Origin of the sequence: Agaribacter marinus, assembly GCF_030160655.1 — a bacterium.
Taxonomy (GTDB): Bacteria; Pseudomonadota; Gammaproteobacteria; order Enterobacterales; family Alteromonadaceae; genus Glaciecola; species Glaciecola marina.
In genome coordinates, this window is sequence record NZ_BSOT01000005.1 from 461,374 (window position 1) to 519,044 (window position 57,671).

A 57,671-nucleotide genomic window follows, 5' to 3' on the forward strand; every position below is an offset into this window, starting at 1 on the left:
ATAATAAGATTGTTAAAACGCAAGCTTATCCGGAAAGACAGATAGAAAAAGAGTTTTTTAATATTGAACACTCAGACAACATAAACATTGAAGATAATAATGAGTTTATTGGCTTCGAATAAGGCCGGTTAACATTTACCATTTCCAACCGTGTAATGGCGTCCCATTTTTATTTGCTATATGGGTCGTCATTACATTTTCATTAAAGACTTTTCTATCATCTCATGCTAACTGCACTGTAAAACATATCTGCGCGTTTAGGTTGAAATGTAAACCTTTACTTGTCTAGGGTGTTTTATACCTTGTTGGTATCAGTTTTAATCATAAAAATTAAAATATTTTTGAAAATAACTCACTTTTCTTTCACGAATTAACGCATTAATTCCAATTAATTTACAAATAATTAATAAAAATGCTTTATCTTTAAAATGTAAACGTGTACATTTTAAGGCTAAAGTAACAAGACGTTTCTGATGGCTATATGCTTTCAGTATTCATATTTCTGGGGAGATCTTAAATGGCGTCCAAATTCAAGATAAGCGCATTGACGCTTGCAGTATTAGCTTCAATGAATGCATTTGCTGCTGATGATGTTGCACAAGAAGATAATCAATCGACAGTAGAAGAAGATACCGTTGAGGTTATCAGCGTTAAAGGGTTTAAAGGCAGCTTGTTAAAAGCGATTAACCGTAAACGTTTTGCTGATGGCGTGGTCGATTCAATACATGCAGAAGACATTGGTAAATCAACGGATCAGAATATTGGTGATGCTTTATCACGAATCACTGGTGTTACTGTGCAAGAAGAAGATGGTGAAGGTACCAGAATTTCCGTGCGTGGCGCACAAGCCGATATGAATCAGGTGTCGCTAAATGGCGTAGCCTTAACGAGTGGTTTAAATGGAAATGGTGCGGATCCAGGTTTTGGACAAAGTGTTGATTTAAGTCAGTTTTCCTCGGATATCTTGTCGTCCATCGATGTAATTAAAACGCCGTCAGCAGATCATGATGAAGGTTCGTTGGGCGCTAATGTTATTTTACGTACAGTAAAACCGCTTCAACTTAGTGAACGGCGTGCATCTGTGACACTCCAGGGGCGTTACAACGACTATTCCGATGATGTAAACGGAAAAGTAAGCTTTTCAGTGTCAGACAAATTTTTTGACGACACTTTTGGCGCGATTTTGACATTTGCTGATGAAACCCAAAATACTAGAAGTGACTCATTCTTTTCTGGTTGGAATGAGTTCTTAGCTAATGTCGAATCTGGTCGCGCACGTCACTTGTCAAATGGTGAAGTCATTACAGAAGATATGCGCGCCTTCCATCGAGGGTTCAATAGCTTCGGACTAAATCTAAATGAAAGAAATCGTCGTACCGTTAATTTAGGGCTGCAATACGCACCGACATCTGAATTAGATATTCAACTCGATTTGAGTCGAGCAGAGCAAGATTTAGTATTTGATAGTCATTCGATGAGCGTAAATACAAGCCTTACTCGTGGTGATTCCAATAATGCTGCAGAACACCCTCAAGAAGATTGGTGGACGGTAGATACCGCAACAAGAGTACTAGTAAAAAATACAAACTTTAATACAAAAGGTGGCCTGAATAGAAGTATTGGTGGAAAAGATGTCTCGACCGACGCTGCGACGCTAAAGATAAACTATCAAGCAACAGACGAACTCAGTGTCGAGTTGACTGCTGGAATGTCAAGAACAAAAGATGACAGTAAACGCAACTTAAGTGCATCTACAGCGACATGGAACACATTGGCTGGTGAGCCAAATCTTCTAGAAGGGCAGGCGATTGAGCCCGTTGGCATTGATTGTTCTACTGGACCTTGTAGTTTTGTATTTAACAGTGGCAGTGCGCTTATTGAACCAGGTATTGAGGGGCAAAGAGGGACTTACTATCACACTAGCATGTTCATGCCTTTTGATTTGGCATCACAACATCTTGGCGGGTTAAATCAGCATCAAAATAATAATACTGATACAAATAAGTCGGTCTTTTTAGATTTTGACTACGATTTAGACTTGGGACCTATAACAACGCTCGAATTTGGGGCAAAGTACTCTGAAAGAGTGAAAGACGTCTTTATTGACAAAGCTAGCCTGAGTGATATTTCAGTACCAGCGTTTAATGAAGATGGCCAACAAGTCGTAAATTTACTGTCTCCTCAATTTATAGGTGCTTCTGAGTTTATTAGTCCCAACGCTTTTCCGGTCAATAATTTTATGCATGGCGTCGCTGCAGATGGATTTGGCCTAGAAGAAGGGTGGAGTTTTATTGACCCTGAAAAGGCGTTAAGTATTGCATTTCAAGAACCGAATGTACGCTTAATTCCCAATCCTGCGGGTACTAAGAAAATAGAACAAGATAATCACTCTCTATACGGAAAGGTGAATTTTGAATTGATGGATGGCAGATTACGCGGCGATTTTGGTTTACGTTATGTCAAAACAAAAATGGCAGTGCAAGGCTATACATCAGTAAATTTCGATAAGAATGCTAATCACTTGACGCCTTATGACATCGTTTATCGCAAGGGCTTAGCTAACGAAAGCTTACCGGTTTGTGACTATTCGCAATTGGACGGAAGTGTCGATGACTTAGTTGGCGGTTGTTACGAACCTAGAATTACGCATATTTGGGGAGCAAAAGCGAATGGTCCGACGGACACAATTCCCGTCCCCGGTGCTGATGGTACTGTCTCCGCAGAAGAGTTAGAGCGCACGCGTTTTTACCAAATGTTGGATGTGGTTTATGGCGCAGATGGCAACGTACAGCAAATTTTGCAAAACGATTCATTTCGTGATCACCCTGAATTTGAGTTATTTAGTGGACCTAGATATCCATGGCGTGTTCGCTACTGGGTAGACAATACTACGGATTCTGTAGAAGTAGCGGGTTCAAATAAATTTACCGGTGAGAATGTTGCTAGTAACTGGCTACGTAATTTTTCAGTTGAAGACGGGAGTGAAAGCTCAGTATTGCTGCCAAGTCTAAATCTAAATTATCAGCTAAATGACGAAATCATTACGCGCTTTGCCGTATCACGCACAATGACACGACCAAATTTTAATGATATTTCACCCGATTCAAAAATTGTCGAATCCATTTGGGCAGACAGGGGGTGGGGGAGTGTTGGAAACCCTCAATTGAAACCGCTTAAGTCGGATAACCTAGATCTATCTTTTGAATGGTATTTTGATGATACCGGCTTAGCTGCATTTACGCTGTATAGAAAAGACATGAAAGACTTTATTCAGCAAGTAAATGAAGTGTATTACTGGGCAGATATTCGTCAGCAATATGATTTAGAAACTATTTCTTTAGAAGACCTGTTGATTATTCCAGATGGTCAAACGCCGGCAGACGGATGTATGCCAGTGCGTCAAACTCAATGGCGTTTAGCGCTAGAATGGCAGTTTGGTTGTGACGAATTAAGACTTGGCACCAAACGTAATGGCGCATCAACGACAACACAAGGATTTGAAGTTAACTATGTAGATACATACGATAGCTTACCTGGCGCATGGTCAGGTTTGGGGTTAAGTATGAACTATACGTTTGCAGATTCTGAAAGTGATCCTGAAGCGTCAGAATTGACCGGTGAACTGCTCGATACATTCCCTATGCGATATACGCCTCGCCATTCAGCTAATACAGCCATATTTTGGGAATATGAAGGAATATCACTTCGTTTAGCGCATCGCTATAACGGTATCCAATACACAGGACCCTCTGGTCAATATAGACGTTGGCAGGACGCGACAAACCGTCTTGACTTTAGTGCGTCATACAAGGTAAGTCAAAATGTTAGCCTTTCATTCCAAGCGTTGAACTTGACAGATGACGTCAATCGTCAGTTTGTCACCGCTGATCGCATCAAAGATGGGTTCGTTCAAAATGCAGAAGGTAACTTCCTTGATGATACTGGTGAAGTGATTGGTATCACAGGTGATGACGGCGTTTTTATGCCATCAACGATTGATAATGTTGACACTTCACGATTAGTAGACAACTTGTTTTCTGAAGGTGACCCAATGCGAGACGGCAATGTTGATACTAGTAAAACTACTAGTTTGTCGAAAAGTGGGCGTCAATATCGTTTCAGTGTACGCGTAGATTTTTAACATTGATTAATAAGCAATTGAATGATCAACAACGAGTTACAATGGAGAAGTGCTAAAAGCATTTCTCCGAAAAACGGAGAAGTAAGATGAATACAAACTTACTAAAAAAATTATTTCTTGCTACAGCTGTAGCAACAGCACTCGCTGGATGTGGCGGTGCGGATGAAGGTTTTCAAACAGGTTTGACAGGCACTGCCGCGGTTAGTTGGGATGGCCCAAGAAACATTGAATTAGACGAAGTATCGGGTACACACCGTTTGAGTTTACTTGACGGTGCTAATCTTCAAGGGACTGAGTCCGTGATTATTAGAAGCTTAATTATTCTTGGTGATAACCCTCCACCGCCGTTAGGTATTACTTTCAATGGTACAGATGTGACAGTAAATACCGATGAATTTTTGCACGTTGTGGAATTCGGTAACGCTATTACATATGAATATGAGTACATCATTGAAAACGGAAAAGGTGCGCCACGAAATGAAGATGGCACAGAACAAAGACGGAAGTTGAATATTACGCTGAATGGTGTCTCTCATCCCGTTGAAAGTTTTACATTGAGTGAGCAATCGATGGAAATTCCGCCCACGAACGAGGTCGAATTTGAAGTGTCTGGTGTGTTCGAACCATTTTTTTCGACAAATCAAGCGATTGATTGGACACTTGATGGTGAAACGCTCGAGACGGGCGTAACGATTGGTAATGAATTTGCTAGCTTTACTGTGTTGGAATCTGGTTCGATAAAAATTGTCGGTATTACAGAAGGGATGACCGAATTAGTTGGTGTGCCTCAAGATGACCCAACGAAAGCGGTAACTCTGCCGATTGAAGTAACAAATAACTTCACGTCTTCATATGCAGTATCTTTACATCATGGCGTAGTAGAAGACTCTATTGGTAAAACGCTGACATTAGCTGATTGTAGCGCTCATATGCTATCTGCAGTAAATGCACCGGCTGAGCGTAACTTTGCGGATACTATTACTTGGTCATCTACATCGGAAAAGATTTCAATCATGCCGATGGAAGGCCTAACTGAGGATGGTTCACCGGTATCTGGTGCAAAAGCAATGATATCCATCGCTGATGGTCAGGCAGGTGCAGAAGTTGTTCAAGTGACTGCAAATAGCGAATCGGGTAAGCAAAAAACGATCAGCGTGAAAATTGCTGAAAACGTCATGTGTGATGGTCTACTTAATAGTGACTTTTCTGATACGCTCAAAGGTTGGTATTGGAAAAATAAGGACGGTTTAACGTCTGAGATTCTGCCGAATGTGGGTATTGAGGGCGATGCCCTACACATAACTGGTGATGGCAGTGCATCTCACTTTTTACAAGGTATTCAGTGGGATGCAGCGTCCGAGCCTAATCTTACGATACGTCCACTAGGGACTGGGACGGGACAAATTGGATTTTCTGGCTGGGTGAAAAATCTTGGTGGTAGCGCCACAAAATTTAGTTTAGAGCTTTCTATTTGGACGGGGAGTTGGGCGACGTTTGACAACCCATCCCTTGATGTTGAAGTGTCAGATGAGTGGCAGTTTGTATCGGGCACCTTTGACGCGCCATTGTGGGGCGACGATACGTCAATGCGCTTCATTTATCGTATTCCTCAGTCAGATCCTGCTGTCGCAAGCGACTTGTTGATTGACAATGTGGCATTGTACAAAGTACAGACCTTTTAATGTCAGTATCGCTTCATTAATGTGCTATGCAAAGCCTGTCAGTATGTTACTGACAGGCTTTTTTATAGTTCTCGTTAACCGTTTGATCGAATATGTATACTTCACTTCTCAGCGGCTCAAACTTTTTAGTTCGTATGCTACTAGCCTAGCCAAAACGTTCTCCTCGTGAACAGCTACCAACGCGATAAAGGGTTCACTTGAACCTGCAAACGATTGATAAACAACTGGCTCAAATTGCGAAGAGCGAGCACTAGTCAGCTGTTTAGAGTCAGTTGGGAACTTGTTAAGTGCTGTTGCTACTGCTTTAAGATTATCATTTCTTTTGCTACAAGTGCGGCTGAAGGCAAAAACATTGTTGATACAATACGTTTATCTGCGATCACAGCATATTTGTCTTTTAGGGTTTTCTTATTTTGAGCGATAGCCCCATGCTTATTAAGCTGACTTTCAATAAGAAAAGGCAGTAGTGTACCTTGCTTTGCCCATGGCTTAGATATTTCAGTGGAGTTAGGAAATCCGGCTATTTTTTTACCTTTCACCAAAAACTCCCCGTTAGATAATGTCACGTTTGCGATTCCTGCTGAGCCATGACCACCAACTCCTATGATGCCTTCTGACTCATAGATACGACGAATAATGGAATGGATTTTTTTGTTATCTGCAACATCAAACATTACACCGTAGCCACCACCAATGAATATGCCCCAATAGTCCTTAGGATCGATTTGAGAAGGCGAGAATGAACTGTTCGCTTTTTCTAAGAAACCCTCATGTTTGATGGTATAACTACTTATGCCTAGAGGGTCCATCATAAACTTAACTTCCCCACCTTTTGGTGATACAAAGTCAACGTCAAAACCATGACTAACAAAAATGTGATAAGGAGGTGCAAATTCCCACAAATTATTTCTGGCATCATGCTTTTCAGGATCTCCCATATCTACCATATTAGATGCGACGATCAGTACTTTCTTTGTAGGCTCCGCAATAGCATTTGTGGCAAGCAAGACAGCAGTTAACAAAATAGTGGTTAAGAATTTCATTATTTTCCTTTATAAAAAACTAAAATCACTCTTTAGACGAGACAAATGACGAAAAGGTTTAAATGCTGAGGTACTTAACTTGTTAAATAAACGACAACTATACGTGGGAGATAATCGTGTAGCGTTGCTGTAGTTTTCCTGTAGTGGGTAACAATCATATTATATAACGTTCTGTGGATGACGTTTTCATCCCAAGATCACGTATTTGTTTTTTCAATTTTTCCAATATATTACGCAAACCTTTAACACGCAAGCGAGTCAAGCCGCGCCGCATTTTTGCATCATAGCTTGATTCGCTAGACTATTGCTTAGTGCACGGATAGCTGGAGACCAGTATTAAGTCTACCCACTTGTCGGCATCGATGGACTTATCGAATCGATATTGAATGCTGCCGTCATTGGTTGTTGAACCACCGTGCCCAGTTAACTCCAATATCGCATGTTGCCTTTTGGTGGGGTCGTGAGATATATAAGCGGAATAAAGTATAGAAGGTTGCCCAAGTAGGTCATCAGGCCATGCTTCATTAGTATCTGCAGGAATATTTATTTCCGCGTAAATCACATAGTCTTCATGTGTGTTTTCTTTTAGGTAGTTTTCTAAGCTGAACTGGTGATTCTTAGTTGCCCCAGTAAATTGATCGACTTTCCCATCGCTGTCAATACCAGAAATTAAGGTGTATTTATTGCGCCAGACCGGTAAAACTAGATGCCTAGCGGTTTGTTGCCCATGCCATTCGGGTGAGTCTGAGTAGGCTAATGATGGCGACACGTATAAACTCTCTATCAGGGATCCTGACGTTGATTCTGCCCATACGGCAAAGGCTAGTTTATTTTTAACCATTGGGTGAAAAGCTGCCGTTAACGTCAGTGCGAGGTTTTCGGAGCCTGCGCCGCAGGTTTCATTGGTTTTGATAAGCGAGAATGTTGTTTTCTCAAACGCTGAGTAAACGCTCGACGAAGACCTAACAATCTCGTTGAAGCGTTTATGTTCATAACTATTTGATACAAGCCAATGAATTGGTTGAAGGTTATAGTAGCTGCTAATAACTAAGAACAGTGAGAATACGGCACTTAGCGCTATAAACAGCCTAGTTTTCTTTATATTTTTAAACAGAGCAAACGTAAAAAATGTGTATCGCTGTGCAATATGTATGGAAAAAAATATAATTGCTGCACAAGCAAAGGCGATGTGTACTCTTGCGGTAAGCAGTGAAAATGGGAAGAAGAATGCAAGCACGCCCGTTACTACAAGCGCTAATACAATAAAAATTAAGCTGAAATTTACAAATGTCCGATTCAAAATAGGGTATGCCTTCTTATTTTTAGGGTAGGGTAGCGCCAAAAGGAAAAGGCTGCACTAACAGCCTTTTAAGTTACATAACGTGATTGTACAAGCAGAGCAAAACGTACCCCAATGGGGAAGTTTAGGCTGATGTAGCACGAGAGACCTTACCATTGGCACTCCCTTCTTCTGTATAGCCTATCAATTTCCGCAATTCATCGATGTGCGCTTTCGCCACTGTCCGTGGATTTGTTTTATGTTTTTTGCATAAAGCAGCTGCAAATCCAGTAGCGATTCCCATTTGACCGCAGGTGTTCATCACACGGGGCCCTGCCAGCCCTATGTGTGTACAACTGAAATTTCTACCCGCCATCATTAAGTTGTCTATGTCTTTTGAGTAAAAGCACCTAAATGGTATGTAGTACATTCCAACATTCATAAACAAGGCTTCAGAACGATAATCTGCATGATGCCCATGGTGCTTGAGTTGATAATGTGAATCTAATACACGCGTTTCTTCGACCACAATGTCTGGGAAATCAGGCTTGTCTACGGCATCTCGCATTGAGTATATGTGGTCGCCCATTATTCTGCGAGACTCTCTTCTGCCGCCAATGAAAGCAACAAATTTTAGTTGATACATCTTATTTTTAGGACGCTTTTTGGCATTATAAAAATTTCCATAAACCGCTCTAAACATATGATCTCTTATGCTTTCAGCATTTTCGATTTGATGTAAATTATCATGTGAAAACTCCCAATCCCAATCGCCTTTTAATGCGGCATCTTTGGTAGCAACTGGCATGGCCCATGGCACTTTTGGAAAGTCTGTCGGGTAACGTCCAATATCACTGTTCCATAGGATGCTGGTGCCCATTATGCGATTATCAGGTTCAGATGGGCTCCATAATTCTCCATGCTTTTCCCATACTTCGTTAAATTCACTTGATGCTTCTCGTCCATAACGATATTCGGCGCCTGCCCAATATGCCAACCAGGCATCGCCACTGCAGTCAATAAATTGCGGCGATTTGAAGCGGCGAATAATACCAGTGCGCGTATTCCTTGCGTCCACACTAATGATGCGTTTACCTTCCTTTTCAAGCCCAATACAAGAAAAGTTAGGGAAGAGATGTACTTTACTATTAGCCATCGTCTTTTCCCGCTTTTCCTGGTCGAACTTGGCATGTTCGTGACCATTTGGCCAGTGTTCTGTATCTAGCGTACGCAGTAGCGCTTCACCTTTACCATGTATTCCTTCGGTATGCACCCGTATTTCGTCGCTAGCATTGCCACCAAATTTTGGCCTGTCTTGTATCAATGCCACTTTTAAACCTTGAGCGCTGGCTGTCAAAGCACTAGCGCATCCAGCAATGCCGCCACCAACGATAACTAAATCGAAATCATCTTCTTGAATACTCAATTTACTCCGGCCAGACAGTTTATCTTTCCAATGGTATAAATCGTTTGAAGATACAGGTAAATTTGGTGTGGGCGAACGGGAAAAATAAATTGCATCAAAGCGTCCTTCAAAGCCTGTTAGGTCCTCAACTTCGATGTTTATATTGCCGGCTTTGTGCTCAAAAGAACCTGCTTGTTGCCATGCCCATCCCGGTTTTGTACCAAGCACGTTGGGCATTGTCTTGCCGTTGATATGTAATTTAAATTGACCTGGCGACGGCCAATCTCCGGGGCACCAATCTCTTGTTCGAACGAATATATGCCATGTACCTGTTGTATTTAGCTTGATATTGGTTTTAGCATTTTTAACAGGAACACCCATACCATGCGCTAAAAGATGATTGCCGCCCATTTGTTGATAAAATTGTGTATCAAGCAACCATCCACCGAAATCATTAAAGTGACAGGCTTCAACTAATACGCCTTTATCATCAAAACCTTGCGCCCCAAAACCGTATGTAGGAGCAATGGCGGTAACGACCGCTGTCCCACCTACCATACGTAAAAATGTTCTTCTATCCACTTTACTTCCTCAATCTTTAATATTGCATTAGTCACTGAATACCACTCAATATTACGTAACTATTAAATGAATGTAAACGATAACACTCGTTTGGTTTTTCAATACGATAACGAGTAATAATTCTTTATTATGTTAATTTATTGTATACATTTTTAATTTTTATATCTTGGTTTTAAGAAATTTTTGTTAGGTGTTGAAAACTCTAATTTTCACTATTTTTAATGGAGGGTGGTGCTATTCTTATGTGGACGTTATGTCGGTTTTTAAGATCCGAAAAATATTTTTTATTGAGTGCATGGTAAAGTGAATGTTAAATGTACACGTTTACATTATTTGCTTGGTGTTATATATTGATAACACTTGATGAAACTACGGCTGACTAACAAAATTTATGGAAGAGGTTTACGCAATGAAAACTATTAATCTGGGGTTTATTTCAATAGTTTGTGGGATGTTAATTGTTGCTACAGCTTGCTCTGACAGCAAGAAATTATCTGAGCTTGGAGCAAAAAGCGAAAACTCAGTTACAAATGTTATTCCTGAACATAGCGAACCAGTGCGTAAACAGAAAAACATCATTTTTATTCTTGCTGACGATATGGGTTATGGTGATCTTGGCGTATATGGGCAAACCAAGATCGAAACACCTAATCTAGATCAATTGGCAAAAGAGGGAATTTTATTCTCTCAATTTTATTCAGGTGCAACCGTATGTGCACCGTCAAGATCTGTGTTGATGACAGGTCAACATTTGGGGCATACCCCGATACGAGGGAATGGCAGAGTAGAAATGCCGCTACTACCCGAAGATGAAACCGTTGCAGAAGTGTTAAAGTCGGCGGGTTACCACACTGGGATCATTGGTAAATGGGGCTTAGGTGATGAAGGGAGTACCGGATTACCGAACAAGCAAGGTTTTGACTATTTTTATGGATACACTAATCAAGTACACGCGCACAATCATTATCCTGAATGGCTATGGCGTAACGATGAAAAGGTATATTTAGCCAATAAAACTGAACCTACACCGATTATTTATAGCGACTTTATTGCTGGAGTCACTAAACCCGAAAATAGAAAGGAGTATGCGGGTGATTTGTTCTTTGAAGAGTCTGAGGCTTTCATAAAAGACAATGCTGATAAGCCATTTTTCTTGTATTTATCACTTATTCAACCTCACGCAAATAATGAATCCGATCATTACGATTGGGCTCATGGCATGGAAGTACCAAGTTACGGTATGTATGCAGACAAAGAATGGCCCGATACCGCGAAGGGCTATGCTGCAATGGTTGATCATATAGATCAAGGCGTAGGCAGAATTATGTATCAATTGCACGCATTGGGCATCGAGAACGACACAATTGTCATGTTTACATCTGACAACGGGCCGCATAGCGAAGGCGGAAATGATCCTGAATTTTTTGACTCCAATGGCCCATTGCGGGGACAAAAACGAGATTTATATGATGGAGGTATCAGAGTGCCTATGATTGCGTGGGGACCAGGCACCGTAATTAGTAATCACAAAACAGATCATATTGCGTACTTTGGCGATTTTATGGCAACGGCTGCAGATATTGCGGGCGTAAGTACACCGAAGAATACAGACAGTATTAGTTTTTTACCCACTATACTGGGCGAAGAAAATCAATCAATACATGAGTTCCTGTATTGGGAGTTTTATGAATGGGGGTCCGCACAAGCCATAAGGAAGAACAATTATAAAGCTGTACGTAAACCGATGTTTACTGGTCCAATCGAAATTTACGATGTTCAACATGATATTGGCGAAACGAATGATCTGGCCGCGCAACGACCTGACCTTGTCGCCGCTTTTGAGAAGTCGTTTACGGAAGCGCATGTATCAAACCCTAAGTGGTCAATTAAGTAGGGCTTTATCATGAAAAACTCTCTATGCCTTATATTGTTACTTTTAGCTACTGCGTGCACGAGCGCAGATACTCATACTCAAATAAGTGGTGGTAACGAAAAACAACAAACGTTTGCGTTTGAACGAAACATTCCTTTCGACTTCGATTGGCAATTTCACCTTGGTGATGTTTCCGCTGCTAAAGGCGCATATTTTGATGATAAAGCGTGGCAAACGGTCGACTTACCGCATGATTACAGTATTACCGGCGAGTACTCGCAAGCACACCCCGCTGGGTGGCGCGGTGGGTTTTTACCTACCGGGGTTGCGTGGTATCGAAAGAACCTTGAAATCCCAAGTGAGTGGAAAAACAAGCGAATAATTCTGCGTTTTGATGGTGTTTACCTTAACTCAGACGTGTGGGTCAACGGACAACATGTCGGTCATCGTCCAAATGGCTATGTGAGTTTTTCGTATGACATAACTAAATACTTAAAAGGTGTTTGGGGTAAACCCTTTGATTCAGCGCAAATTGCAGTGCGAGTTGATCACGAGCAAGCGCCAACCGGTCGCTGGTACACAGGCTCTGGAATATATCGCCACGTATGGTTAGATATTGTTGACCAAACATTCGTGCCTAAAGACGGCGTATTTGCCCGTACGGGCGAGGTCGACTTTGATAGTCAACAAGCGCAAGTCTTAGTAGACACGGAAGTTCATGGAGCCAAAGGTCAAGGACCTTTTCGTGTGCAGCAAAAGTTGTTTGACGCTGACGGTAAGTTAGTTGCCAATGCGTCTACCTTAGTCAATGAATCAAGTGAAGACGTCGCGCTGGACAAAACAGTGTTGAATGTGCGAGACGCAAAACTTTGGTCAACGACCGACCCATATTTATATTCGCTGCATACAGAGATTTTTAAGGGCGAACAACGCACTGATCTTAAAAAAACGCGCGTAGGAATTCGCACGATTGATTACACAGTAGACAAAGGCTTTTTACTTAATAATGAACCGTTGGAATTAGAAGGCATGTCTTTTCATCATGATGGCGGACCGGTTGGTGCTGCGGTGCCAGATGACATGTGGCGCAGGCGTTTAATGCAGCTAAAAGAGATGGGAATGAACTCTCTTCGTCCAGCACATACGCCGTTTGCGCCCATCTTTTACGATTTAGCGGATGAAATGGGATTCTTGGTCATGAACGAAGCGTTCGATGGTTGGGAAACCGAAAAAGCAGATTACGATTATGGGTTGTTTTTTGAACAATGGTGGCAAATTGATCTTGAGGCCATTATTAAACGAGACAGGAGTCACCCAAGCATAATAATGTGGAGCATTGGCAACGAGGTGATTCGCAAGACATCAGAAACTCAGGAAGAGCTGGTGAAATTTGTAAAAGCACTAGATGACACACGGCCAATAACACAAGGTCGAGGCTATATGCTGGGCTACGATGATATTGCCGGTTTTAACGGGCATGGAGAGTTTAAGGGGTTTTTAGAGGAATATCATGAAAAATACCCTAAGCGCACGATGGTCGGAACTGAAATTACGCATACCCTACAAACACGCGGTGTTTACAGAACGAAAACGGCCTACCGAACACGTGACAACCCTGCGCCTTGGGAAAAAGATGACCCTATAGGTAAGTGGAATAAAATTAAAGACAAGGTGTTTTTGGTTCCCGATTTGAGTGAACAAGAAGTGTTTCCAGAAGCAAGCAAGTTTTATGATTCGTCATACGACAATGCAATTGTGCGGATGAATATTCGTGATGAAATTAAGTTGTCTAAAAAGCTACCTTATTTGTTAGGGACGTATCGTTGGACGGCATTTGACTATTTAGGTGAGTCTTTTGGTTGGCCGGCGCGTACGGCAAACTTTGGGATCATTGATTTAGCTGGTTTTGAAAAGGATGGGTATTATTTGTATCAAAGCCAGTGGTCAGACAAACCAATGGTACACGTGCTGCCGCATTGGACGCATCCTGGCAAGGAAGGGGTAGAGATCCCCATGGTTGTATACACTAACTTAGATGAAGCCGAGATGTTTTTAAATGGAACGTCACTTGGTACTAAGGCGATGACAGATGATATGCAAATTGTTTGGCAAGTACCCTATACGCCCGGCGAGATTGAAGTAGTTGCCAGATCAAAGGCAACAGAATTACGAAAAGTTATACGTACCTCCGGCAAACCTAGTAGTGTGAATTTCTTCGCTGACAAGTCGACGATACAAGCGAATAAACGTGATGTTGTGCATGTTGCTGTAGATGTCATTGATAAGCACGGTGTTATGGTACCAAATGCTGATAGCCTGTTGAGTTTTTCATTAGAAGGCCCAGGAAAAATTATTGGTATCGAAAATGGCGATATTCTTGACCATAGCCATCATGTTGCACCAGAGAGGAGGGCTTTTAACGGTAAAGTTATGGTGTTGATTCAGGCGACAGATGAAGAAGGTGATATTCGCTTGTCGGCGACCAGTGACGGACTTGTTTCTAAGGCGATGATTATTCATAGCGTAAAGAACACTGCGCCAGCTACCTTAGATAATAGCAAACCTAAATTGATTGCTAATCATTAGTCGTCGTTGCTCAACAGAGTAGCGGCGTTAATCAGAATAGAACGTGCGTTTTAGTGTAGTCAAGAGTGGACGGTACAGGTCAAGGGTGAGTTGGCTTTACCGTTTACTCTTGCCCTTGATTTTAGTTGTGTCACGTAAATTTTTCGGGGGCAACGTTTGATGCTGTATTAGATTAAAACTTGTATGTGCGCGTAGCGATTAAAGCTGTTAACATTTAATTAACGGTCTAAGTTCGGTGAGTGAAGGAACCTCTTGAGAGGCTAGTGCTTAGTTGATTGATGCCGAAGAAAGATAAAGGAAATTTGTGAAGAAAGTCAATTGTGAAAATTCTATGTATTTTCTGAGTAAGGTATTGTTTCAGTCACTTCTGCTAATGTTGTGTTGCTTTTCTGCATTTGTAATAGCGAAAGACAATGTCGTTGATGGTAGTTCGAATCAGGTGCGTCCCAATTTTGTTTGGTTGGTGTCTGAGGATAACAATCGTGATTACATGCGTTTGTATAAAGAAGGTGGAGCAAGGATGCCAAATGTAGAACAATTGGCAGCGAATGGGCTTGTCTTTAATCAAGCATTCTCTAACTCCCCTGTATGTTCAACGGCCCGTACAACCCTCGCTTTAGGACTTTATCCTACTATGTTAGGTATGGGCTACCATCGACCTTATCAAACTGTTCCCCTGCCCGAAGGCGTTAAACCAATCAGTCAATGGATGACAGAGGCTGGCTACTACACTAGCAACAATGTAAAGGAAGATTATAACTTCGTAGAGCCAGATGGGCATTGGCATCGTTCTGCGGTGGGAGCAGATTGGCGTGGAAGAAAGGCAGAACAAGCCTTTTTTCATATGCAAAGCTGGAATACAACGCATGAACATAAACTGCATTTTCCGGTAACTGATGTCGGTAAGGTGGATACAAAATATGCCAGCGAAGATATGAAAGTTGCGCCAATTTACCCGAATACCAAAACGTTTAGATATACCAAAGCTCGTTACCTTGAACAGCATGAAAAAATTGATGCGCAGATTGGTGAGGTAATTGAAAAATTAAGAGACGATGGGGTACTAGAAGATACGTTTATTATGTATTTTGGTGATCATGGTGGCGTGTTACCGGGCACTAAAGGGTACATCAACGAACGAGGGCTTGCCGTTCCGTTGGTAGTGAGAGTGCCAAAGCACTTTGAACATCTAGTTCACAACGACTTTAGGGGAGGTAAAGGCCTACGGGTTGATGGTGTTGTTAGTTTTATCGATTTTGCGCCGACCTTATTACAACTGGCAGGCATAGATGCCGCTCAAAAACATATTGGTAAGCCATTTTTAGGCGATTCTATTTCCTTAGCTGCACTAAATAATAGAAATGAAACCTATGGTTTTGCCGACAGATTTGACGAAAAGTATGACATGGTTCGTAGTATCCGATTGGGACCATACAAATATGTCCGGCACTTTTTACCGTTTAATCCAGATGGACTTTATGCGCGTTATCGTTATAAACAGGCAGCATTTAACGAATGGTACGATATGTTTAAGCGGGGAAAGCTAAATGATGAACAATCGTCTTTTTTTAAAGTGAAGTCGGCAGAAGCTTTATACGACCTTGTGAACGACCCCTACGAAACCAATAATTTGGCGGATGACAGGGCGTATGCGAAAGAATTGATTACACTGCGTACAAAATTACATGAAAAATTGGCATCTTTACCTGATTTAGCCGTGCTTCCGGAAAAAGTGTTAATGGAAAATGTCGCGCAAATAGATTTTTCATATGCGCGTGAACAACAACCCTTGATCTCAGCGTTATTAGATATTGCACAATGGCAGCTACTGCCGTGGTCAGAGGTTGAGCATAAAATTAAACTCACGTTAGTGTCTGATAAACCTTGGCATCGTTATTGGGCGCTAAATGTTGCCTTGAGCTTTGGTAAGCAGGCTAAATCCATTTTGCCTTTAGCTAACTCTATCAGTCGGTTTGATTCAGAGCGCCTAAATCGTGGCCGAGCCCTACAATTACTGTCGGTGTTTGGTCAAGGTGATGTATCTGCACAATTTGAACGAATACTCGCAGCTGACAACAACACTATCGAAGACGTCTATTTGCTAAACATGGCAACGCAGATGAAACAAGTGCGTGGAATACCATTTGACCTCAGCATGAAGCCCAGTTGGCAGCAACCGCCAGCCGATATGAAAGACAAAGACCGGAAGTGGCGCTTAGAGAGTGTTCACAATTGGTTAGTCGACCGCATTGCATATCTTACGTCTAATTAAAGAAGTATGACAAATATCTTCACGTTTATTATTGAGCAAGGCTAACAACAATCTTACCTTGTTGTTTATTCGACTCCATATAGGCGTGAGCAGCGTGTATTTGCTCGAAGTCGAACACTTTATCAATCACTGGGCACAACTTTCCTGACGTGAAGAGTGGCATGAGTTTATCACTTGCTTGTCTTAGTCGTTCTTCATGTTTAGTTATTTCAAATAGGGTATAACCTTTAATGACTAACCCTTTTGCCAACGCTGTAAAAAGCGGGTAGGGTGTTGCATGGCTGTCAAGTGCGCCATATTCAATGATCACTGCTTTAGGTGCACATGCGTCAGCTAGTTGCGCTAGTAGTGGCCCACCAACCGGGTCAAATATAAGATTAGCCCCTTTGTTATGAGTTACCTTATTCACTTCGTCTACTAAATTTTGTTCATTAGTAGCAATAACGTGATCCGCACCCTGGGCTAACAAGAATGCATGTTTTGAAGTGTCTCTGCTTGTGGCTATGACTGTTGCGCCTAACGCTTTCGCAAGTTGTATTGCGGCAACACCTACACTGCTGCTGGCGGCAGTGATTATGATGCTTTGACCATGCGTAAGCTTTCCATAGGTAACCAAAGCACCGTAGGCGGTAATGTAAGACATCCAAATAGCTGCACCTTGAATATGATTAAATTGCGGCGGTTGTGCAATGATGGCAGCTTCAGGTACCAACGCATATTCGCCATAAACACCATACTGTCCCATTGAAAAGGCGGGAATTGTATTTACCATATCCCCTATTTTGTAGTGGGATACACGCTCGCCTATATCTTCAATAGTACCGGCAGCTTCATAGCCCAATGTTGATGGAAATACTGGTTGTTCAATGTATTGAGCTTCTCTAAACATTACTTCTGCGCGGTTTATGCCGATAGCGTTAACTTTAATGAGTACTTCGTTTCCTGTTGGTCTCGGCATACTTAAGGTATCGTATTGCAGTACGTCTTTGCTGCCTGCCTTGTGAAAACGAATTGCGTTGTAGGTGTTTTTTTTCATACGGTAAATTATCCTAATAAGTGAAATTGACTATTCATCGCTTGGTCTCGAATAGCGATGATGCCTTGATAATCGTGGCTGTTATACCAAGCCTCGGCGCTCCCCTTGTCTGGAAACTGAATAATTACTTTGGTGGTAAAGTCGTTACCGCCGTGCAATACCGTAATGGGAGATTTGGCAATAAATTCGCCTTTATATTCGGCGATGCTTTTTGCTGCAAGCGCGCTGTATTGAGCCAGCTTCTCGGCGTCATTTACGTTTAAATCAACGACAACATATGCGGTCATATTTTTTCCTTAATGCAATTTCAATGGAATGAAAAGCATAAATTAGGGAGTTAATGTGTACAATAGATTTAAAATTAACTAATTGTTTTGTTTTATGCACAATATAAAGTTGCTCCCTTCCTTGTTAATATTTGTTGATGTAGCAAGGTGTCGTTCATTCACAAAAGCCGCAGAGCTGAACCATCTCAGTAAGTCAGCGGTCAGTCAGCACATTAAACGCTTGGAGTTGCATATTGGTCGACAGTTACTATCTAGGCATACTCGCGGTATGCTATTGACCGATATTGGGGAAAGCTTGTTGCGCCAATGCGAATTATTAAAGTCACAGGTAGATGGCGCCCTCGACACGCTCGATTCAAGTAAAAACACCCCCTCTGGTGATTTTTCTATCACTATCCCAAATTCATTAGAAAAAAACATTGTGATGCCTGCACTAACGCAGTTGTGTGCTGAATATCCTCTTATAGAACCACGTTTGATTGTGACAGACGAGCCGCTAGATCTAGTTGGGAACAAACTCGATGTAAGTATTTATGGTGGCGATTTAAAGGACTCTAACTATAGAGCATTGCCTATAGGCTCAGCGACGGAAGTATTTTGCGCTGCCCCTAGCTATTTGGCGAACAAACCATCAATAAACAGTATCGCTGAGCTTAAGGCGCATAAATTTGTGTGTACGTCGTGGCAAAGTAATCATTTTACCTTATACAAAGACAAGGATTATGAAGATAAATTGACGACGCAATTACGCTTATCGTTTCAGACAAATACTTTGTCTAGCGCGATAGAGTTTGTTTGCCGTGGGATTGGCTTGGCGTTATTGCCTAAGTTTTCACTGCAAGACGAAATACTCAATAACCGCTTGAGTATCGTTTTACCCCACTATACTGGCAGGGAGTGGCCATTTCATTTGGTGCATCGTTTCCAAGGAGATAAGCCTGTGCATGTGTCTCGCTTTTATCAGCTGGTCAAACATTATTTTAATCGAGCGTTGAACCATTGATACTTAAAGCTTTCCTCGTAACTGGTTAGTTGAGAATCGCTATTTATCCGTATTTATTTATTTATCCGCGCTAGGTGTTATCCACGCTAAGTGTCCACGCCTATGAGGAAAGACAGAACAGATGTACGCACCTGTCTTAACAGACGCTTTTTGTGTCGCGTACCGTTAATGTTCTTTATAGCGTTAGGTAAATTAACGCTATAAACGCTACGACAATTTGAGAATTAAGGACATTAGCATGACTGAGTTGCCGATTATCGCCAAGTTACATTTGTACGCAGGTCTTATTACTATGGCGGCAGGATTTATCGCCATTCTTGCACCAAAGGGAAAGTTTATTCATAGATGGATAGGTAGAATCTTCCTCTTTACAATGGGAGCCTTGTGCCTCAGTGGTTTTTACTTGAGTATTACACGTTCATTACAGCTGACGTTTTTTCTTGCGTTTTTTTCCGCTTACCTATTATTCACGGGCTGGTATACGATGGCTCGACGGTCTTCTGAAGCTAACCTTATCGACAAAATAGGTTTTGCGCTTGTCACTTTCGGTGTTTTATTGTCCGGCGGCATAGCCACTGCGGGCATCGTTTATGACCTGCCTAGCCCTGCCACAGAGCCGCCTTATCAAGGCTACTATGTTTTTACTGGATTTGCGTTAATCTTGGCTGTCGGTGATTATCTGTATATATGGAAAAATAACGGCACGCGTGTTTCAAAGTTGATACGCCACTTATGGCGAATGATGTTCTCTTTGCTCATTGCCACATTCATCTTTGTCGGCGGAAATACGCATGTTCTTCCAGAGGCATTGCGCAAAGATTGGATACTATCAATGCCAGTGATTGCCATTATTATCGCAATGGTTTTTTGGGTATTTCGTGTTAAAAAATCCAGACAATCATTTACGCGTTAATGTTGCCACACGCCACCCGAAAAAGGGAAGCGAGGTGTTACCTTGCTTTCTTTTTTCATTATATTATTCGCTTGTGCTACTAGTTCAGGGTGTTTATTTGCAAGATCCTTCTTTTCACTTAGGTCTCTCGACAAGTCGTATAGCTCGGTTTTTAATTTGTCCGCATACCTAATTGCTTTCCACTTGCCTAAGCGAACGGCCTGTCTAAAGCCATTGACAGATTCACCTTCTTGTATTTCCCAGTAAATAAATTGGTGTTTATCTTGTGCTTCCTTAAACAACAAAGGCGCGAAAGAAATACCATCGTTTATAGGTGCGTTTGTGCTGGCTAAATCAGCCAACGTCGGCATTATGTCGTAAAATGCCGCCATATGCTTAGTTTCGCCTGCTTCTATCTTTCCTTGCCAATAGGCGATTGCAGGTATTCTAACACCGCCTTCATATACATCTCGTTTATATCCTTTTAAGCCGCCTGAACTATCAAAAAAGTGTCTGTCATGATGGTTTTCGGCATGAGGGCCGTTGTCTGAGGTAAATAGTATAAATGTGTTGTCTAATTCACCATCCGCTTCTAATTTATCTAGTAATCGCTGTATTTGCTCATCTAGCATGGTGATTCTAGCTGCGTGGCGACGCTCTATTTCTGGCCATTCTTTTGCGTGTTCTTTGTATAAATCGTTTTTTCTCAGAAAGAATTCATGGGCGTGTGGTGAACGATAACTCATATAGAGGAAAAACGGTTTGTCGTCAGATTTTTTGTTTAAAAAATCGATAGCATAGTCTGTACGAAACTCATCTAAACAAGAATATTCATTGTAATCGTAAAATGCTGAGCTCTTTTTACCATTGTTAAACAGCCAATGTTCTCTTTCGTCATAGATCATACCGTTAGCCGATTTACCCCACTGTTCTTGGACGGCATAGTCAAACCCTCTGTTATGCGCCCAAGTACTCTCGTCTTCTGGAATGTCTAAATGCCATTTACCTACCATTGCTGTTTGATAACCTGCATTTTGCAACATTTCTGCGATTGTGGTTTCTGATTTTTTTAGGGGGATACGCCCCCATTTTCCGTCGGGTGTATAGCCTTTATTTCCTCTAATAGACAAATTACCAGTATGTCTCCCTGTCATGAGTACAGCACGAGAGGGCGCACAAACAGAAGTACCTGCATAAAAATCCGTAAATTTAATTCCATTCTTAGCGAGTTTGTCGATATTCGGCGTTTTTATTTGTGTTTGCCCATAACTGGACAATTCACCGTAGCCCATGTCATCCGCTAACAGAATAACAATATTGGGTGCTTTTGTTTGGGTATCATGATTGGCACCTTCTACCTTAGCGTTTACGTCAATAGCGATGTGACATAACACAAAAATTAAAGAGTAGATGGTAAAAAACTTCATATATGCAAAACCCATTCAAAAATGAAAACACTTCAAAGTATAGATGTAAACGTTATCATTTTGAAGCAATAAATTATACTCGTACTTTATTGTTGTTTCATGGGAGTGTATTAACTATTTTGCGCACCCTTTACTTCCTGTTGGAAGTGAAATCAAACCGACATTCTTTATCAGCATGTCCAATTTTCCTTCAGTGGCAATTTTAAAAATATCGGTAATTTGTGAGTAGTCAAAGTCGCCGCCCTTAGCGAAGCAATTTAGAGGCACGGTTAACATTTTCCATTCATCACTCGGTAGGCGCTTTAAAATATGTTTAATGGCAAATTTTTCCTCGCATTTGTTGCTGTTTTTGCAACGCATTGTCAGTGCCACATCTTTACTGGGGTTGCGTAATTTCTTCACTTGAAACGCAATAGCTGCGTTGTCAACTATAGTAGATAGGTCAATTTTATTGCCACTTAATGTAACGAATGACTGATTGAGTGTGTTTCCTCCCCACTGGTTTTTAACGACTTTACCTCGCCATTTTAAATGCATTGCACCTTCTTCATCTTCACTGGGCGAGACAACGAGATTTCCCTTCGCCGTTTCAGCGCGACCTTCGGCAACTGGTATGGACCAATTTAGCGCATTACCAATGGACATTTTCCAAGGTTTTACTATTTCGCCATTAACGATATAATTTATCATTGAATTCGTATTTGCTTGTGCGTTCGCTGCGGCAGAGAGGCAAGCAAATAGTAAGATTGTTGACAATTTCATTTTTATTCCTCCAAAAATATGACTATACTTCTGTAAACGTTAAGATATGAATTACATTTTAAAATGTAAATTATTTGTAACATATGTCAAGTTTTTGTAATTTATGACAACCTTGAATTGTAATTTCAAACAATAATTCTGAACGATTGGAATTATATTTTCATATAGAATGATCGACTTCATATTTAATAATAAGCACAGGGAGACAATTTAATACAATGGCAACGATTAAAGATGTAGCGCGTTTGGCTGGCGTTTCTACTGCAACCGTTTCTCGTGTTGTACATGGTTTAGATTTGGTAAGTGATAAAGCGAGAATAAAGGTACAGAAAGCAATTGCAGAATTAAACTATCGGCCAAATACTAATGCAAGAGCCTTAAAAAGTCGGAAAGCAGAATTAATTGGTATGGTGACTCCTAATTTATCTGCCCCCTTTTTTGGCGCACTTGCATCTGGCATCGAAGAGGCTGCACGCAAACATAACTATAAAGTGATGATGCGTAACTCATTGTATGAAACCGAAACTGAAATAGAAGCCATTGAATCCTTGCGAGAGCATGGTTGTCAAAATATCATATTGCATAGTGATTTTTCTGATGATGAAACGTTAACACGCTTGGCGGAAGAATTTTCTGGCTTAGTTATCGTAAATAGATTTATTCCGGCCATCGCAAATCGCTGTGTATGGTTGGATAACCAAACTGGCGGCCGTATGATGGCTGAGTACTTGTTACGAAGTGGCCATACGGATATTGCATTCATTTCTAGTACATATAAAAACCGAGATCCCGTTGATCGCCTTAAAGGTTCGCAACAGGTGCTAATGGAGAATGGCCTAAATGTGCCAGATTCTCGTGTAATATTGACGGACCCGGATATTCAAGGGGCTAAAAGTGCAACAAAAGCCTTGATAGATTCTGGAGCGAAGGTAAGTGCCATTGTTGCGTATAACGATATGATGGCGGTGGGTGTTATGAATGCCTTACAAGAAGCCGGTATTCAAGTTCCTGAAGAAGTGTCGGTTATGGGCTTTGATGATTTATTCATATGTTTGGCTTGTCATCCACATCTTACGACAATGAAGTATCCTGTTGCTGAAATGGGTGCGTATGCTACCTCGTTAACGATAGAATTGACGAATAAGCCCGACACTGTCCCAAGTCGTACACATTTATTCATGCCTGAATTAGTCGCTCGCGAATCTGTCTTAGATTTAGGCGAGGGTATTGCTAAGAATAAGGGCGATGACTCAAGTGCATCTAGCATTGCGAGCTGAGTTCTATGCTAAACAATGTTCTTGTGCCGCATTTATTGCGGCTTTTTAATTTTTATTGTCTTGATTTTTTAAATGTTAACGTTTACATTTTGTGTAACTTAATTATGCATATTGATCTTCTAGATGTTAAAACAATTTCAAGTAGGGGGGCGTGATGTCCCCTTTTCGCCCGTTCTTATGCCTTTATTTATTGCAGTTTTATGCATACTTTTGCTGTTTGTAGAGGGATGCGTCTCATACGACATAGAAGAAAAGGCAACATCGAGTTATACGCGAACTACACAAAATAGTATTGGCTTAGTCAGTCCTTCAAATATTGTATCGGCCAGAGTTTTCACTAACGAATTAGGGCAACTAAAATATGCGACGTTCTATAAGAACGCGCCGGTTGTTTTGCCTTCTTCTCTCGGTATCACGATAGACGGTGTAGCATTAGGAGATGGTGTAAAGTTGGGTGATATTACTGAAGTTAGTGTTGATGATACCTATGAAACAAGAGGTAACGATGCGATTGCACGCAACCACTATATTGAATATATAATTCAGCTAGCGCATCTTAGTTCGAATCGAAAGTATAGCATTGCGTTTAGACTTTATGATGATGGTATTGCATATCGTTATCTCGTGCCCGCAATAGATACTACGCAATTAGTCACTGGCGAAGCGTCGAGTTGGGTCATGCCCGATAATTCCAAAGCATGGTTTTTTGAAAGAGACAGTGATTGGAAGTTAATGTCATATGCTGGGTGGTGGAAGCAAGCTGAGATCAATCAGATGCCAACGATTTCAAAGCAGGGACCAGTGCAAGGGACACCAATTGTGTTTCAGCTAGGTGATCCTAAAGTATATGCGGTGGCGACAAAAGCGGCGTTATACAATTATAGCGGTATGCGGTTAAAAGCGATGGGTGATAACACGTTTACGGCGAATTTTACCGAGGGTGAAAAAGGCTTTGTTATCGATGGCGAGGTTATAACGCCGTGGCGTGTAACCATGCTTGCCGAATCGTTAAATTCCTTAGTGAATAGCGATCTGATTGAAAATCTGAATCCCGCGCCAGACGCAGAATTGTTTGCCGATACCGATTATATCAAGCCGGGTAGAAGTGTTTGGAGTTGGATGAGTATTCGTTTGGGTACAATCCAAGATCAATATGATTATGTTGATAAAGCTGCAGCACTTGGCTTCGAATATAGTTTGATTGACGACGGCTGGAAAGAATGGCCCTCGCCTTGGAAAACACTCGAAGATATTGCCGGTTATGCAAACGATAAAGGTGTACAGATATGGGTGTGGGTGCATTCTAAAGATATTAATAATCCAGCTGATGACTATCAGCAGATGCAAGATTACCTAGATAAAGTAAAAGCGTCAGGGGCTATTGGCGTTAAAACAGATTTTATGAATAGCGAAGCTAAGGCATTGATTGATTTTGAAATAAATTTTCTTGAAAAGTCAGCAGAGCGGAAGTTGTTGGTGAATTTTCACGGTAGCCACTCAGCTACGGGTGAAAGTAGGACATATCCGAATGAAATGACGAGAGAAGGTATTCGTGGAATTGAAGTTAATATGCATGAAAATCAACACTTACCGCCTTCTCACAACGTTACATTGCCATTTACTCGTTTTTTAGTCGGGCATGGTGACTATACGCCAGTGTATTATACCAATCCTGGTCCTACATCGCTAACACATCAATTAGCAACACCGATCGTCTTTTACTCCCCCGTTCAGGTATACGCCGAAAGTCCCGACATTTTGCAAAATCACCCCGAAATGCAAAAAACTCTGTCGGTGTTGAAGGATATTCCAACGGTATGGGACGAAACTATTGTCCTTGAGGAAAGTGAGCTAGGGCAAGTTGCAGCGTTTGCTAGACGCTCCGGAAATCGCTGGTTCATTGGCGTTTTAAATAACGAGTCGCCTCGGAATATCGAATTGTCATTGTCATTTTTAGATGATGGGAAATATATAGCTGACATTGTTGAAGATGACTTAGCGCGTGCCCCCTTAAATGTAAAAGGATTGAATAAATTAGCCATAAACTATCTAGCAGAGCATGAAAGTACAATACAATTTAGCCTTACTCAGCGGCAAGTAAGGAGTAGCGATATATTGTCGATTAATATGACCAGTGGCGGAGGGTACGTCGCTGTGTTGTCTCAGTTATGATTTGTGGTTTACTGCCCAATAATAATCGTTTATGCGGTGTTAACCACCTGTTTTTATTTATATTAATAGGCGTTGCGCTGCTAAATGTTAGTGCTTGTGAGCATGTTGATGAGGGGAGTCGTGAATATTCACTAATTTCTAAACATCAGGCAATAGATACAAAAAAGTCCCTGCATAAAAAAACGCGTCCGAATATCGTATGGCTAGTCTCCGAAGATAATTCACCCAGTTATTTACGGCTTTATGACCCAATTAAGGGGGCAAAAACGCCTAACATCGAAGCATTAGCGCAAGACGGTCTTGTGTTTCTAAACGCGTTTTCAAATTCGCCTGTATGCTCTACCGCAAGGAGCACCTTAGCGTTGGGTATGTATCCTCCCGAATCTGGCACTATGCATCATAGAGCTTTTGTTCCAGCGGAACTGCCAAAACAAATGAAAAGTGTTTACGCGTATCTAAAGGACAATGGATATTACGTTAGCAATGACGTAAAAACGGATTTTAATTTCACAAGTATTAACGATAGACATTTTTCACTAAGTAAAGAGGGCGCTCATTGGCGAGGACGTGACGGTAAACAAGCTTTTTTTCATGTTAAGAGTTTTAAGGTTACACATGAAAGTGGTTTAATGTTTTCTGAAAGCGACATATCAAAAAATCCAACAATTCATAACTCTGATACCGTGCAATTGGCACCTTATCACCCAGACACACCACTTTTTAAATATATGCATGCCAAATATTTGGACGCTCACGTAACACTTGATGAGCAGGTTGGCGAAGTGATTCAACAACTTGCGGACGATGGCGAGTTGGAAAATACCTTCATATTTTATTTTGCAGACCACGGCGGCGTGTTACCAGGCTCTAAAAGTTTTGCGACGGAAACGGGTTTACGGGTGCCTTTAGTTGTGCGTTTACCTAAGAATTTTCGACATTTATGGCCCAATGGGTATTCAGAAGGTGAAATGGTGAAGGGGTTTATCAACTTTATTGATTTTGCACCGACAGTGATAAGCCTGTCCGGGTTACCAAGTTTACCTCAACATCACGGCTCATCCTTTCTAGGGAATAAGGTTGATAAAGCTGATGTTGAAAAGCGTGATTCTACATTCGGATTTGCTGATAGATTTGGCGAAAGATTGGATTTAGTCCGAACTATTCGAGTTGGAGATATGAAATATGTCCGTAACTACCTCCCACATTTACCTGCCGGCTTGCAGCAAGACTATCGCTATAAGAATATTGCTTACCGTCAATGGAGAGAACTCTACAAAAAAGGTAAATTGAACCGAGTGCAGGAACGTTTTTATCAAGCAAGGCCTGTGGAGGCACTATATAACGTAAAACGAGACCCTTATGAGCTAAACAATTTGGTTTTGGACGTTAACTATGAACAAGATTTACAAGTACTACGTAATACCTTATTTGAACATCAAGCGAATATGCCTGATATGGGGTTTATGCCAGAATCTCAGTTGTTTGAACAAGGGAAAGATATAATTGCTTATGGTTCGCGCAAGAGAGCAGAAATAGGCGCATTACTAAAAATTGCCAATTGGGCATTGCTGCCATACGAAGAGGCACGCCCCGCGTTGTCTGATGTTTTGCAAAGTGGGACTATACTAGAAAAAAATTGGGCGCTAATTTCATTTACGCAATTTGGCGACCTTGCCGCTGATATGTCAGATGAACTCATTAATGTATTAGAAAATGATACATCTATGCTGGTAAAAGCAAGAGCATTAGAAGTGTTAGTTCGCTCTGGCGCTATTGTCAAGTACGCGTGGATAAAGCCAATTGAGCGTATGATTGAGATTTTAACATTAGTTGAAAGTTCGCTTGAGCGCCTAGAAATTATGAATATTGCTGCCGGTTTGAAAGACGCTTTTGGTTACTCTTTTTCCTTTTCATGGCAACCGCACTGGGAAGATGTCCCTGCCATACGACATCTTGACGTTTCCAAAAAAACGATGCTAATCCATTCAATGAAAGTTCGGCATCGCTATTTACAACCCGAATTTGTATATCACCGCTAAAGATTAATTCTCTTATGCCGGAACCAAGAAGCCAAAAAGCCATGAAGCGTCAAATCATTGGTATCGGCATAAGAGCAGCTAAACTGACAACGTTAAATACTAATTGCCGGCGGTTTTTATCATTATGGCATCTAAAACTTTTTGATAATGCGCAACTTTATCCACGTGTTGGTCGGAAAGATCGACTTGTTCGGCGATATCATTTTTTAAGTTGTACAATTGAGCACTGGTTTTTAAGCCTGACTCTATGCCTTTTCTTGTGATCCACGGATGCGTTTTTTCTTCTGGCGCGATGTATTTCCATTGGTTGTGCCGTAAAGAAAAGGTCGCTGATTGCTGCAATAAATATTCTCTTCCTGAAACTGTATGATCAAGCCAAGCGTTTAAATGATTTTCGCTATCGATTGGAGAAGCATCGATGTCTATTTCACTGTAACGTGACGCAAGTGCACCTAAAGATGCATACAAATCGACTTGAGACATAAGGCTATGGCTTACGCCAGGCTTAACTTCATTGGGGTAATGAAGTATTGTAGGTACTCGCGTTCCAGCTTCAAAGGCACTGTATTTCCCACCTCTTAATGGACCTGCTGGCTTATGATTACCAATGAGTGCTACCGCATCATCTTCATAACCATCATTTAAAACTGGCCCATTATCGCTTGTAAATACAATGATTGTATTATCTAACTGTCCAGTCTTACGAAGGTAATCAACAATTTCACCGGTAATAAAGTCCACTTGCGTAATTGCGTCACCGCGAGGCCCCATGTCGGTACTACCCACAAATTTGGCGTTTGGTAAGCGAGGAACATGTATGTCATGGAAAGAAAAGAACAAGAAGAATGGTTTTTCATCTTGAGATGAAATAAATTGCGTTGCTTTGTCAGTAAACACACGGTAAAAGTCTTCATCAATCCATTCTGCACTTTTGCCACCTTCCATAAAGCCAATGCGGCTAATACCATTTATTATGGTATCACTATGTTGAGGATCTGCCTGTTGACGCAAAAGTTCGGGGTTTTCGGTGCCAGTTGGGCGCATGCCAACCTTTTGTTGATAGCTTACAGTTAATGGGTCGTTTTTAGTGTCAAGATTCTCCACATAACCGTTCTCAACGTATACACTCGGCACTCTATCACCCGTTGCTGGTAGCAAATAACTATAGTTAAAGCCTATTTGGTTAGGTCCCGGTTTTATTTCTTCGTTCCAGTTGAGCGCCGTGTCACCTGTGCCTAACCCTAAATGCCATTTACCAACAACACCAGTCACATATCCATGCTGTTGCAACAGACTCGGCAGCGTCGTTTGGTTTTCGTTTATGATAAGTGGCGCATCGCCAGGTAAAACAGATGCATTATTTCTAAACGCATATTCACCTGTTAATAAAGAGTACCTTGATGGCGTGCACGTTGCCGAAGATGCGTGCGCATCAGTAAAACGAATGCCATTCGCAGCCAATTGATCAATATTGGGTGTGGCGACGCGAGTCGCACCATAAGAACTAAGATCACCGTAGCCTAAATCATCGACGTAAAAAATTAGGATGTTAGGCGGCTGTTTAGCTGGCTCTTCAGTCTTACTTGTTTCTTCCAATTTAGTCTGTGTGCATGCAGTTAGTATGCTTATAGACATTAATCCCATGCACAATATACGTATTTTCATTGACTATTTCTCTTTAGTTATTAGTGTTTGACAATGTAAATTCATAGCTATATTTACCCGCTGAAATTTTGTATTTATCAATGGGTGCAGCTTTTTCACTCCATGAATCAATACCACCTACACCAGCCTGTATGAGATCAATGTTAAGGGTGAATGTCTCTTCTTCATTGAGTTCATATGGATGCGTGGCGTCGTCTATCGCTTGTGCAGAATATGGCCAAACTGACATACTCAGTGCTTGTTCCCCCTGTATTTTCAAACCGATATCATTATTCTTAAGGCTTAACCATCGCACACCTGTTCGGTTACTGCTTTCTTGTGGACGCGTATACTGATAGAAAAAGTCACTGACCTTTCCTGCATATTCACCCACTTCTGCGGCTTCATTACGGTCAATATAGTTTTCGAAGGGGCCTTTGCCATAGAAGGTCATTTCATCTAGCGTTTTGCTTACTTTTGTCGTCATTCCTACGCGCAATAAACTCGGTAAAGATGGCGCTGCATCAAGGCTAACGGCAACGTTTATTTTGGCGTCGGCGTATAAAGTATAGGTAGTAGATACGTTGAGTTTTTCACCTTTAGTATGCTGCGTAGTAACAACTACCTTGTTAGGTGCTTCCGTTACTTCAAAGCTTTCTAAGGTAAGCCCTTGAGACGCTTCGTACCAAAATTGTTTGTTTGGCAGTGTACGCCAACCTAAACGGTCATTGTCTGTTTGTGGCCGCCAAAAATTGTGCATGAGCGCGTCTTCAATAAAGGCTTGTTTGTCTGACGCATAGCGCGTTAAATAGCCAGTCGATGTATCAAAGATAAAGGAATGCCCATTGGCTCTAAATGCTTCTGTATTGCCTTGAGTTGCTCTTGCAATATTGCCTGTTGGTTCTGGCATTTTTTTCGCTGGTTTACCGAAGGGGAGTGCTATTTGCTCTTTTGCTAGTTCAAACCCTTTGTTTGCCCACAACGCGTCCTGCGAAAGGTGTAAGCTCAGCCGCAACCAATATTCTTTTCCAGCAACAATATTGGGCATCGTATAAGGAATAGTAAGTCTTTTGGATTCGGAGGGAGCCACATCAACAGAGGGTAAGATCCCCTGTTGAAGTTGTTTCCCATCTTCAGATAAGGCCCAACGTATTTCGTATTTATTCAGGTTGTCAAAGAAGAAACGGTTTGTTAGTGACACTTCATCAGCGGTGCCTTTTCTCAAAGAAAATGTTGCCGGTTGAAACACATATTTTGCCTCAAGTATCTGAGGTTTAGGTTGGCGATATGAATCAATAATACCGTTTAAACAAAAGTTTGACGCATTAGGCGTGTCACCAAAGTCTCCACCATATGCTAGGTATGTCTGCCCCTCAGCATTTTGCGTCTCAATGCCTTGGTCAATCCAGTCCCAAATATAACCGCCAATTAAGTTTGGTCGTTCACGGATCATGTCCCAATATTCACTCATGTTCCCAAGCGAGTTACCCATAGCATGCGCGTATTCGCACATCAATATTGGTCTATCGATAAATGGACTGTCAGCCAAACCTTGCAGTTCCTCTAACGAGGGATACATTCTACTTATGACATCAACAAAATGCGGATCTGTTGGATTTGCCTGAGGTGTGTGGCGTAGCGCTCGTTCTTCTTTTGTTGGGTATTGAGAAGAGTAGGGAATGTATTCTGGGTGTTGAGGATCGCCCTGTGCGCCTTCATAATGTACAAAACGTAAGGGGTCGATGTCTATTAGCCAGCCGGCAATTGCTGCGAAATTAGGACCTGTACCCGATTCATTACCCATTGACCAAGAGATAATTGAGGGATGGTTTTTGTCTCGCTCAACCATGCGCGTATTTCGGGACATCATACTGTAATTCCACTCAGGTAGGTTTGCTAGCAATCCGCCAACACCATGAGATTCTACATTTGCCTCGTCCATGACATAAAGACCATATTCATCTGCTAATTCATAAAAATAAGGGTCATTTGGGTAATGAGAGGTTCTAACTGAGTTAAAATTAAACTGCTTTAGCAGCTTAACATCATCTAAAATATCTTCACGGCTTAAGGCTTTGCCTCTTTTCGCATCATGGTCGTGACGATTGACGCCAATTATTTCTACGCTTTTTCCGTTAACAAGTAGTTCGCCGTCGCTTGAAAACGTGATATCTCTAAATCCAACACGCGTACTTCGAGTTTCAACAAGCTCGCCACTAGGATTAGTTAACGAGAGTACTAATGTATATAAATAGGGGGTTTCTGATGTCCATAGTTTTGGATTTTCAACCGTTGTTGATAACCAATCAAAGCGCATTGTATCTCGTTGAGGGTATTTTAATTGTGTGACTTTGGGGGCGGCTACTTCCATCATTTCGTGATTTACTTTTAGCCCATCTGCATCAAATAATTGGCCTGCTATTTTCCAACCTTTTAAATCAACACCATCTACATTCATTAGTTCTGGATTAATTTGCAACTTACCAATGTCATAGTCGTGGTTTAATAGCGTACGGACGTGAAAATCATTTAATGCTACTTTAGGTTGTGCCATAACGTAGACTTCGCGATGAATTCCGCTAATGCGCCAATGGTCTTGGTCTTCTAAATAGCTACCATCGCTCCAGCGAAATACTTGCACTGCGAGTTGGTTTTTGCCCTCTTTGATATAATCGGTGATATCAAATTCGGATGGCAAACGGCTGCCTTGTGCATAGCCCACTTTTTTTCCATTTACCCACACATAGTATGCAGACGTAACACCACCAAAATGCAAGATTATCTGTTCGTCTTTCCATTCGCTTGGCAGTGTAAATGTTTTTAAGTATGAACCCACTGGATTGTCGCGAGTGATTTTAGGTATTTGAATATCCGTGGGATCATCAAACATTGGATAAACTGAATTGGTGTAAATGGGTGTCCCGTACCCATGTAGTTCCCAGTTTGATGGTACAGGAATAGACTGCCATGTTGAATCATCAAAATTGACGTCATAAAAGGTGAGCGGACGCTCTTCGCTTTTACTAGAAAAGTGAAATTTCCAATCCCCATTGAGTAATTGTATGTCGGCTTGTGTTCGGTCTCTATTCTTGGCCTCCTGTACAGTATCAAATGAATACGACGTTGCTCTTGCTGGGAGTCTATTAATCTCAATGACTTGTGGGTTTTCCCAATCGTTAATGTTTGCTGCTTGCAGTGGGGGAGAGATGAACTGAAGTGAAAGTAATCCTATTGTACTGACGCTCAATATGCTGATATGCTTTTTATACGCTAAACTCCTTTTGACTGCTGTATTTGCATTAGAAAGTCTGTTTAGCCCTAACATTTTTCCACGTTTCAGCTCGTTATCCATATGTGTTTTCACCCTAAATACCTAAATAATTTACATATTAAAAATAGATTTCATATATAATTTAATGTAACCTATTTACAATTTAACAACAATCTATTTTTGTCATTTATACATCAACATTAAAGCACAACTGCGATAGAAATGATTATTTTGTCCCGAGTGGGGATTAACTTATTAGAGGAATGATATGGGTGATACTCAACGCTTTTGCCTTGCATTAGACTTACAAAACGAACCAGCACTAATCCGACAATACAAGGAATATCATCAGCCTGAAAATGCGTGGCCTCAAATTACAACAAATATGAAGGATTTAGGTATTGTCGATATGGAAATTTACCATATTGCCGATCGCCTATTTATGATTATGGAAACCACACTGGACTTTGATCCAAATGCCTTGCCAAAAACACAAGTTGGCCGGGATAAATCTGAAGAATGGGAAGCGTTAATGTGGAAATTTCAAAAGCCATTGCCTTGTGCAAAAGAGGGCGAGAAATGGGTGAAAATGGATAAGATTTACGATCTTAAGCTCGCACGTTAAGTCACTAATGATAATAAAATAATGAGAGGTATCCAAAATGACCTTATTTAAAACTCTTAGGCTCAATGTATTCATATGCTTAAGTTTAGCGGCTTGGACGACTGCCGCTATTGGTGCAGACAAGTCCGATAGGCCCCTAAATGTCGTGTTAGTATTGATTGATGACCTGAGCCATTACGGCGTCACAGCGTATGGGGCAAATCGCTTGCATAGCTACGATGGTGAGTTTACCAATAAAGAATTTTCTACGCCAAATATCGATGCGCTGGCTAAAGAGGGTCTACGGGCAGACTACGCGTATGCTTACCCAATTTGTGAAAATACGCGTATTGCATTTATGAGCGGTAAGCGGAATGATCGCAATTATCTGCGACCTAAAGCGCAACATCGTTCAGACATTACGTTCGGGGACGCCTTTAAAAAAGCGGGTTACGCGACGGGTTTATATGGCAAGTGGAAGCAAACACGTGGCAGTAAAGAAGTACCGGGTAAAGACTATATTTCAGAATTTGGATGGGACGATTATGCGGCTTTTGATGTCGTTACTGAGGGGCAACGTTTTATTAACCCCAACTTGGTCATTAACGGTGAAGTACACAATTACAACGGCCGAAGCGACCTAGATCCAGAAACAGGCCGCAGATGGTATGGCCCTGATATCGTCAATCGTCATGCCTTAACGTTTATTGAAGAGAACAAAGATAAACCTTTCTTTTTGTACTACCCGATGATTCTGGTACATGACGACCATAAACCGACACCGGATACCAAGCCAAACAGTATTTTTGATAACTTCTCGGAAAAAGCGGAGTACCACAATAAAGGTGGTGATGATCGCGAGTATTTTCCGGATATGATCGAATATATGGATAAACTGATTGGCAACGTTGTTAAAAAGCTTGAAGAAGAAGGGGTACGTGATAACACACTTATTGTTGTGATGGGGGATAACGCGACGAAAGAAACGTTTGGACACGTCTTGCCTGATGACACTATTTACCCTGGGCGAAAAGGTGGAAATGCTGACAATGGTATTCATGTGCCTTTAGTCTTGAATTACCCAAATGGAATACCTAGTAACGGAGGTACAGGTTATCGGACATATGATGGATTAGTTAATTTAACAGACATATACCCAACGATTGCTGAAGCAGCCGGCGTTCCATTACCTGACGCCAAAAACGTCGATGGCATGAGTTTCTGGAAGCAAGCGATCGGCGCTTCTAAAGAACACCATCGAGATTACATTTATACTTGGTTCATTGGCAACGATACCTACAAAACGAATGACGTCTTGAGTTATGCATTTACCAAGCATTTTAAACGTTATGCGCCAGACGTTGACTTTCCTAAGGGGCGTTTTTTTGATTTACGAACTGATTTGTTAGAGCGAAAAGGAAAGAAAGTAGTTAAGAAAAAGTGGGGAATTTTGCAATATAGCGGCCTTGAGATAAATGCACTTACTGATGAGCAACGCCAAGCGTATGATTATCTAGGTGCATTGTTAGATGATCATAAAATTACCAATGTCAATGATTTGCAAATTGAGCCTCTCGATAGCTACACACTTAAGCAGGGTAAGGTTAAGCAGCTCATCGCGCAAGCTTTTCCAAGTTATGCGCAACGACAAGGCCTTGTGTGGCATTCAAGTGATACAAGTGTCGCGACCATAAACAAGTTTGGCGAATTAAAAGCTCATACGCCTGGTAAAGTAACGATCAGTGTTTTTTCTTGGGATGATGCGGAACCTTTGTCAGCTAATAAGCCGGAAACGTTCAGGACGTCAGGTATTAGTGATAGCGTTAGTATTGAGGTCTTACCATAATACGCTATAACTTGTTTTGAAACATGAGCAGTAATGCTAGTGCTCTCAGGTTCACTGCATTACTGCTCATGCACAAAACGTACACACATTTCGCTCTGTCCATGAGCTTCAACTACTATCGATGACTATAAAAAGCAAGGTTTTCATTCTGCTATACAATTTGGATTGCAGGTGAAACGGCTTGTTGCTCTGCATTCGCTATTATAGCTTTAGCAGGTTGCATGCCACTAATCTAAGTTTTTGATTTTGCTAATTTAAATTTTGATTATGACATTTTTGTTACGAAGAGCGTAAAAAAAATGGACAGTGGTTAAAGGAGGTCTTGGATTCACTATGTGGGTGTCTCTTAAAAGTGAATTAGTCTTTCTAAAAAGTACAATTATACAGGTAGATTTTGAAACGTAAAAAGGGTGCTATGAAAGCACCCTTAACGAGCTAAAAGTAGGGTGTAATATTATTTACTAATTTTTAATACTTGCGCGTAATTAGATGGGGAGGCGGCTGGCAAGGTGACAACCAGTCCTTCTGGTGTTTGTTCGAAATTTAAAGGTGCATCATGCCCAATTAAACTTACATTCGATATCGTCTCTGGGTAATTAACGCCATTAATTGTCCGAATAGTAACGTTTTCTTCATTGCCAGGCCAAGCCATCATTATAGCGTATAGCGTATCGCCATTTTTGGTAAAACGAACGTCTTTTTCATTGAAGTCTTTACGGTGTTTTTCACCATCATTCGAATGCGTGCCATCCAATACTTCAGTTGGCCCTTCACCAAACGTTACCCAAGGACGAGTATCGTATATTGATTCGCCGTTTAGTTTTAACCAACTGCCAATCTCTCTGAGTAAATCTATTTCTGCCTGTGGAATGGTGCCGTCAGACTTGGGTCCAATGTTAAGTAGCATCGAACCATTTTTACTTACAATATCAATTAGGTCGTCTACTAAAGAGTTTGCATCTCTGTACTGGTGATTTGTCACATATCCCCAAGACGTTTTACTTACTGATGTGTCAGTTTGCCAGAAGTGTTCGTAAGTATCTGACATCTGACCGCGTTCAATATCCAATACTGCAGAGCCAGGTTTATATGAACGGAAGTCGCCCAAGTCTTTATAGTTGAGCGCAGGCATGCGATCCCACTTTGACCCTTCATTATAAAAATAACTAGTAAATAGTTTTACGTGCTCATGGAAAGGCTCAGATGCCATCCACCAATCAAACCATATGAGATCTGGCTCGTACTTGTCGACAATCTCAACGGTGCGAAGTAACCAATCATCCATGAACTCTTTGGTTGGCGGCGTTTTACCAGCTTCTGAGGTTTCACGGCTTACTGCCGGGCCATATAAATCGCGATATGCATCGTCTTGTACATCAGATGGAAAGTCTCTACCACCTGCAAAAAACCACCAGTTTTCAGCTCTGTGACTTGATAAACCAAAATATATACCGGCTTTTTCAGAGGCTACTTTTAATTCGCCAATCACGTCCCGTTTGGGGCCCATTTCAACAGAGTCCCAACGAGTATAACTGTTGTCATACAACGAAAATCCGTCATGATGTTCCGCTACTGGCACGATGTATTTAGCGCCAGCATCTTTTACGACTTTTAGCCAATCATCCGCGTTAAAGTTTTCCGCTTTAAATTGTGGGATAAAGTCTTTGTAGCCAAACTTGTCTTGAGGGCCAAATTTTTCTTGATGATATGTATATTCTTCTTGATCTTGAAGATACATTTTCCGAGGGTACCATTCACCATTGTGCGCTGGCACAGAGTAAGCTCCCCAGTGAATGAATATGCCAAACTTCGCATCATGGTACCAACTCGGGATTTCATAATCAGTAAATGAATCCCATGAAGGTTTGAATGGACCAGCATTCGCCACACTTTTTATTTGGGTCAATTTTTCCGCTGCAGCCTCAGCTGAGGTATTCGTACTTTGTATGGATGTTTGGTTACTATCTGTGGGTTTTCCGCACCCTGCTAGTACGGCGGAAACCCCTAGGGCTATTAAGGTATATTTTAGTTGAGACTGTTTAATCATGGGCTCGTTTCTTGTAGGTTTCTATATTCATTTACAACTATACTGCGATTTACTCATGCTAGGCAATAACAATTTATATATAAAAATTGAAATCCTTTAACAATTGTATTTGCAAATTCGTATAACAAACAAAACGGTGTGGTTGTTTAACCGTCAGCGAAATGGATGGCTAATTTTTATAAGTGCATATTCTATATGGGTTTAATGGGGTGATGGTGGTACTTATAATGCCTTTGGTTTACAAGATGTTATTATAATGTTTGGTTGGATATATAAAAAATAGTAATCATATATAAATGTTAACATTTTGATTGTTTTGCGGTAACCTTATCACTGGTTTTACCTTCCATTGTCGAGGTTTGGTTATCGAGATAGTTATGCGAATAAATCAGACTATGAAAAGTAAAAATAGTAAGGTGAGTAACATGCTTTTTAGCTTTAAAATGAAGCAAATAATTAGGGAATATTATCAATGAAATCAATCCTGTTTGGCATGGTGAAGTGCCTAGTCGTTATTGCCTTGTTTTCGGAATTATCTGAGGCGAAATCTGCCAGTCATTCGAGTATTGAGCAATGGGAAGTGATTGATATTCGCTTACAAAGCAAGATTCTCCCAGAGAACCCTTACAAGACTAATATTTGGGCAACGTTTACACATAAAACGTCGGGAAATACAAGACGCGTGCCGTTGGTGTTTAACGGAGACAATGAATGGTTGTTGAGGTTTTCGGCGTCTACGACTGGCGAGTGGGCGTATGAAATTGAGGCGAATGCACTTGCGCTAAATGAAAGTACTGGTGAGGTAGATGTCGTTAAAAATGCAGACCCATCAAATAAAGGCGCTATGGTATTAGGTAAGAAGCCTCAGACCTTTAGTTATGAAGATGGTAGTGATTATTTTCTTGTGGGCTTTGAGTTAGATTGGCTATTTGCGCTAGATTACAAGAGTAATGAAGGCTTACCCAAAAGCGAACATATGTTATCGCGCTTACAAACGCATGGATTTAATCATATTGTAATGAATATTTATGCGCATGATGTTAGTTGGAAAAAAGATCCTAAATTAGCTAAGTTTCCTGAACATGAGTTTGGCGGTGATCAAGATATATTCCCTTTTTTAGGTAGCAATGAAAATCCAGATTTTAGCAGACTCAATATTGAATTTTTTAAGAAGTTTGATCGTACAATGCACCTATTGCACGACAAGCGCATGGTTGCGCACTTAATGATTTATGTCTGGAATAAAATGGTTAGCTGGCCAGATATGAATACACCTGAAGACAATATGTATTTTGACTATGTGGTTAAACGTTATTCTGCGTTTCCTAATGTTGTGTGGGACATATCTAAAGAAGCTCTTTTTTACGGGCGCGCAGATGAGGCCTACATTAAAAATAGAATCGAACGCCTGCGAGGCATGAATTCGTTTGACCGTTTAGTGACTGTGCATGATTATAAATATTGTAGCAAGTATCCTGAGCAAGTTGACTTTATATCTACGCAAGACTGGGGCTATGATATTTATAATCGGATGTTGAACGTACGTAAACGCTTTCCAGATAAAGTGATTTATAATATTGAGCACGGTGGGTACGAAGCGTCCCCATATTTAGTTTTTCCAGGTGATTACGTTGACCCTGAGGTATCTGTAAGACGCAATTGGCATACTTTATTTGCTGGTGTTTACAGTACTTATTATTGGCAAGCCAGTTCTTGGAACGTAATCATTTATAATCCATTTGAACAACCAGAAGATTTTATTAAACCTCGATGGGATTATTTCACGCACTTAAGTTACTTTTTTAAACAATACCCATTCGATGAGTATGTGCCTGTACCTGGAAAAAATGGTTCAGGGATGACCTTACACAATCCTGAAGATGATAGCTATTTGGTATACGTATCAAAAGACAATTATCAAATGTCACGCCTAAATTGGATCTTAACGCCAAGTAAAGAGCGTCCGCAAAGGAACCTACAATGGTTTAATACATTAACTGGAGAAATGTCTCCTATTTCAAAAATTGAAAAGTCTCAATTGTTTATATCCCCGTGGCGAGGGACAGCTGATGCTGTGCTTATTGCTACTGTTGCAGAGAAATAAAAATGACAAAAACGTCTTCTAAACCAGTGTTGCCTTTATCTTTAGCATCGCTTCCACAAGTGTCTGAATTGGGTGCAAATGTGCCTGACTATAGAATAAATAAAACAAGTAAAAATGGCATTGTACATCTAGGCCCTGGGGCATTTTTTCGAGGCCATCAAGCTTGGTATACCCATAAGGTGATGGAAAAGTTTGGTGGTGATTGGGGGATAACTGCGGTATCAATGCGCTCTGCAGGAGTAAAGGAGGCGCTGCAACCACAAGATGGTTTGTATAGCCTAGTAGAGTTGGATAAGAATATATCTCATGACATTGTCGGGTCGATTACTGACGTATTAGTGCTTGGGCAAGATTATGACAAATTGCTGAATACGTTAACGTCTCCAGATACGCATTTTGTGACAATGACGATTACGGAGAAAGGTTACTGTCTGGATGCTGCCGGTATGTTAGATAAAAAACACCCCGACATCATTCATGATCTCTCTGACAGCAAGGTTAAAACCTCTGCGATAGGCTTGCTTAGTAAAGCCTTAGAGTTAAGGTTTTTATCAGGCACGGCGCCATTTTGTGCTGTTAGTTGTGATAATTTGACGGATAACGGTAAAAAACTTAAGCAGGCACTTGTCGTTTATACAGCGACATATAATTTAGCGCTATCAGATTGGTTGGATGAATATTTTATATGCCCATCAACCATGGTCGATAGTATTACGCCGGCAACTGACGACGCTCTGCGAAAAATGGTAGCTGATGACTTTAATGTAAAAGACAACTGGCCAATTAAGCGTGAATCATTTGTTCAATGGGTAATTGAAGATTGTTTGCCAGAGCATCGACCAGCATGGGATCGCGTTGGCGCGATACTTACTAACGATGTACATGGTTTTGAAGCGGCTAAACTTCGTTTGTTAAACTGCCCGCATAGCACGCTAGCTTATCTTGGTGTTCTTATGGGCATTGAGACGGTATTTGATGCAATGCAGCACACTGGCCTCGTTGCATTTATTACTGACTTAATGGATTCAGAAATTATTCCTTCGCTGACGCCACCTAAAGAACTCAATCCAACTTCCTATAGTCGAGATATTTTAGATCGTTTTAGAAACCCGACAGTCAAACATTTACTTAGTCAGATCGCTTGGGATGGTTCGCAGAAATTACCGATGAGAATTTTGCCTATTATTCAATCTAATTTGACAGACGAACGAGAAATTCGACGACTCTGTTATGGTATTGCGGCGTGGATATTATTTGTCAGACATAGATATACTACAGGAGAAGAGCTTGTTGATCCGCTTGCAGCCCAATTGTTAGAGCGAGCATCTCAATGCAATGATGATGCAGAAAATGATGTCAGCTTATTTTTAGATTTAGGGGCCATATTTCCTGATTTATTGAATAAGTCTGGGTTGTTTAAACAAACACTTGTTCAGGTATACGCTAAGTTGGTGCCGCTACTAAAGTCATCAGAATACGTATGGTTTTAAGCATAATTTCATTTGAGTGACTAACTCAAGCCTAGCGGATACAAAAAAGCCAGCACATAAACGAGCTGGCTTTTTTTGTATAACATGCAGCCTAAAGTATTTTAGTGTGCATTCGCGTGTTTTTTGCGGAGCCTTAAAAGACCTAGTGCAGATAATATCAAAAGGGATGCAGTTGCTGGTGTTGATGCTGCTATTGGCTCATTGACAGTAACGTCGAGAATAGAGAGGTTGGCAAAGTTAATTGAATCGACAAACGATGTACCAGTACTAAACACAGTCGATTCAAAGAATCCAGAAAACGCTAAAGAGTCTCCACTGGCGACTGACATGGTAAATTCAAATGTGCCGTCATCTGTTTCAGGGGCTTGATTAAGATTGGACGTTACTGATGCTTCAAAAATATTCCCGCCCATATCGTCAATACTAAATAGCGCATCAGCAATTGCGTCATCAACCGTTACATCTTCAACTTCTGCGAAGGCAAACATAGAATATTCAAAGCTAAATACAATATCTACTGCTGCAGCTAGCATATTATCTATGGTGACATCAAAGTCATAACGGGCATAATCGAAGTCTATTTCAGTATCCACGCCGTTTAGTGCGCTTGATACGAATAAAACGTCATTTACATTACCGCTAATCGGGTTGCTACCGGTAACCGTGCCATTATCTACAAATGAAGCATTTGCGCCAATACCGAATATATCTTCTTGGGTAGCATCTACAATGAAAGAACTAGCTTCGTCATACTCAATGCTGCCATTAACACTTAGACCACTCGGAAGCATGATAGGCATAGCAGACGCTGCACCCGCGGTAAGAAGGCAAGCACCAATAATGGTAGATCTACCAAATCCTTTAATAAATTTCATTTTTCATTCACATATAAAAGTTGTTAATTGTTTATAAATATTTTTGGCAAGATATTCAAGTCTTTTCAGTATTATTATTACGTTCTTTTTAGATTTTTCCACTAATAACACCAATTAAGCAAAACGATATGGCCTTGAGTTACCGATTTAACAGCAGATCTATCTTATCTTATTGAATAATTTATATATGCGCTTATACATAATGGAATTCAAATTGTAAGTTACATTTATTGCATTACACACAATGTTGATTTGTAAAGGATTTGTCTCTTTATATGACATAAACATTTATGTAAATTTTATTAAACAAATAATTTACATTGCCAAATAAATCTGCAATTATTTAAAAATCATATTTAAATATTAAAATTGAACTATGAAAAATAAAAAGCATGTGTTAACTTATCTTTCGTGTGCAATGAGTAGTTTGTTGGCAGGGATGCCACTAACTGCTTTTGCTGAATCGACCTCTCTTACTATAGACCTATCTAAGCAACACTACATTGGTGCAAACTCTGAAATTCAGAGAAATAAGTTTTTTAATCTACACACCCGACCAGGGGATCCTGGCACTGCTGAAATTGATCTTCTATACATAAAAAACGAATTGAACGCAGGTTTTGGGCGTTTGTTTTGGGGACCCATGTCTGTTGCTGGCAGTGTAGATTATCCAAGCACGGAATTTGCGATTACCAATGGGCCTGACAATATTACGAATATTGAAAGTGCTTGGTCTTACCCATACTATTCAAAAAGAGTGGTAGCCACTGAGCATCCTCGCACGGTCATGTTAGAAGGCAATGATCCTGTGAAAGGTGCTCGTTGGGCGGCAGATTATTTTGAACATTATTTTAATGATGAAACTCGGCCGCTATTTTACGAGCCAATGAACGAACCATTTGTACATGCGGATGATTTTGTTGATGGTCCATGGGATCCGGTGGCGAACGCCGCAGTGCAACGTCAAATGACACGATGGTTTGACGAAATTGGTCGCGAATTTGATGCTAGAGGATTAGAAACGCAAGTTGTTGGGTTTTCTTCGGCATGGCCATCATTTGAATTGAATGACTTTGGTCATTGGGAATCGCGTCAAAAGATGTTTATGGATAATGCGGGCGACAACATGGACGCATTCTCATTTCATTTATACGATGGCGTAAACGTAACTGGACAAGATAATATTCGTTCAGGCAGTAACGCCGATGCCATTATCGATATTATTGAAACATACAGCCATATTAAATGGGGAGAAGTAAGACCACATGCGTTAACAGAATATGGTGGTATCGTGCAAGGTTTCCCTGACGAATATAGCCCTGAAAAGAGTTCACAAGAACTACGATCCTATAACCATATTTTATTTTCATTGTTAGAGAGAGAAGACCGTTTGCTTACTTCTGTGCCATTTATCACTGGCGCTGCGCAATGGTATTATCAAGCAAATAACTTTAACCCGTATTCAGCAACAGTATTTAGGCCTGACCCCGACAAGATTATTGCTGGAAAGGTAAATGGTTTATTACCGACTGAAAAAGCCAAGTTTTTCCTATTATGGTCTGACGTAAAAGGTAAACGTATTGTTGTCGACGAAACAGATCCTGATTTAGTTGTACAAGCGTTTAATTATGGCGACACAGTATATTTAGCTTTGAACAATTTTGAAGATGGCGAGAAAGTCGTAAATCTAGACTTTATTGCGTCGTCTAACGTGTTGGAGTCAGTCAGAATTAAGCGTTTAGTTGTGCCTGAAAATTTGGCGGCTATATACACTGATGAAACGGATGATATCGCACCAACAAGTCTAACAATGGCTGCACATGAAACCGCCGTATTAGCATTTAAGTATAGTGATAACATTAGTCAAGATGAAGTTGTACGAACATCTTCATATTATTCTGATACTTATCTTCAAGCAATCGTTGCAGACTCGACTGTACAGTTCAATTTTACTGATGTGCTCACTGAACAAAATAGTTTGAGCTTTGCTGACGCAATGGCGGCGACGATTCCATTTGACCAGTCCGCTGTGGATGCCATTGCATCGCCTAACGTTAAACGTTATGCCGCGATAATGAAAAGTTATGACCGGTCGTTTGCCCGCATTTTAGCTAAGTATCCAGATAATTGGGAATCGTCTAGTGATTTCCTGCGTTTGGCGGCTAGGGTTGAGCGTTCGAGTGCCGCAAAAGAAGCACTGCAATATCATTATTCTCAGCATGGATACAACGATAGCGACGGCATTGCCATGATTAAAATGGGTATTGCGCGTAAACATGACAAATCGAAGCAACCAAAGTTAGTGTTTAACGGCCACACAATTGGAGTACCCAACGATTGGAAAGGATACGACCAAGCGCCAAGAGACGATTTCTTTGGCACTATTGAAGTCCCTGTGCCGGCAAAATTTGTGAAGCATAATCACAATACCGTTGACATTACATTTAGTGATACACAAGGGCAAGTTAGCTCAGTGATATTGGAAGTAGATGTCCCTGAGCCTATTCAACATGTTGCGGTAGATGCCGTAGAAATGGAAAAAACCTACTTAAGCATCAATAAAGACAAACCATTTCGCTTAAATGCTACGGCACTACCAGCGGCAGCAACAAACAAGTTTTTACTTTGGTCTTCTAGTGATGCCAGCGTCGCAACGGTCAATAATGACGGTATTGTCACGCCTGTATCTCCAGGTGATGTAAGTATTACAGCAACCAGTTACGACGGTGGTCACAGTGGTGTAACTGAACTGACAATACGAGATCAACTGACGGTGAGAAATACTGTTGTTGTGACGACTGACATATCTGAAATTGATCCCACTAACGCGCTTACCTTAGATTTGGACTATTCAACAGATATTCCTCGTGATGTGACGTTTGAGCTTAGATCGCCAACAAACGAATGGATGGGCTTGGCGCGTGCAACCGTTGCTGAAGGGGATGGTACTGTACAAATTACGCTGAACTTTGCAGAAGATTTACCTTCTGGTAATAACTATCGTCTGATTGCAGCATTGCGCTCGGTTGGCGGGGATTGGCGCACAGGTGTCGATAGCCACGTATTTAACTTTAATGTGCGTTCTCCCTATACACCACCAGAACCAGAAGAAGGCAATTTATTTGTTGACAATGGTGGGTTTGAACGCGGTGATTTAGGTGATTGGACTTTAACATATGGATCGACTGGTCTTGCGAAGGTCAAAGAAGAAGCAGCAAGAACTGGACGTTTTGGTGTAGAGTTTGATGCGACAGATGGTGCAATTGGCATTGTCATGGATCAAACGGTTTTACCGACTGATATTATGCAGCCAGATAAACTATACAAACTATCGTTTTGGTTAAAACGTACAACACCTTCTGACCAAACATCTGGCCCGTGGGCTGGGGGTTTTACCCAATTCGTGAATAATACCGATGGCTTTAAGACATCTGGGCAACAATGGTATGGCGGCACTAATGTGGGTGAATGGTTCTTGGTTGAAAAAGAGTTTACGGGGCAAGATTGGCCTGAAGTCGGTACTTTTATCGAGATCAACTTACGTACAGCGGGCAATACTTGGTATGCAGATGATTTCAAATTGGAAGACATTACGCCTGAGCCTCAAGCGCCAGAAAATCTATTGGGAGAGAATGCAGATTTTGAATATGGTAATTTAGACAATTGGCAGATGGTTTTTGGTTCTACCGGAACAATTGACGTTATTGCTGATGCGGCCAAAGATGGTAACTACGGTGCTCGTTTAGATACGACCGATGGGCGTATTGGTATATTCGTCGATCACACGATATTACCAGATGATGTCATGCAAGCAGGTAAAACGTACCGTTTATCGTTTGATATGAGAAGGGTGTCAGGTACTGGTTGGGCTGGCGGTTTTGCACACTTTACGAATAATACTGGCGAGTATGTGCGAAGCCCTCAAGGTCCTTGGCATGGCACGACAAGTGTTGGAGAATGGATCGCAGTAGAAAAAATCATCGAAGGCATTGTTGATTGGCCTGAAAGTGGCACCTTCATTGAGCTTAATATGGTGACACAAGGAGACGGTCATGTGTGGGATATTGATAATGTTGTGCTTAATGATATAAGCGAGATTGATGAGTAGGGAGTAGAGGCTCACGTGTAATTTACCTGTAAATAGCTGTATTTATGAGCTATTTGCTGGTGAATTAATGTTTGTTATTAACAAATGATATAGATAAATGTCGACATATTACTAAAACTCGTTAATATTAAGCTGCTAAAAGCTATGCTGCTAAATTACATATGTTGTAAAAACGATGACAGGTAGCATATATCTACATTAGAAAATAAAAGTAAAATTACAGGAAATACAATGAGTCTGTCGTCTTCAGAGAAGAAATATTCTGCACCTGCATTGGAAAAAGGTTTAGATATACTTGAATTATTATCTAAGGACTCTTCACCACAAAGCACATCTTCTATTGCTGAACGTCTTGGTCGATCTAACGCTGAAATTTACCGAATGATTTTAGTATTAGAGCAACGAGGTTACATTGAAAAGAGTGAAGACACTGATGGGTATCAGGTAACGCGTAAGTTGCTTCAATTGGGTACCGAACATGAACCAATTAAAGATATATTGGAGTATGCGCAGCCAATAATGAGAGAGTTAGCCGAGAAAACAAGTATGTCTTGTCATATAGCGGTGGAGTCTCAAGAGCAGATAGTGGTTATTTCTCGTGTCGAGACGCCCAGTAATTTGTCATACTCAGTGAGAGTAGGGTATAGACGGCCAATTGTTAACGCTGCCTCAGGTCGAGTACTATTTTCTAGCCAACCGACAACCAAAAAAGAATCTATGATAAAGACCTTGTCTAAGCATCATAGCGATGACGAAATCCAAGTGTTTATTAAAGAATGTAAAAAAGTATCTAAACAGGGATATTTTAGAGCACCGAGTGCTTTCGTAATGGGAATTACGGATTTGTCATGCCCGATTATAGATACTGATCACGCGGTAGCTGCGCTAACCATTCCATATATTCAACGAGATCCTGAGTTAATGGGTATAGAGGAAGTATTAGATGAACTACGCAGCGCAGCGAACGATATTTCTAAAGCGTTAACTTATGGCATTGTTCGTAAGCTTTAGGTGCTGTTTACGAATGAATGTTGTTTAATGCTATTCGCTAGTCGTTTACTAATAAGTGCTTACTCGTCACATTGATTTGCAGGCGCTTTGTTTCATGTGAGCCCTGCAATAGTCATAATATTGTTATTCGATAGAAGCTTCGGCACACAATTAAATATTGTCATTTGTTGCTACATCAGCGACTTTTACTGCAGTAAATTTACAATTCTTTTTCATTTCAGGACTATTTCATTTACCTAGAAAATCCCCATTCATTAATTTTGTTTTTTATTGGAATCGTAAAATAATCATTGCGAAGTTTTAAGTGTTTGTTATTTATACATAAAATATTTTTATTATGTGCTTTATTAATATTCTTAAACATATATTACAAGTAAATATAAAAAATATATTTTACATACAAAAATAACGCTCGATTTTTGTCTTATAAATGCTATGATTTCATTGTTAGCGTGCATCGAAGTGCGTTTAAGCTTTGGGGGTCTTCCATAAAATGAAAACTATTGTGTGTATCGAGCCAGGAGTGCTTGAACAACGAGTGGTTGAAAAACCATCTGCTCACGCAGGTGAGGTATTAGTTAAAATTCGTTCAATTGGCGTATGCGGCACCGATATTCATGCATTCGGTGGCAATCAGCCATATTTTCAATATCCAAGGGTACTAGGGCATGAATTATCCGGTGTTATCGACGCGGTCGGCGAGGGCGTTGATTTACCCATAGGTGCGTCTGTTTACATTATTCCTTATATTCATTGTGGTAAGTGTGTTGCTTGCCGTAAAGGTAAAACAAATTGTTGCACCGACATTGAAGTACTAGGTGTGCATCGTGACGGTGGTATGGCTGAATATTTAACGGTACCAAGTTCAGCTGTTGTGGTCACTGATGGCCTTGATTTTAATGACATGGCAATTGTAGAGTGTTTAGCGATTGGCGCCCACGCAGTGCGTCGTGCTGATATCGGACCTGAAGATACTGTGTTTGTTCAGGGGGCTGGACCAATCGGTATTGGTGCTGCTCAGTTTGCGAAATCTACGGGTGCTAAGGTTATCATTTCCGATATCCTTGAAGAAAAACTAGCCTTTTGCAAAGACGAGTATGGTTTGGATGGTGTTGTAGATGCGACCAAGGATATCCACCAACAATTGTCTGACCTTACTGACGGTGAATTTCCTTCTGTTATCATGGATTGCACGGGAAATGTGCATGCGATGGAATCTACTTTTACTAATTTGGCGCATGGCGGAAAGATAGTTTTCGTAAGCGTTATCAAAAAACAAATTTGTTTTTCTGATCCTGAGTTTCATAAAAGGGAAACCACGTTAATTGGCAGCAGAAATGCTACTGTTGAAGACTTTGAACATGTTGTACAGTCACTAAAAGATGGCAAGGTTAAAAGTGGTGCTTTAATTACGCATACTGGTAAATTTAGTGAGTTTGTTGATTTATTTCCTCTATGGGCAAACCCTGATTCAGGCGTGATCAAAGCTGTTATAGAAATGGATATATAACTTAAAAATACTGATATATAAATGGATGTAACATGAGAGTCGATGCACATCATCACTTATGGGAATACCAAGCGAAAGACTATGCTTGGATTGGTGAAAATGAACGTGTATTAATGCACGATTTTTTACCAAACGACCTAAAACATACATTAGAGCAATCCAATATTGAGGCAAGTGTCGCAGTTCAAGCCCGTCAGAGTTTGGATGAAACACGCTGGTTAATAAAGCTGGCGGAGGATAGCGAACTTATAAAAGGTGTTGTTGGCTGGGCAGATCTTCGTTCTGAACACTTGACTGATACATTACAAGAATTTAGACAAAACAAATGTCTTAAGGGCTTCAGGCATGTAGTTCAAGATGAGGCTGATCCGAGATTTATGCTATCAGCTGAGTTCATTCGTGGTTTGTGCATTCTATATGAACAGAACTATGCATATGATATTTTGGTTTTTGCAAAACAACTTCCCCAATGCATAGAATTACTGCCTCAGCTCCCAAAAGATATGCGTATTGTCGTAGATCATATTGCAAAACCAGAAATAAAAAATGCGACAAATATTGAAAGCTGGCAAGTGGGCATGAAAGCCTTAGCGGCGCATAAAAATGTATTCTGTAAATTGTCGGGGATGGTGACCGAAGCGAGTCATGACGATTGGACAGTAGCGCAATTAATCCCCTATATAGAACATGTATTTAAGGTATTTGGGCCTGAGCGTATTATGTTTGGCTCTGATTGGCCTGTTTGTTTATTGGCCGCGAAGTATAAGACTGTGGTGAACATCGTCGAGCAATACATTACTGATAATTACCCAGCACACGTCGAAGATATTATGGGTGGCAATGCGGTGCGTTTTTATCAGTTGTCAGAAAGTTAATTGGTTGAGGAGTAGATATGCAATATCGCCAATTAGGCAAAACTAACCTTAAATTATCCACAGTTAGCTATGGTGCATCACCATTAGGTAGCGTGTTTCGCAACATCAGCGAAAAAGATGGTATTAAAACAGTGCATAAGGCACTTGATCTAGGTGTGAATTACATTGACGTGTCGCCATATTATGGTGCGACAGTCGCAGAAACCGTATTAGGGAAAGCGCTAAAAGGTATTTCGAGAGACAAGTATATTTTGTCTACTAAAGCTGGTCGCTACGGGCCGGATTTTCCTGATTTTGATTTTTCAGAAAAACGTATCAGACAAAGCCTTACCGAAAGTTGCAATCGACTCGGTGTAGATAACGTAGATATCTTATTTTTGCATGACATTGAGTTCGGTAACATGCAACAGGTTAAAGATGAAGCGTTACCCTGCCTACAAGCGTTAAAGGATGAAGGCCATATTCGTTATATTGGCGTTACAGGATATCCTTTAAAGGTATTTAGTGAATCTATAGAAGCGTTCGATATAGACTGTATATTGACTTATTGTCGACATGGATTGCATGACATATCGTTGAAAAACATTATCCCGAGCCTAGATGAGGCTGGTGTTGGAATTATCAACGCCTCCCCAACAGGAATGGGGCTATTAACTGAGCGAGGAGCGCCTGAGTGGCATCCTGGCAGTAAAGCATTACTTGATGCGAGTAAAAGAGCGGTGGCACTATGCGTATCTCAAGGCGTTGATCCTACAGCGCTTGCGTTACAATATGCAATGAATCACCCATCTATTGCGTCGACAGTTGTTGGTACCGCTAACCCACTTAATATTGAAAAAAATGTGAAATGGGCTGAAAACGCGTTAAATGTCGAACTGGCTGAGCAAGTAAGAAGAATATTCGCTGACGTAGATTGTACATGGTCCTCAGGGTATCCTGAAAACCAAGATTAGTGACGCTTTTAAGAATTAACAGGCCATCTAAAAAATGGCCTTTTTTTATGATATTAAAACTAAAGCGTGACGCCACTCTTCCAAATAGCGATTTCTCGATTGTCATTTTCTTCGTTGCGGGTCAAGCGACCTGAAGCAACATCTAAAATATAGCTAAATAAATCATTGGCGCATTCGTCAATGTTTTGTTGGGCGTCTAAAATTGCGCCAGCATTAAAATCTATCCAATGTCTTTTACGTGTCGCTAGGTCAGAATTTGAGGATATTTTTACCGTTGGTACTGGAAAGCCTAAAGGTGTGCCGCGTCCTGTTGTAAATAAGACCATGTTAGCGCCGGCTGCTGCTAATGCGGTTGAAGATACTGCATCATTGCCAGGTGCTTGAAGTAAGGTCAGCCCTCTACCGCCTGCAGTGGACTCTCCATAAGCAATAACTTCATTCACTTCTGCTTGGCCGCCTTTCTGAATGGCCCCTAATGATTTTTCCTCTAAAGTAGTTAAACCACCTGCTTTATTGCCCGGAGAAGGGTTTTCATAAATAGGTTGGTTATTTTTAATGAAGTAGTCTTTAAACTCTTGGACGAGAGCGACAATTTTATCATAGGTTACTTTTGAATTTGCGCGGTCCATGAGCACTTGTTCAGCACCAAACATTTCAGGCGTTTCAGTGAGTATTACTCGGCCACCATATTGTGTCAATTTATCTGAGATTCTACCCACTATGGCATTTGCTGTTAATCCGCTGAAGCCATCAGAACCACCGCATTTCATGCCCAAGGTCAGTTCACTTACAGGCACAGTTTCGCGTTTATCATCTGCCATTACTGCTAGTAATGCTTCAACATGGCGCATACCTTCTTCAATTTCGTCGTCTACTTGTTGAGAGTTGAAAAAACGAATGCGAGAAGTATCAAGACCATCAATACCATTGATAAATGCATCAAGTTGATTGTTTTCACACCCTAAGCCTATGACTAACACGCCGCCAGCATTTGGATTCAGTACTAAACTTTGCAAAACTTTTCGTGTGTTATTGAGATCGTCACCTAGTTGAGAGCAACCAAACGGGTGAGTTTGTGCAATGTAGTCATCTGCTTTTTCAGGGTAGGCTTTTTTACACATATCTGCTATACGGCGTGCAGCATTATTTACGCAACCCACAGTATTCACTATCCAAATTTCATTGCGAATGCCTACTTTGCCATTGCTACGCCGGTAGCCCTCAAACGTCGGCATGTTTGACAAGCTGTTAGTATCGACAAAATCTTGTTTAAATGTATAGGTTTCTGAACCATTGAGTTGAGTAGACAAATTATGACTATGAATATGTTCACCGATGGCTATGTCTTGTGTTGCCTTACCGATTGAAAAACCGTATTTGTAAACATGTTCATTTTTCTTAATATTGCAAATCGCAATCTTATGCCCAGCAGGCACGTCTTGTTTTAGTCTAAATGACTGAGCACTTGGCGATTCTGTATTAATCACCTCACCTGAAGATAGTGCGAATATAGACACTACAACGTTGTCATCGCTGTGAACTTTAAGGGTTTTTCGTGTAGCTTTATCGCTTTTTAACATTCTTTTTTGTTTCTATTTAAAAATGATTAATTATATATAAAAAATATAACATGTTTATACATTGCTTATCTATGACCATTTAGCAATATCAAATAACTCGACACCGAATGTAAATCAGTATATTGTAAAAGCAATGTTAAACGATGTAACATCTTTTTTGATTCTATATGTTTATATATAAAGTTAATAGAACAAAAAGTTCAATACGGATAAGGTATAGGCACCAATGGATACGCAACACACCGCTGATAACAAAACACTAGAGACAGCGACAACTCGTTCTCAAGATTCTAACTCGACTTCTAAGTCTGTAAAAGTACTCGAAGCAAAATATATTTTACCCTTCATTTTGGTCGGAATGTTATTTCCTTTATGGGGCTTTGCAAATGATGTGACCAACCCATTAGTAAAGGCATTTAAAGATATTTTTCTTATTTCAAATGCGCAAAGCAGTTTAGTGCAGTTTGCGTTTTATTTAGGCTACGGAATTATGGCGATCCCTGCCGCTATATTTATTCGACGCTTTTCGTATAAGTCGGGTATTGTTTTAGGGTTAGCCTTATATGCGACTGGTGCAACGCTATTTATTCCTGCGTCAATTTATATGGAATTTACTTATTTTCTGGCGGCGTTATGGATATTGACCTGTGGCTTAGCGCTCTTAGAAACCACTGCTAACCCTTACGTTTTGTCCATGGGGCATCCAGATACCGCGACTCAACGCTTAAACTTAGCGCAGGCCTTTAACCCTATCGGATCCTTAGCTGGTATGTTTGTGGCGTCTAGTTATATATTGAGCGAGCTACAGGTTGAAGAGTTTAGAGAGCAAGAAAGGGCTGCTAATCCAGAATATGCTGAGATGTTGCCCTCTGCGGTCGATGGCAAACTCACAGAGGCATTATCTAATTATGCAGTCACTAATCCAGTTGAACATCAAGCCATGCAAGCGGCAGATTTAATAACGGTTAGAGGTCCTTACATCGCTATTGCTGTTATTGTGAGTGTATTATTGCTAGTGTTTTTATTTAGTAAATTGCCTAAAACTATATCCAATGACAACCCGCTGACGGTGAATGAACTCAAGCAAACATTTTTGCGTTTGATTGGTAATGGACGTTACCGAGAAGGGGTTATTGCACAAGCATTTTATGTTGGCGCACAAATTATGTGTTGGACCTTTGTGATTCACTATGGAATGACATCGGTAGGGCTTACTGCTTCAGAAGCACAGCAATACAATATGGTCGCCATGGGGATATTCTTATGTAGTCGCTTTATTTGTACATTTTTACTTGGTTTTATACGCCCAGGAAACTTGCTGATGGTATTAGCCTTAGGTGGCGGAGTGTTAACCTTAGGGACTATATTCATTGGTGGGATGCTTGGATTGTATTGCCTAATTGCGACGTCTGCTTGTATGTCTTTAATGTTCCCAACTATTTATGGTATTGCACTAAAAGATACAGGTGACGACGCTAGTTTAGCGTCTGCTGGTTTGGTTATGGCAATTGTTGGCGGTGCGTTAATGCCGCCATTACAAGGCACAATGATTGACGGTGATTCGATTATCGGTAGTATACCGTCAGTGCAGACGTCCTTTGTTTTACCGTTAATATGTTTCGCTGTTATTTGTTTTTATGGTTATCGTGCTAAACATAAATACATGGTGTAGCGCGTCCAGTTAAACATTATTTCTCATATTAAAGCGATGTCCTTGTAGGGCATCGTTTTTTTTGTGTAAAGCGTCTTCTGATACGAGGATATTCATGACAAAAACTGTTATTTTTGGTAATTCAGGTTCGGGTAAGTCTACGCTCGCGTCAACCATTGCTAAACAAAAGCTAATTGCTCACTTGGATTTGGACACCATTGCATGGGAGCCAAGTTCACCGCCCGTGCGCCGTTCAATTCGCGACGCCCGAAATCAAATTGGTCGATTCCTAAAGAGCAATGCGTCGTGGGTTGTAGAAGGGTGTTATTCTGATTTGCTTGAAATAGTATTGCCTGAAGCGTCAAACATCATTTATCTCAACCTTTCCACTGACGCTTGCATTGAGAACGCTAAATCACGGCCGTGGGAACCTCATAAATATAAATCTAAGGAAGTACAAGACGCTAATTTGAATATGCTTATTGACTGGATAAAGGAATATCCACACCGAACTGATACTTTCAGTCGCTCAGAACACGAAAGATTGTTTAAGTTATTTGATGGCCCCAAAGTAATGTACTCTTCGAATGAACATATTGCGTAAAGAGTAATATAAAGAAGGCGCATCAAATGATGCGCCTTTGCCAATCTAAGGGAGAACGTTCTTAGAACTTATAGGCAAACTTTGCATTCCAATGACGTGGTAACTCTGGCAACACAATTTGAGTACCGAATAGGTCAGGGAAGTTAGAACGGAAGTAATCTTCGTTCGTTGCATTTTTGAGTGTGAAGTTAAGACTCCAATCATCTGTTTCATAAGACATGCCTGCATTCACCAATGTGTAAGCGGGCAGTGTTAACGCACCAGAAAAGCCAGAAGCTACTTCGTCCACATCAACAATACTCAGACTTGTTGCAAACCCATTTTGGAAATCATAAGTAGCGGTAAGAGAGTATATGTTCTCAGGTATACCCGCTTTGACTGCACTAGTATTGTTGTATGCAGCGTTTCCATTAGGTGTACCACCGAAGAAGATTGATGGATCTGCAATCAATGGGAAGTCTTCTGCACCCAAGAAGCTAAATTGGAAACCTCCGCCATCAACAACCGTAAGGTTAACGACTTCAACTTGGGTATAACCAGCGGTAACGACTAGTTGCTCATTAACAACCCAACGTAACTCAACTTCAGTACCTTCATTATTTGTGGTGTTGTTGGTGACCGTTGATTGGGCATTGATGTCTGTTCTTTCCTGTTCGTAAACAGAAATAGCAAAGTAAAGACTATCATCTAAGAAAGAGCCTTTAACACCGTATTCAAATAGTTCCGAAGTATCAAAAAAGCCACCTGGAATATTTTCGACATCAATATTGGCACCTTGACCCGCAATAATGGTTGATTGCTCAGCAATGGTAATGTACGGAATTAAGCCAAAAGGTGTTTTGTAAGACACACTGGCATTCCAAGACGTACCATTTTCAGAATCTTCGGCATACACGTCATCTGAACCACCAAACAGCGTTAATCCACCTGGTGTCGTGCTCTCTACATCAACAGAGTCATATCGAACGCCTAGAACAAAGTTAAGGCCCCACTCCCAAGTAAGATCTGTCATTGCAGCAATACCAAGGTTTAAATACTTACCATCATCGTAGTTAGAAAATTGATTGTCGATACGTGTGGCAAGTAAACGTCTATCAAGCGCAGTTGATGGGCCGGTTAAGTCTCGGCGATCGAAGTATTCGTTAATAAAGTCATCACCACTTCTAAAATCGGTATAACGAAGTGATGGTGAAATTTGTACTTGGCCATATAAATCGCCGGATTCAAAGTCGAAAGACGCAATAAACTTCTCTTCAAATACAAAAGCGTCATGGAATTGAGAAAAACCATAGGCATTTTCATTCAGGTTTTGGTATTCCTCATAGAACATCTGGTTTTTAAATTCCCAACCCGAGTCGGTATAATAAATGGCGTCAAAATAAAGCGTTGTCACTTCATTTTCTAGCACGTCGTCGGCCGCGATAAGTGTTTGATCTCGACCTAATTGCGTTGTGCCTACGCCAACTAACGCAAGCGATTCACCAAAGCTGCTACCATCTTCGGTCAACGGGTTATCTACGCCGACAAATAAACCACCAGCAAAATACTCAAAGTGTGATATTGAGCCATCGCCGTCGGCGTCCAATGGGCGCGCGTTACCCGTAATATACGTACCGTTATCAATTAAGTCTTGTGTCGCACGGTTCCAACCCGCGTTTTGGTTGCCATCGTATTTGTGGTACATACCACCAAATTCAATACTAAGGTTGTCGGTGAGATCCATATCAAATGCGGCCTGAATGACCGTTTGGTCTGTCTCACTGTTGCGATAGAAACTGTCAGAGTTTTCAATTTCTCCGTATAAGTAATAACCAAAATCTTTGCTACCTATTTTGGAAGGGCCACCCACTTCAGCGGTAATTACGTTTTTATCCCACGTACCCGTCGTATATGACAAAGCGCCTGTGGGCTCTTCTAAATATTCACCTCGACCTACTTTGGCCGATTTTGGGTTGAAGTTTAGGTAACCACCTATTTTGGCTGGGCCGTATATTGGCGACGCAGGGCCACGAACAATATCTACTCGGCTTGATGCGCCAATGGGAGTAGGGTAGTTGCCTGGGTTATCTAAGCGTCGAACACCTCTAAAGTATGTTTCTCCGGGTGTACCGCGGACATCCAATGAACCTGCTACACCAAAAAATGACTGGGTAAATGTGCCTGGCGTAAAAGCTACCAACTCATCAATATCTGACACGTTAAAACGCGTTAATTGTGCTTCAGAAATGGTAGAAGCAGAGCGTGGCGTTTCCAAAATAGACTTACCAAAACCGAATACAGATTCTACATCTTGTCCTGGCAGACTGCCTAAAGAGCCTGTGACTTCGATCCGCTCGACTAATTCAGTATCTTCAGCTTCTTGTGCATTGATTGACGTTGAAATTAAACTGATACTGGCAAGTGCAATCGCCAATCGACTGCGTTTAAATTTATGTGTATTCACGTTATTCCTCTTGAATGTGTCTAGTCTGGTGACTTATTGCGAGTGACAAGCTTGGTTTCTTAAATTTGGCATGTCAAACGCGAATGAACTAATCCATTGTGTTGGTTTCCTAATTACTGTGTTTGTATAGCAGATAGAATGCCAAATAGTTGTACAAATGGTCAGGATTTTGGATTTTATAAGTTATTGAAATTTAAAATATAAAAATGACAATACGATTATGTAACAAAAATATCACACGGAATTTTGTATGTGCGAGTAATGTTGCACTTTTTTAGGGAGGTTGATTTGTGTTTTTGGTGCAGGCCTCGTGAGCAAGCGAATGAACGCTTCCTCTTGAGGCTCAATGTGTTTTTCTACCAGAAAATGAAATGCGAGGAGTACAGCAAAGATCAACAAGCCCTAGTATTAGCTAAGGTCAATGCCATCGGGTACTGTCACAAAAATTGAATGCCTAACTTCATTGTTTAAGGCTTTGCTACAATGTCCATCACCTTCAGTATCTTCGAGTAGTAATATATCACCTCCGCTGAAGATCTTCTTTTCACCTGATGAAACTGTGAATTCGGCGCTGCCTTTTAAAATAAACATCAATTGCCTGGCGGGCGCGGGGTGCCATTTGAAATCATAATCTGCAGGTGTTTCTCTAAAAATGACTTTTCCAGCGTTGAATTTTTCTGACAATAGGCCGATCGGGCCGCCATCAGACAATGCCACCTTTACTTCACCGAAGTGACTTTTTCCTTCTTTGTCGTTGTAGATTCTTGGTATACAAATAGTTGTCATTTTATGCTACCTCAGGCGTATTAGTGTAAGAATTTGCGGAAAGTTGCTGCATGAAGTCATCAAAAACGCCCAGCGTCGTAGCAACGTCATTTACGTCAATCGCTTCTTTGGGGTTATGACTGATGCCTTTTTCACAGCGAGTAAATAGCATGGCGACAGGACAAAGTTCAGCCATTGCCATCGCATCGTGACCTGCGCCGGAAAATAAGGTCATGGGTGAAATACCTTGGCTAACAATGGCATTTTCGAGTGTTTTTTGTAGGCGCGGATCACATGTTACCGCTGGCGCACTATGTGTTTCTTCATATGTAACCGTTATGCCTCTGCGCTTCCCAATCTCCTGGCATTTACATAATATTTGATTGACGACAATGTCGCGAAGTGCATCGTCGTCGCTACGGATGTCTAAGCTAAATGTAGTATTTCCAGAAATCACATTGACGCCATTTGGACTGTTATCTAATTTACCAACAGTGGCAACTAGGCCAGCATCTGTTGCCTGATTTTCGAT

The 57,671-nt window shown here is 41.0% G+C and carries 37 protein-coding genes (2 of these 37 only partly in view); 22 read left to right on the plus strand and 15 right to left on the minus strand.

The genetic code is table 11. The features are described from left to right. The 3 genes from QQK00_RS03670 to QQK00_RS03680 all read left to right on the plus strand — a co-directional run. Positions 1-122 carry the 3' portion of a right-handed parallel beta-helix repeat-containing protein gene (locus QQK00_RS03670; RefSeq protein ID WP_284216120.1) on the plus strand. It extends 1,765 nt beyond the left edge of the window, so only the last 122 of its 1,887 coding nucleotides appear in the window; its start codon lies off the left edge, out of view; the stop codon is at positions 120-122. A 395-nt stretch (positions 123-517) separates the two neighbouring features. Next, the gene (locus tag QQK00_RS03675; RefSeq protein ID WP_284216121.1) at positions 518-4,141 is read left to right on the plus strand and encodes a TonB-dependent receptor; all 3,624 of its coding nucleotides are present in this window, start codon (positions 518-520) and stop codon (positions 4,139-4,141) included. Positions 4,142-4,227: 86 nt separating this feature from the next. Beyond that, a complete protein-coding gene (locus tag QQK00_RS03680) occupies positions 4,228-5,823 on the plus strand; it encodes a hypothetical protein (RefSeq protein ID WP_284216122.1) in 1,596 nt (531 codons plus the stop codon). A 296-nt stretch (positions 5,824-6,119) separates the two neighbouring features. Here the strand turns inward: QQK00_RS03680 and QQK00_RS03685 are convergent, their stop codons facing one another. The 3 genes from QQK00_RS03685 to QQK00_RS03695 all read right to left on the minus strand — a co-directional run bounded on the left by QQK00_RS03685 (position 6,120) and on the right by QQK00_RS03695 (position 10,132). Further along, positions 6,120-6,866 carry a type 1 glutamine amidotransferase domain-containing protein gene (locus QQK00_RS03685; protein WP_284216123.1) on the minus strand — a complete coding sequence of 249 codons (747 nt, stop codon included), beginning with the start codon at positions 6,864-6,866 and terminating at the stop codon, positions 6,120-6,122. 301 nt (positions 6,867-7,167) lie between these two features. Continuing rightward, positions 7,168-8,166 (minus strand): hypothetical protein, encoded by a 999-nt coding sequence (locus QQK00_RS03690; protein WP_284216124.1) that lies wholly within the window; start codon positions 8,164-8,166, stop codon positions 7,168-7,170. 124 nt (positions 8,167-8,290) lie between these two features. Beyond that, complete coding sequence (locus QQK00_RS03695; protein WP_284216125.1) at positions 8,291-10,132, minus strand: FAD-dependent oxidoreductase; 1,842 nt, start codon at positions 10,130-10,132, stop codon at positions 8,291-8,293. 409 nt (positions 10,133-10,541) lie between these two features. On the opposite strand from QQK00_RS03695, the gene QQK00_RS03700 reads away from it, so the two are divergent. The 3 genes from QQK00_RS03700 to QQK00_RS03710 all read left to right on the plus strand — a co-directional run bounded on the left by QQK00_RS03700 (position 10,542) and on the right by QQK00_RS03710 (position 16,863). After that, positions 10,542-12,026, plus strand: coding sequence for an arylsulfatase (locus QQK00_RS03700; RefSeq protein ID WP_284216126.1), 1,485 nt, complete (start codon positions 10,542-10,544; stop codon positions 12,024-12,026). Positions 12,027-12,035: 9 nt separating this feature from the next. Then, positions 12,036-14,591, plus strand: coding sequence for a glycoside hydrolase family 2 TIM barrel-domain containing protein (locus QQK00_RS03705; protein WP_284216127.1), 2,556 nt, complete (start codon positions 12,036-12,038; stop codon positions 14,589-14,591). Positions 14,592-14,895: 304 nt separating this feature from the next. Next, a complete protein-coding gene (locus tag QQK00_RS03710; protein ID WP_284216128.1) occupies positions 14,896-16,863 on the plus strand; it encodes a sulfatase family protein in 1,968 nt (655 codons plus the stop codon). A 28-nt stretch (positions 16,864-16,891) separates the two neighbouring features. Here the strand turns inward: QQK00_RS03710 and QQK00_RS03715 are convergent, their stop codons facing one another. Both QQK00_RS03715 and QQK00_RS03720 read right to left on the minus strand, forming a co-directional pair. Continuing rightward, complete coding sequence (locus QQK00_RS03715; protein WP_284216129.1) at positions 16,892-17,899, minus strand: zinc-dependent alcohol dehydrogenase family protein; 1,008 nt, start codon at positions 17,897-17,899, stop codon at positions 16,892-16,894. A gap of 8 nt (positions 17,900-17,907) precedes the next feature. Then, entirely contained in the window at positions 17,908-18,186 is a 279-nt protein-coding gene (locus QQK00_RS03720) for a DUF1330 domain-containing protein (protein ID WP_284216130.1), read from the minus strand. 94 nt (positions 18,187-18,280) lie between these two features. Here QQK00_RS03720 and QQK00_RS03725 point away from each other — a divergent pair, with 94 nt between their 5' ends. Continuing rightward, positions 18,281-19,189 carry a LysR family transcriptional regulator gene (locus QQK00_RS03725; RefSeq protein ID WP_284216131.1) on the plus strand — a complete coding sequence of 303 codons (909 nt, stop codon included), beginning with the start codon at positions 18,281-18,283 and terminating at the stop codon, positions 19,187-19,189. A 238-nt stretch (positions 19,190-19,427) separates the two neighbouring features. Then, a complete protein-coding gene (locus QQK00_RS03730) occupies positions 19,428-20,102 on the plus strand; it encodes a DUF2306 domain-containing protein (RefSeq protein WP_284216132.1) in 675 nt (224 codons plus the stop codon). On the opposite strand, the gene QQK00_RS03735 is transcribed toward QQK00_RS03730, so the two are convergent. Both QQK00_RS03735 and QQK00_RS03740 read right to left on the minus strand, forming a co-directional pair. Continuing rightward, positions 20,099-21,508, minus strand: coding sequence for a sulfatase-like hydrolase/transferase (locus tag QQK00_RS03735; RefSeq protein ID WP_284216133.1), 1,410 nt, complete (start codon positions 21,506-21,508; stop codon positions 20,099-20,101). The genes QQK00_RS03730 and QQK00_RS03735 overlap by 4 nt on opposite strands. Positions 21,509-21,622: 114 nt before the next feature. Next, positions 21,623-22,270, minus strand: coding sequence for a putative glycoside hydrolase (locus tag QQK00_RS03740; protein WP_284216134.1), 648 nt, complete (start codon positions 22,268-22,270; stop codon positions 21,623-21,625). A gap of 218 nt (positions 22,271-22,488) precedes the next feature. Here QQK00_RS03740 and QQK00_RS03745 point away from each other — a divergent pair, with 218 nt between their 5' ends. The 3 genes from QQK00_RS03745 to QQK00_RS03755 all read left to right on the plus strand — a co-directional run bounded on the left by QQK00_RS03745 (position 22,489) and on the right by QQK00_RS03755 (position 27,758). Next, complete coding sequence (locus QQK00_RS03745) at positions 22,489-23,547, plus strand: LacI family DNA-binding transcriptional regulator (protein ID WP_284216135.1); 1,059 nt, start codon at positions 22,489-22,491, stop codon at positions 23,545-23,547. Positions 23,548-23,670: 123 nt separating this feature from the next. Then, the gene (locus QQK00_RS03750) at positions 23,671-25,719 is read left to right on the plus strand and encodes a glycoside hydrolase family 97 protein (RefSeq protein WP_284216137.1); all 2,049 of its coding nucleotides are present in this window, start codon (positions 23,671-23,673) and stop codon (positions 25,717-25,719) included. Next, positions 25,716-27,758, plus strand: a complete 2,043-nt coding sequence (locus QQK00_RS03755) for a sulfatase family protein (RefSeq protein WP_284216138.1) — start codon at positions 25,716-25,718, stop codon at positions 27,756-27,758. The genes QQK00_RS03750 and QQK00_RS03755 overlap by 4 nt, the downstream gene beginning before the upstream one ends. A gap of 99 nt (positions 27,759-27,857) precedes the next feature. Here QQK00_RS03755 and QQK00_RS03760 read toward each other — a convergent pair whose 3' ends face one another. Together QQK00_RS03760 and QQK00_RS03765 are read right to left on the minus strand one after the other, a co-directional pair. Continuing rightward, the gene (locus tag QQK00_RS03760) at positions 27,858-29,423 is read right to left on the minus strand and encodes a sulfatase family protein (RefSeq protein WP_284216139.1); all 1,566 of its coding nucleotides are present in this window, start codon (positions 29,421-29,423) and stop codon (positions 27,858-27,860) included. A 13-nt stretch (positions 29,424-29,436) separates the two neighbouring features. Then, on the minus strand, positions 29,437-32,754 hold the full coding sequence (locus QQK00_RS03765) for a glycoside hydrolase family 2 TIM barrel-domain containing protein (protein WP_284216140.1): 3,318 nt from the start codon (positions 32,752-32,754) through the stop codon (positions 29,437-29,439). A 187-nt stretch (positions 32,755-32,941) separates the two neighbouring features. Between QQK00_RS03765 and QQK00_RS03770 the strand changes: the two genes are divergently transcribed. Together QQK00_RS03770 and QQK00_RS03775 are read left to right on the plus strand one after the other, a co-directional pair. Next, positions 32,942-33,298: an L-rhamnose mutarotase gene (locus tag QQK00_RS03770; RefSeq protein WP_284216141.1), complete on the plus strand. Its 357-nt coding sequence runs from the start codon at positions 32,942-32,944 to the stop codon at positions 33,296-33,298. A 37-nt stretch (positions 33,299-33,335) separates the two neighbouring features. Beyond that, positions 33,336-35,123: a sulfatase-like hydrolase/transferase gene (locus QQK00_RS03775; protein WP_284216142.1), complete on the plus strand. Its 1,788-nt coding sequence runs from the start codon at positions 33,336-33,338 to the stop codon at positions 35,121-35,123. Positions 35,124-35,577: 454 nt separating this feature from the next. On the opposite strand, the gene QQK00_RS03780 is transcribed toward QQK00_RS03775, so the two are convergent. Next, positions 35,578-37,170, minus strand: a complete 1,593-nt coding sequence (locus QQK00_RS03780; RefSeq protein ID WP_284216143.1) for an alpha-L-fucosidase — start codon at positions 37,168-37,170, stop codon at positions 35,578-35,580. Positions 37,171-37,642: 472 nt separating this feature from the next. Here QQK00_RS03780 and QQK00_RS03785 point away from each other — a divergent pair, with 472 nt between their 5' ends. Further along, on the plus strand, positions 37,643-39,274 hold the full coding sequence (locus QQK00_RS03785; protein WP_284216144.1) for a DUF5060 domain-containing protein: 1,632 nt from the start codon (positions 37,643-37,645) through the stop codon (positions 39,272-39,274). Between the two features lie 2 nt (positions 39,275-39,276). Next, positions 39,277-40,764 carry a mannitol dehydrogenase family protein gene (locus QQK00_RS03790; RefSeq protein ID WP_284216145.1) on the plus strand — a complete coding sequence of 496 codons (1,488 nt, stop codon included), beginning with the start codon at positions 39,277-39,279 and terminating at the stop codon, positions 40,762-40,764. A 101-nt stretch (positions 40,765-40,865) separates the two neighbouring features. Here QQK00_RS03790 and QQK00_RS03795 read toward each other — a convergent pair whose 3' ends face one another. After that, a complete protein-coding gene (locus QQK00_RS03795) occupies positions 40,866-41,639 on the minus strand; it encodes a hypothetical protein (RefSeq protein WP_284216146.1) in 774 nt (257 codons plus the stop codon). Positions 41,640-42,057: 418 nt separating this feature from the next. On the opposite strand from QQK00_RS03795, the gene QQK00_RS03800 reads away from it, so the two are divergent. From QQK00_RS03800 to QQK00_RS03820, 5 genes are all read left to right on the plus strand, one after another. After that, positions 42,058-45,747: an Ig-like domain-containing protein gene (locus tag QQK00_RS03800; protein ID WP_284216147.1), complete on the plus strand. Its 3,690-nt coding sequence runs from the start codon at positions 42,058-42,060 to the stop codon at positions 45,745-45,747. Positions 45,748-45,978: 231 nt separating this feature from the next. After that, positions 45,979-46,758, plus strand: coding sequence for an IclR family transcriptional regulator (locus QQK00_RS03805; protein WP_284216148.1), 780 nt, complete (start codon positions 45,979-45,981; stop codon positions 46,756-46,758). Between the two features lie 493 nt (positions 46,759-47,251). Beyond that, entirely contained in the window at positions 47,252-48,268 is a 1,017-nt protein-coding gene (locus QQK00_RS03810; RefSeq protein ID WP_284216149.1) for a zinc-binding alcohol dehydrogenase family protein, read from the plus strand. 32 nt (positions 48,269-48,300) lie between these two features. Further along, entirely contained in the window at positions 48,301-49,143 is an 843-nt protein-coding gene (locus QQK00_RS03815; RefSeq protein WP_284216150.1) for an amidohydrolase family protein, read from the plus strand. A 17-nt stretch (positions 49,144-49,160) separates the two neighbouring features. After that, positions 49,161-50,096 carry an aldo/keto reductase gene (locus QQK00_RS03820; RefSeq protein ID WP_284216151.1) on the plus strand — a complete coding sequence of 312 codons (936 nt, stop codon included), beginning with the start codon at positions 49,161-49,163 and terminating at the stop codon, positions 50,094-50,096. Between the two features lie 59 nt (positions 50,097-50,155). Here the strand turns inward: QQK00_RS03820 and QQK00_RS03825 are convergent, their stop codons facing one another. Then, the gene (locus QQK00_RS03825; RefSeq protein ID WP_284216152.1) at positions 50,156-51,676 is read right to left on the minus strand and encodes a UxaA family hydrolase; all 1,521 of its coding nucleotides are present in this window, start codon (positions 51,674-51,676) and stop codon (positions 50,156-50,158) included. A gap of 226 nt (positions 51,677-51,902) precedes the next feature. On the opposite strand from QQK00_RS03825, the gene fucP reads away from it, so the two are divergent. Beyond that, positions 51,903-53,348 carry an L-fucose:H+ symporter permease gene (gene fucP / locus QQK00_RS03830; RefSeq protein WP_284216154.1) on the plus strand — a complete coding sequence of 482 codons (1,446 nt, stop codon included), beginning with the start codon at positions 51,903-51,905 and terminating at the stop codon, positions 53,346-53,348. Positions 53,349-53,442: 94 nt separating this feature from the next. Then, positions 53,443-53,931, plus strand: coding sequence for a P-loop NTPase family protein (locus tag QQK00_RS03835; RefSeq protein ID WP_284216155.1), 489 nt, complete (start codon positions 53,443-53,445; stop codon positions 53,929-53,931). A gap of 61 nt (positions 53,932-53,992) precedes the next feature. On the opposite strand, the gene QQK00_RS03840 is transcribed toward QQK00_RS03835, so the two are convergent. The 3 genes from QQK00_RS03840 to QQK00_RS03850 form a co-directional block, all read right to left on the minus strand. Continuing rightward, complete coding sequence (locus QQK00_RS03840; protein ID WP_284216156.1) at positions 53,993-56,374, minus strand: TonB-dependent siderophore receptor; 2,382 nt, start codon at positions 56,372-56,374, stop codon at positions 53,993-53,995. A gap of 408 nt (positions 56,375-56,782) precedes the next feature. Continuing rightward, entirely contained in the window at positions 56,783-57,151 is a 369-nt protein-coding gene (locus QQK00_RS03845) for a cupin domain-containing protein (protein WP_348521150.1), read from the minus strand. A gap of 10 nt (positions 57,152-57,161) precedes the next feature. Further along, positions 57,162-57,671, minus strand: the 3' portion of a protein-coding gene (locus QQK00_RS03850) for an allantoate amidohydrolase (protein ID WP_284216158.1). It continues 750 nt past the right edge of the window; the window shows 510 of its 1,260 coding nt (coding positions 751-1,260); its start codon lies beyond the right edge, outside the window — the gene reads right to left on this strand; the stop codon is at positions 57,162-57,164.

Excerpts from the sequence above, each read along its gene's own strand:
- QQK00_RS03735 (WP_284216133.1), bottom strand. The coding sequence starts at position 21,508 with ATGAAGTTTTTTACCATCTACTCTTTAATTTTTGTGTTATGTCACATC.
- QQK00_RS03730 (WP_284216132.1), top strand. The coding sequence starts at position 19,428 with ATGACTGAGTTGCCGATTATCGCCAAGTTACATTTGTACGCAGGTCTT.
- QQK00_RS03750 (WP_284216137.1), top strand. The coding sequence starts at position 23,671 with ATGTTAAAACAATTTCAAGTAGGGGGGCGTGATGTCCCCTTTTCGCCC.
- QQK00_RS03795 (WP_284216146.1), bottom strand. The coding sequence starts at position 41,639 with ATGAAATTTATTAAAGGATTTGGTAGATCTACCATTATTGGTGCTTGC.
- QQK00_RS03825 (WP_284216152.1), bottom strand. The coding sequence starts at position 51,676 with ATGTTAAAAAGCGATAAAGCTACACGAAAAACCCTTAAAGTTCACAGC.
- QQK00_RS03785 (WP_284216144.1), top strand. The coding sequence starts at position 37,643 with ATGAAATCAATCCTGTTTGGCATGGTGAAGTGCCTAGTCGTTATTGCC.
- QQK00_RS03680 (WP_284216122.1), top strand. The coding sequence starts at position 4,228 with ATGAATACAAACTTACTAAAAAAATTATTTCTTGCTACAGCTGTAGCA.
- QQK00_RS03770 (WP_284216141.1), top strand. The coding sequence starts at position 32,942 with ATGGGTGATACTCAACGCTTTTGCCTTGCATTAGACTTACAAAACGAA.
- QQK00_RS03725 (WP_284216131.1), top strand. The coding sequence starts at position 18,281 with ATGCACAATATAAAGTTGCTCCCTTCCTTGTTAATATTTGTTGATGTA.
- QQK00_RS03780 (WP_284216143.1), bottom strand. The coding sequence starts at position 37,170 with ATGATTAAACAGTCTCAACTAAAATATACCTTAATAGCCCTAGGGGTT.
- QQK00_RS03820 (WP_284216151.1), top strand. The coding sequence starts at position 49,161 with ATGCAATATCGCCAATTAGGCAAAACTAACCTTAAATTATCCACAGTT.
- QQK00_RS03760 (WP_284216139.1), bottom strand. The coding sequence starts at position 29,423 with ATGAAAATACGTATATTGTGCATGGGATTAATGTCTATAAGCATACTA.
- QQK00_RS03800 (WP_284216147.1), top strand. The coding sequence starts at position 42,058 with ATGAGTAGTTTGTTGGCAGGGATGCCACTAACTGCTTTTGCTGAATCG.
- QQK00_RS03765 (WP_284216140.1), bottom strand. The coding sequence starts at position 32,754 with ATGGATAACGAGCTGAAACGTGGAAAAATGTTAGGGCTAAACAGACTT.
- QQK00_RS03815 (WP_284216150.1), top strand. The coding sequence starts at position 48,301 with ATGAGAGTCGATGCACATCATCACTTATGGGAATACCAAGCGAAAGAC.
- QQK00_RS03705 (WP_284216127.1), top strand. The coding sequence starts at position 12,036 with ATGAAAAACTCTCTATGCCTTATATTGTTACTTTTAGCTACTGCGTGC.
- QQK00_RS03740 (WP_284216134.1), bottom strand. The coding sequence starts at position 22,270 with ATGAAATTGTCAACAATCTTACTATTTGCTTGCCTCTCTGCCGCAGCG.
- QQK00_RS03790 (WP_284216145.1), top strand. The coding sequence starts at position 39,277 with ATGACAAAAACGTCTTCTAAACCAGTGTTGCCTTTATCTTTAGCATCG.
- QQK00_RS03720 (WP_284216130.1), bottom strand. The coding sequence starts at position 18,186 with ATGACCGCATATGTTGTCGTTGATTTAAACGTAAATGACGCCGAGAAG.
- QQK00_RS03835 (WP_284216155.1), top strand. The coding sequence starts at position 53,443 with ATGACAAAAACTGTTATTTTTGGTAATTCAGGTTCGGGTAAGTCTACG.
- QQK00_RS03685 (WP_284216123.1), bottom strand. The coding sequence starts at position 6,866 with ATGAAATTCTTAACCACTATTTTGTTAACTGCTGTCTTGCTTGCCACA.
- QQK00_RS03775 (WP_284216142.1), top strand. The coding sequence starts at position 33,336 with ATGACCTTATTTAAAACTCTTAGGCTCAATGTATTCATATGCTTAAGT.
- QQK00_RS03805 (WP_284216148.1), top strand. The coding sequence starts at position 45,979 with ATGAGTCTGTCGTCTTCAGAGAAGAAATATTCTGCACCTGCATTGGAA.
- QQK00_RS03700 (WP_284216126.1), top strand. The coding sequence starts at position 10,542 with ATGAAAACTATTAATCTGGGGTTTATTTCAATAGTTTGTGGGATGTTA.
- QQK00_RS03755 (WP_284216138.1), top strand. The coding sequence starts at position 25,716 with ATGATTTGTGGTTTACTGCCCAATAATAATCGTTTATGCGGTGTTAAC.
- QQK00_RS03715 (WP_284216129.1), bottom strand. The coding sequence starts at position 17,899 with ATGAAAAAAAACACCTACAACGCAATTCGTTTTCACAAGGCAGGCAGC.
- QQK00_RS03675 (WP_284216121.1), top strand. The coding sequence starts at position 518 with ATGGCGTCCAAATTCAAGATAAGCGCATTGACGCTTGCAGTATTAGCT.
- fucP (WP_284216154.1), top strand. The coding sequence starts at position 51,903 with ATGGATACGCAACACACCGCTGATAACAAAACACTAGAGACAGCGACA.
- QQK00_RS03745 (WP_284216135.1), top strand. The coding sequence starts at position 22,489 with ATGGCAACGATTAAAGATGTAGCGCGTTTGGCTGGCGTTTCTACTGCA.
- QQK00_RS03810 (WP_284216149.1), top strand. The coding sequence starts at position 47,252 with ATGAAAACTATTGTGTGTATCGAGCCAGGAGTGCTTGAACAACGAGTG.